At 59.4% G+C, this 56,741-nt stretch carries 53 protein-coding genes and 1 tRNA gene; 33 read left to right on the top strand and 21 right to left on the bottom strand.

Going from position 1 to position 56,741, the window contains the following annotated elements; all coding sequences use genetic code 11:
* The first annotated feature begins 149 nt into the window (after positions 1–149).
* Complete coding sequence (locus VF285_RS06075; RefSeq protein ID WP_346951728.1) at positions 150–770, top strand: DUF4136 domain-containing protein; 621 nt, start codon at positions 150–152, stop codon at positions 768–770.
* Position 771: 1 nt separating this feature from the next.
* Here VF285_RS06075 and VF285_RS06070 read toward each other — a convergent pair whose 3' ends face one another.
* Positions 772–1,134 (bottom strand): H-NS histone family protein, encoded by a 363-nt coding sequence (locus tag VF285_RS06070; protein WP_346951727.1) that lies wholly within the window; start codon positions 1,132–1,134, stop codon positions 772–774.
* Between the two features lie 122 nt (positions 1,135–1,256).
* Between VF285_RS06070 and VF285_RS06065 the strand changes: the two genes are divergently transcribed.
* Complete coding sequence (locus VF285_RS06065) at positions 1,257–2,090, top strand: carbon-nitrogen hydrolase family protein (RefSeq protein WP_414648080.1); 834 nt, start codon at positions 1,257–1,259, stop codon at positions 2,088–2,090.
* A gap of 19 nt (positions 2,091–2,109) precedes the next feature.
* The gene (tldD, locus tag VF285_RS06060) at positions 2,110–3,564 is read left to right on the top strand and encodes a metalloprotease TldD (RefSeq protein WP_346951725.1); all 1,455 of its coding nucleotides are present in this window, start codon (positions 2,110–2,112) and stop codon (positions 3,562–3,564) included.
* A gap of 66 nt (positions 3,565–3,630) precedes the next feature.
* On the opposite strand, the gene pncB is transcribed toward tldD, so the two are convergent.
* The 6 genes from pncB to VF285_RS06030 all read right to left on the bottom strand — a co-directional run bounded on the left by pncB (position 3,631) and on the right by VF285_RS06030 (position 8,579).
* A complete protein-coding gene (gene pncB / locus VF285_RS06055) occupies positions 3,631–4,860 on the bottom strand; it encodes a nicotinate phosphoribosyltransferase (protein WP_346951724.1) in 1,230 nt (409 codons plus the stop codon).
* A gap of 106 nt (positions 4,861–4,966) precedes the next feature.
* Positions 4,967–5,042, bottom strand: a tRNA-Thr gene (locus tag VF285_RS06050).
* 110 nt (positions 5,043–5,152) lie between these two features.
* Positions 5,153–6,253, bottom strand: coding sequence for an AI-2E family transporter (locus tag VF285_RS06045; RefSeq protein ID WP_346951723.1), 1,101 nt, complete (start codon positions 6,251–6,253; stop codon positions 5,153–5,155).
* Positions 6,254–6,268: 15 nt separating this feature from the next.
* A complete protein-coding gene (locus tag VF285_RS06040) occupies positions 6,269–7,498 on the bottom strand; it encodes a DUF3422 domain-containing protein (protein ID WP_346951722.1) in 1,230 nt (409 codons plus the stop codon).
* 156 nt (positions 7,499–7,654) lie between these two features.
* Positions 7,655–7,879, bottom strand: a complete 225-nt coding sequence (locus tag VF285_RS06035) for a hypothetical protein (RefSeq protein ID WP_346951721.1) — start codon at positions 7,877–7,879, stop codon at positions 7,655–7,657.
* A 145-nt stretch (positions 7,880–8,024) separates the two neighbouring features.
* Positions 8,025–8,579 (bottom strand): DUF488 domain-containing protein, encoded by a 555-nt coding sequence (locus VF285_RS06030; RefSeq protein ID WP_346951720.1) that lies wholly within the window; start codon positions 8,577–8,579, stop codon positions 8,025–8,027.
* A gap of 188 nt (positions 8,580–8,767) precedes the next feature.
* Between VF285_RS06030 and VF285_RS06025 the strand changes: the two genes are divergently transcribed.
* From VF285_RS06025 to VF285_RS06000, 6 genes are read left to right on the top strand one after another with little or no spacing between them, the layout of a single operon-like run.
* Complete coding sequence (locus VF285_RS06025) at positions 8,768–9,580, top strand: NAD(P)-dependent oxidoreductase (protein ID WP_346951719.1); 813 nt, start codon at positions 8,768–8,770, stop codon at positions 9,578–9,580.
* Positions 9,581–9,636: 56 nt separating this feature from the next.
* Positions 9,637–10,350 (top strand): amino acid ABC transporter permease, encoded by a 714-nt coding sequence (locus VF285_RS06020; protein ID WP_346951718.1) that lies wholly within the window; start codon positions 9,637–9,639, stop codon positions 10,348–10,350.
* A 9-nt stretch (positions 10,351–10,359) separates the two neighbouring features.
* Positions 10,360–11,010: an amino acid ABC transporter permease gene (locus VF285_RS06015; protein WP_346951717.1), complete on the top strand. Its 651-nt coding sequence runs from the start codon at positions 10,360–10,362 to the stop codon at positions 11,008–11,010.
* Positions 10,994–11,722, top strand: a complete 729-nt coding sequence (locus VF285_RS06010) for an amino acid ABC transporter ATP-binding protein (RefSeq protein WP_346951716.1) — start codon at positions 10,994–10,996, stop codon at positions 11,720–11,722. The genes VF285_RS06015 and VF285_RS06010 overlap by 17 nt, the downstream gene beginning before the upstream one ends.
* 50 nt (positions 11,723–11,772) lie before the next feature.
* Positions 11,773–12,573, top strand: a complete 801-nt coding sequence (locus VF285_RS06005) for a transporter substrate-binding domain-containing protein (protein WP_346951715.1) — start codon at positions 11,773–11,775, stop codon at positions 12,571–12,573.
* A gap of 8 nt (positions 12,574–12,581) precedes the next feature.
* On the top strand, positions 12,582–13,319 hold the full coding sequence (locus VF285_RS06000; protein WP_346951714.1) for a FadR/GntR family transcriptional regulator: 738 nt from the start codon (positions 12,582–12,584) through the stop codon (positions 13,317–13,319).
* A gap of 12 nt (positions 13,320–13,331) precedes the next feature.
* On the opposite strand, the gene VF285_RS05995 is transcribed toward VF285_RS06000, so the two are convergent.
* Positions 13,332–14,093 carry an ABC transporter permease gene (locus VF285_RS05995; RefSeq protein WP_346951713.1) on the bottom strand — a complete coding sequence of 254 codons (762 nt, stop codon included), beginning with the start codon at positions 14,091–14,093 and terminating at the stop codon, positions 13,332–13,334.
* A complete protein-coding gene (locus VF285_RS05990) occupies positions 14,090–15,037 on the bottom strand; it encodes an ABC transporter ATP-binding protein (protein WP_346951712.1) in 948 nt (315 codons plus the stop codon). Before VF285_RS05990 ends, VF285_RS05995 begins: the two co-directional genes overlap by 4 nt.
* A 15-nt stretch (positions 15,038–15,052) precedes the next feature.
* On the opposite strand from VF285_RS05990, the gene VF285_RS05985 reads away from it, so the two are divergent.
* The 3 genes from VF285_RS05985 to VF285_RS05975 all read left to right on the top strand — a co-directional run bounded on the left by VF285_RS05985 (position 15,053) and on the right by VF285_RS05975 (position 17,751).
* Positions 15,053–16,438, top strand: coding sequence for an ATP-binding protein (locus VF285_RS05985; protein WP_346951711.1), 1,386 nt, complete (start codon positions 15,053–15,055; stop codon positions 16,436–16,438).
* A gap of 6 nt (positions 16,439–16,444) precedes the next feature.
* Positions 16,445–17,143, top strand: coding sequence for a response regulator (locus VF285_RS05980; RefSeq protein WP_346951710.1), 699 nt, complete (start codon positions 16,445–16,447; stop codon positions 17,141–17,143).
* A gap of 98 nt (positions 17,144–17,241) precedes the next feature.
* Positions 17,242–17,751, top strand: coding sequence for a Spy/CpxP family protein refolding chaperone (locus VF285_RS05975; RefSeq protein ID WP_346951709.1), 510 nt, complete (start codon positions 17,242–17,244; stop codon positions 17,749–17,751).
* A 74-nt stretch (positions 17,752–17,825) separates the two neighbouring features.
* Here the strand turns inward: VF285_RS05975 and VF285_RS05970 are convergent, their stop codons facing one another.
* The gene (locus VF285_RS05970) at positions 17,826–18,365 is read right to left on the bottom strand and encodes a C40 family peptidase (protein ID WP_346951708.1); all 540 of its coding nucleotides are present in this window, start codon (positions 18,363–18,365) and stop codon (positions 17,826–17,828) included.
* 16 nt (positions 18,366–18,381) lie between these two features.
* On the bottom strand, positions 18,382–19,170 hold the full coding sequence (locus VF285_RS05965) for a YggS family pyridoxal phosphate-dependent enzyme (protein WP_346951707.1): 789 nt from the start codon (positions 19,168–19,170) through the stop codon (positions 18,382–18,384).
* Positions 19,171–19,350: 180 nt separating this feature from the next.
* On the opposite strand from VF285_RS05965, the gene recC reads away from it, so the two are divergent.
* From recC to tadA, 6 genes are read left to right on the top strand one after another with little or no spacing between them, the layout of a single operon-like run.
* Positions 19,351–22,857, top strand: a complete 3,507-nt coding sequence (recC, locus tag VF285_RS05960) for an exodeoxyribonuclease V subunit gamma (RefSeq protein WP_346951706.1) — start codon at positions 19,351–19,353, stop codon at positions 22,855–22,857.
* Positions 22,857–26,477, top strand: a complete 3,621-nt coding sequence (recB, locus tag VF285_RS05955) for an exodeoxyribonuclease V subunit beta (protein WP_346951705.1) — start codon at positions 22,857–22,859, stop codon at positions 26,475–26,477. The genes recC and recB overlap by 1 nt, the downstream gene beginning before the upstream one ends.
* The gene (gene recD / locus VF285_RS05950) at positions 26,470–28,449 is read left to right on the top strand and encodes an exodeoxyribonuclease V subunit alpha (RefSeq protein ID WP_346951704.1); all 1,980 of its coding nucleotides are present in this window, start codon (positions 26,470–26,472) and stop codon (positions 28,447–28,449) included. Before recB ends, recD begins: the two co-directional genes overlap by 8 nt.
* A 4-nt stretch (positions 28,450–28,453) precedes the next feature.
* The gene (locus VF285_RS05945; RefSeq protein ID WP_346951703.1) at positions 28,454–29,956 is read left to right on the top strand and encodes an NAD(P)H-hydrate dehydratase; all 1,503 of its coding nucleotides are present in this window, start codon (positions 28,454–28,456) and stop codon (positions 29,954–29,956) included.
* A 21-nt stretch (positions 29,957–29,977) separates the two neighbouring features.
* Positions 29,978–30,826 carry an HAD family hydrolase gene (locus VF285_RS05940; protein ID WP_346951702.1) on the top strand — a complete coding sequence of 283 codons (849 nt, stop codon included), beginning with the start codon at positions 29,978–29,980 and terminating at the stop codon, positions 30,824–30,826.
* Positions 30,804–32,402, top strand: a complete 1,599-nt coding sequence (gene tadA / locus VF285_RS14460; protein WP_414648079.1) for a tRNA adenosine(34) deaminase TadA — start codon at positions 30,804–30,806, stop codon at positions 32,400–32,402. Before VF285_RS05940 ends, tadA begins: the two co-directional genes overlap by 23 nt.
* Before the next feature lie 52 nt (positions 32,403–32,454).
* Here tadA and VF285_RS05925 read toward each other — a convergent pair whose 3' ends face one another.
* The gene (locus VF285_RS05925; protein WP_346951701.1) at positions 32,455–33,264 is read right to left on the bottom strand and encodes an IclR family transcriptional regulator; all 810 of its coding nucleotides are present in this window, start codon (positions 33,262–33,264) and stop codon (positions 32,455–32,457) included.
* 235 nt (positions 33,265–33,499) lie between these two features.
* Here VF285_RS05925 and VF285_RS05920 point away from each other — a divergent pair, with 235 nt between their 5' ends.
* From VF285_RS05920 to VF285_RS05895, 6 genes are all read left to right on the top strand, one after another.
* Positions 33,500–34,246, top strand: coding sequence for an SDR family oxidoreductase (locus VF285_RS05920; RefSeq protein WP_346951700.1), 747 nt, complete (start codon positions 33,500–33,502; stop codon positions 34,244–34,246).
* A 69-nt stretch (positions 34,247–34,315) separates the two neighbouring features.
* Positions 34,316–35,173, top strand: a complete 858-nt coding sequence (locus VF285_RS05915; RefSeq protein WP_346951699.1) for a fumarylacetoacetate hydrolase family protein — start codon at positions 34,316–34,318, stop codon at positions 35,171–35,173.
* A 79-nt stretch (positions 35,174–35,252) separates the two neighbouring features.
* Positions 35,253–35,924, top strand: a complete 672-nt coding sequence (locus VF285_RS05910) for an amino acid ABC transporter permease (protein ID WP_346951698.1) — start codon at positions 35,253–35,255, stop codon at positions 35,922–35,924.
* Position 35,925: 1 nt separating this feature from the next.
* The gene (locus tag VF285_RS05905) at positions 35,926–36,576 is read left to right on the top strand and encodes an amino acid ABC transporter permease (protein WP_346951697.1); all 651 of its coding nucleotides are present in this window, start codon (positions 35,926–35,928) and stop codon (positions 36,574–36,576) included.
* On the top strand, positions 36,531–37,448 hold the full coding sequence (locus VF285_RS05900; RefSeq protein WP_346951696.1) for a transporter substrate-binding domain-containing protein: 918 nt from the start codon (positions 36,531–36,533) through the stop codon (positions 37,446–37,448). The genes VF285_RS05905 and VF285_RS05900 overlap by 46 nt, the downstream gene beginning before the upstream one ends.
* Positions 37,449–37,516: 68 nt before the next feature.
* Positions 37,517–38,263: an amino acid ABC transporter ATP-binding protein gene (locus VF285_RS05895; protein WP_346951695.1), complete on the top strand. Its 747-nt coding sequence runs from the start codon at positions 37,517–37,519 to the stop codon at positions 38,261–38,263.
* A gap of 148 nt (positions 38,264–38,411) precedes the next feature.
* On the opposite strand, the gene VF285_RS05890 is transcribed toward VF285_RS05895, so the two are convergent.
* The 5 genes from VF285_RS05890 to VF285_RS05870 form a co-directional block, all read right to left on the bottom strand.
* Positions 38,412–39,692, bottom strand: coding sequence for an L-fuconate dehydratase (locus tag VF285_RS05890; RefSeq protein ID WP_346951694.1), 1,281 nt, complete (start codon positions 39,690–39,692; stop codon positions 38,412–38,414).
* Positions 39,693–39,759: 67 nt separating this feature from the next.
* Entirely contained in the window at positions 39,760–40,581 is an 822-nt protein-coding gene (locus VF285_RS05885; protein ID WP_346951693.1) for a transporter substrate-binding domain-containing protein, read from the bottom strand.
* A 45-nt stretch (positions 40,582–40,626) separates the two neighbouring features.
* Positions 40,627–41,361: an amino acid ABC transporter ATP-binding protein gene (locus VF285_RS05880; RefSeq protein ID WP_346951692.1), complete on the bottom strand. Its 735-nt coding sequence runs from the start codon at positions 41,359–41,361 to the stop codon at positions 40,627–40,629.
* Between the two features lie 20 nt (positions 41,362–41,381).
* Positions 41,382–42,029 (bottom strand): amino acid ABC transporter permease, encoded by a 648-nt coding sequence (locus VF285_RS05875; protein ID WP_346951691.1) that lies wholly within the window; start codon positions 42,027–42,029, stop codon positions 41,382–41,384.
* A gap of 9 nt (positions 42,030–42,038) precedes the next feature.
* The gene (locus VF285_RS05870) at positions 42,039–42,722 is read right to left on the bottom strand and encodes an amino acid ABC transporter permease (protein WP_346951690.1); all 684 of its coding nucleotides are present in this window, start codon (positions 42,720–42,722) and stop codon (positions 42,039–42,041) included.
* A gap of 176 nt (positions 42,723–42,898) precedes the next feature.
* Between VF285_RS05870 and VF285_RS05865 the strand changes: the two genes are divergently transcribed.
* From VF285_RS05865 to VF285_RS05855, 3 genes are all read left to right on the top strand, one after another.
* Positions 42,899–43,651, top strand: a complete 753-nt coding sequence (locus VF285_RS05865; RefSeq protein WP_346951689.1) for a FadR/GntR family transcriptional regulator — start codon at positions 42,899–42,901, stop codon at positions 43,649–43,651.
* 98 nt (positions 43,652–43,749) lie between these two features.
* A complete protein-coding gene (locus tag VF285_RS05860) occupies positions 43,750–44,913 on the top strand; it encodes a fumarylacetoacetate hydrolase family protein (protein WP_346951688.1) in 1,164 nt (387 codons plus the stop codon).
* A gap of 150 nt (positions 44,914–45,063) precedes the next feature.
* Positions 45,064–46,665, top strand: a complete 1,602-nt coding sequence (locus VF285_RS05855; protein WP_346951687.1) for an ABC-F family ATPase — start codon at positions 45,064–45,066, stop codon at positions 46,663–46,665.
* Positions 46,666–46,761: 96 nt separating this feature from the next.
* Here the strand turns inward: VF285_RS05855 and trxA are convergent, their stop codons facing one another.
* Positions 46,762–47,145 (bottom strand): thioredoxin, encoded by a 384-nt coding sequence (trxA, locus tag VF285_RS05850; RefSeq protein WP_346951686.1) that lies wholly within the window; start codon positions 47,143–47,145, stop codon positions 46,762–46,764.
* A 116-nt stretch (positions 47,146–47,261) separates the two neighbouring features.
* On the bottom strand, positions 47,262–48,554 hold the full coding sequence (locus tag VF285_RS05845; RefSeq protein WP_346951685.1) for an NCS2 family permease: 1,293 nt from the start codon (positions 48,552–48,554) through the stop codon (positions 47,262–47,264).
* Positions 48,555–48,686: 132 nt separating this feature from the next.
* Between VF285_RS05845 and tsaD the strand changes: the two genes are divergently transcribed.
* Positions 48,687–49,730 (top strand): tRNA (adenosine(37)-N6)-threonylcarbamoyltransferase complex transferase subunit TsaD, encoded by a 1,044-nt coding sequence (gene tsaD / locus VF285_RS05840; protein WP_346951739.1) that lies wholly within the window; start codon positions 48,687–48,689, stop codon positions 49,728–49,730.
* A gap of 27 nt (positions 49,731–49,757) precedes the next feature.
* Here the strand turns inward: tsaD and plsY are convergent, their stop codons facing one another.
* Entirely contained in the window at positions 49,758–50,474 is a 717-nt protein-coding gene (gene plsY, locus VF285_RS05835; RefSeq protein ID WP_346951738.1) for a glycerol-3-phosphate 1-O-acyltransferase PlsY, read from the bottom strand.
* 125 nt (positions 50,475–50,599) lie between these two features.
* On the opposite strand from plsY, the gene surE reads away from it, so the two are divergent.
* Genes surE through rlmD form a run of 5 tightly spaced genes read left to right on the top strand, consistent with a single transcriptional unit; the run spans position 50,600 to position 55,117 of the window.
* Positions 50,600–51,343, top strand: a complete 744-nt coding sequence (gene surE, locus VF285_RS05830; protein ID WP_346951684.1) for a 5'/3'-nucleotidase SurE — start codon at positions 50,600–50,602, stop codon at positions 51,341–51,343.
* Positions 51,343–52,170, top strand: coding sequence for a protein-L-isoaspartate(D-aspartate) O-methyltransferase (locus VF285_RS05825; RefSeq protein ID WP_346951683.1), 828 nt, complete (start codon positions 51,343–51,345; stop codon positions 52,168–52,170). The genes surE and VF285_RS05825 overlap by 1 nt, the downstream gene beginning before the upstream one ends.
* 13 nt (positions 52,171–52,183) lie before the next feature.
* A complete protein-coding gene (locus VF285_RS05820) occupies positions 52,184–53,026 on the top strand; it encodes a peptidoglycan DD-metalloendopeptidase family protein (protein WP_346951682.1) in 843 nt (280 codons plus the stop codon).
* Positions 53,023–53,802 (top strand): 3'-5' exonuclease, encoded by a 780-nt coding sequence (locus VF285_RS05815; RefSeq protein ID WP_346951681.1) that lies wholly within the window; start codon positions 53,023–53,025, stop codon positions 53,800–53,802. The genes VF285_RS05820 and VF285_RS05815 overlap by 4 nt, the downstream gene beginning before the upstream one ends.
* A complete protein-coding gene (gene rlmD / locus VF285_RS05810; protein WP_346951680.1) occupies positions 53,795–55,117 on the top strand; it encodes a 23S rRNA (uracil(1939)-C(5))-methyltransferase RlmD in 1,323 nt (440 codons plus the stop codon). The genes VF285_RS05815 and rlmD overlap by 8 nt, the downstream gene beginning before the upstream one ends.
* Before the next feature lie 8 nt (positions 55,118–55,125).
* On the opposite strand, the gene argH is transcribed toward rlmD, so the two are convergent.
* The gene (argH, locus tag VF285_RS05805; RefSeq protein ID WP_346951679.1) at positions 55,126–56,538 is read right to left on the bottom strand and encodes an argininosuccinate lyase; all 1,413 of its coding nucleotides are present in this window, start codon (positions 56,536–56,538) and stop codon (positions 55,126–55,128) included.
* Positions 56,539–56,741: the final 203 nt, after the last annotated feature.

The raw sequence follows: 56,741 nt of genomic DNA, 5'->3' as shown, positions 1-56,741 counted from the left end.
GAATGTCGATATTGTAGTCGGCTTGTCCGCGTCCATCGGCAGAGGTTTGAGTGGGTTGCGGCTGTATCTGTGTGCTACGGGTGGCTATCCTGAAAAGTGGGGACAGCCTATGATGGAGTCGTTGCAAACGTAGCCGTCGGGCCCGCAGTATGAATCGTGAGTTCCAATCCTTGTGCAGACAGGGGAGCGTCGTAGGGCGTTGGCTCTTGTCGGTGCTTTTGATCCTGGCCATGAGCGGATGTGCGACTGTTTTTTCAGCGCAAGTATCTCGTTTCGAACAGTGGCCACAGAATGCCGACGGAGCCAGCTACTGGATCAAACCCGATAAGGCACAGCAGAATAACCTTCAGTTCCAGACCTACGCCGATGCCGTGCGTGCAGCGCTGGGCCCCACGGGCCTGGTCGAAGCCTCCAACGAGGCGCAGGCTCGCTTTGTGGTGCACATGGATTATTCCAGCCCCCGAGAACGGGTTTGGGAGCAGCGCCCTGTGGACCCCTACTACTATGGCCCGGGCCCGTTTTACAGGCCGTGGCGGTGGGGGTACGCGCCTATGGTCCAGAACGTGGTGGTAGACGTGTATCGCATGACGCTTTCTGTGCGGATCGATGATCGCTCACAGCAGGGACACGAGGTCTATCGCGCCACGGCCGTGGCGACGAACGGCAGGGATCAACTGGGTGCTGCCATGCCGTACCTGGCTCGCGCCTTGTTCGACCATTTTCCGGGTCGCAATGGCGAAGTCATCCAGGTACGGTATCCAGTGCGATGATTCAGGCGGCCTGGATCAGAAAGCTGGTGCGTGGCGTGCCGGCAGCCTCTGCATCACTGACCCAGCGCGGGGGCTTGCCCCGGCCTGTCCAGGTGGCCCCGGTGTCCGGGTGGCGATATTTTGGCGGGATGACGCGTTTGGTGGCCGTTGCCTTATTGGTGGTCCCGACACGGCGACCGGCTGATTTTTGGCTGAAAGCAGCTGTGATTTCTTCTGGGGTGATCGAGTATTCGCGCATGGAACGCACGATGGACGTCAAAATCGGGCGACGTTGTTTCGCTTGTAGGGTTTGCATCTGTTTTTGAAGTTTCGAGATTTCTTTCTCGAGGCGGGATTTCTGAGTCGTGTAGCTGGTACGGGTCATTAAGGGCTCCGTCAATTTAAATAGTGGAATCAATCCGAATGCTTCGGCCGGGGACCATTTTAAACACAGCGCATAATGCGTGTGTAATTTCTGTGTGACGAATTTGATCCCGGCTTGCGTAGGTGGATGGAGATGTGATGGATGAATTGCAAAGTGCGATGAAGGTCGCTGCCGTTCAAATGGTTTCTGGCTCTTCTGTCGAGCAGAACCTGGATCAGGCTGCTCATTGGATACAGGCGGCGGCAACGGCGGGCGCGAAGCTGGTTGTTTTGCCGGAGTATTTTTGCATTCTGGGCCAGCACGAGAAAGACAAGCTGGGCGTGGTTGAAAAGCCGGGTGAAGGGCCGATTCAATTGTTTCTGGCAGGCCAGGCCAGGCGGTACGGCATTTGGCTGGTAGGCGGCACGATTCCGTTGCAAAGCCCGGACGCGGATCGTATTTACAACTCATGCCTCGTGTTTGACCCCAAGGGAAAGCCATGCGCTCGTTATGACAAGATTCATCTCTTCAGTTTCAGTCGAAATTCAGAATCTTATGATGAGTCCAGGACCATTCGCCCGGGAGATCAATCACCCCAGGTATTCGATCTTCCCATCGGTCGTATCGCGCTGGCGATTTGCTACGATTTGCGATTCCCTGAATTGTTTCGCGCACAAGGCGACGTGCAGCTTTTGGTGTTGCCGGCCGCTTTTACGTACACCACGGGTTCTGTACACTGGGAAGTATTGCTACGTGCACGAGCCATTGAGAACCAATGCTATGTGCTTGCAAGTGCGCAGGGCGGCCGGCATGACAACGGCCGCCGCACTTGGGGGCATTCGATGTTGATTGATCCCTGGGGAGAAATCATCAGTTGTCTGCCTGAAGGTGCAGGTCTGGCAATGGGGACCATCGATCCGGAACGAGTCCGGTCCGTGCGCGAGTCGCTGCCAGCCCTGCGTCATCGGGTCATGTAATGTTTTGAGGTATTGTTTCATGAATATGCGCGAACCGGGCCTCGACGCCCTGAACACGGCACAGTCTCTGCTTCTCCAGCCCTGGGGAATGGATGAGTCGCATCTGGCACGGGCGCTTTCCGAGATCCATACCCGTCGGGTCGATTATGCCGACCTGTATTTTCAGTACAGTTGCTCCGAAGGCTGGAGCCTCGAAGAAGGCATCGTCAAGACGGGCAGTTTCTCCATCGACCAGGGGGTGGGGGTCCGTGCCATCAGCGGTGAGAAAACCGCGTTCGCCTACTCTGACAGCCTGTCTCCCGAAGCGTTGATGTCGTCAGCTCGCGCTGTGCGCACCATCGGGCGCCAAGGAGCGGGTCGGCGCAAGGTGTCCGGAATGCCGGCCACGCCGCATCATTTGTATGCGGCCGTGAATCCAGTCGACTCTCTGACCGCTCCCGACAAGGTCGCGCTGCTCGAACGCGTCGAGCGTATGGCACGGGCGGCCGATCCTGAAATCATTCAGGTGATGGCGGGACTGGCTGCCGAATACGATGTGATTCTCGTTGCGGGGAGCGATGGTCGTCTGGTAGCAGACGTGCGGCCGCTGGTTCGCCTGTCCCTTACGGTGATCGCCGAACGCGCCGGGCGTCGCGAAATGGGGCACGGAGGCGGTGGCGGGCGTACGGGGCTGGAGTATTTCACGGACGAGATTCTGCGAGGTTACGTCCAGCGCGCGGTGCACGAAGCGCGCGTCAATCTTGAGGCCCGGCCAGCCCCGGCAGGCCAGATGACGGTGGTGTTGGGCTCCGGATGGCCAGGTATCTTGCTGCATGAGGCCGTGGGACATGGTCTTGAAGGAGATTTCAATCGCAAGGGCTCCAGCGTGTTCTCTGGCCGTATTGGCGAGCAAGTGGCCTCGCGTGGAGTCACGGTAGTCGACGACGGCACCTTGTCGGGGCGGCGCGGGTCCTTGAACGTAGACGACGAAGGCCACGCCACACAACATAACGTGCTCATTGAAGACGGCGTGTTGCGAGGCTATATGCAAGATTCGCTCAATGCCCGCCTGATGAAGCAGGCGCCCACGGGCAATGGCCGGCGCGAGTCGTACGCCTTTCTGCCCATGCCGCGGATGACCAATACCTATATGCTGGCCGGCCGGGACGACCCAAAGGAAATCGTCGCGTCCGTCGATCGTGGCCTTTATGCCGTCAATTTTGGTGGAGGACAGGTCGACATCACCAGCGGTAAGTTCGTGTTTTCCGCGTCCGAGGCCTACCTGATTGAAAATGGCAAGATCACGTATCCCGTCAAGGGAGCGACCTTGATCGGGAGCGGTCCTGAGGCCATGAGCCGCATCGGCATGATAGGCAATGACCTGGAGCTGGACTCCGGGGTGGGTACGTGCGGCAAGGAAGGGCAGAGTGTTCCTGTGGGGGTGGGGATGCCTACCTTACGCATCGACGGGCTGACTGTGGGCGGGACGGCCTGAGCCTTTGAGGTATGAGGGCCAGCGGAAGGCTGGCCCTATTTGAAGAACACCCGACAGGCGCAGCAGTCAGGCCTGGGCGATTGTTGAAAGCGCATCGTCGCGCCCAAACACTTGCCGTAGATAGGCCAGGAAGGTTGCGTCGGTGCAATGCACCTTGCCTGGGCTGTCAGGCAGTTTGGCGGTTGGCATGCCGTTGCAATAGAACAGTTTCATGACGATGTTCAGTGGCTCTGGCCCGAGGTCGTTGCTCAGGTTGGTTCCAATGCCGAAACCCAGTTGAACGCGATCGGCAAAGTGTCGATAGATGCGCAGCGCCTGAGGCAGATCGAGCCCGTCTGAAAATACGAAGCGCTTGGTCGCTGGGTCTATGCGCAGGGCCTTGTAGTGTGCAAGGGCCTGTTCTCCCCAGGCGATGGGATCGCCTGAGTCGTGCCTGAGACCGTCGAAAAGTTTGGCCAGGTAGAGGTCGAAGTCCGCCAGGAAGGCCTTCATGCCCACGACGTCCGTGAGGGCGATGCCCAGATCGCCCCGGTACTCTTGTACCCAGTCTTCGAGCGCCGTCCGTTGGAAGTCTCGCAGCCTCACTTTGCCAAAGGCCTGGTAGGACTGCAGGTACTCGTGCGCCATGGTTCCCACGGGGGTGAAACCGCAATCGCGGGCAAGCGCCACATTAGAGGTTCCGGTGACGTAGTCCGGGACCTGTTCGCGCAGGGTCTTAAGAACCTCGGACTGCCATGTGCGTGAGAAACGCCGGCGCAAGCCGAAATCAGAAATTTGCAGCGGGAAGCGGCGCGCCGGTTCACGCGAGAATTCCAGCAGCAGGTCGATCTTGGCCTGCAGGCGCCTGCGTCCTTCCGCCAGCACGTCGGGCGTCTGATAGGGTCGGAAGTACAGTTCGTTGACGATGGCCAGCACAAAGATTTCGAAGGCCATGACATGCACTTGCGGCCCCCGTGCGACGATGCTCAGATGTTCGCCGTCGGTTTCGACTTCGATGAAGCGGCGCTGGAAATGAAACAGCGACAGGAAATCGACGAAGTCGGACTTGATGTACCGCAGTGACCCCAGGTAATCAAGCTCGTCCTGTTGAAATCGTAGTGAGCACAGGTGGTCGATCTGTTCCCGCACGTCGGCGACCAGTGTAGCCAGTGGGCGCAACGGTTTCGTGCGGCAGATGAAGCGGTATTCCGCCTGTGCAGCCGGATGACGGTGCAGCATGGCCTGCCACATGGTGAACTTGTACAGATCGGTGTCCAGCAGAGATTGGATGATGGGCTGGAAGGTGCTGCCTGACATGCGGAAGTGGCCTCGTCGATGAGATGAGGACCATGTTACTGGATTTCGCTCTGCGGCAAGGCAAAATGCACAGGCCACTTGAGATCAAGTGGCCTGTGCATTGAATTGGTGCCGGCTAAAGGAGTCGAACCCTCGACCTTCTCATTACGAATGAGCTGCTCTACCAACTGAGCTAAGCCGGCAATCGTGGGCGCTGCAGCCCATGATCTATTGGTAGCAAGTGACGATGCCGCCTCTACCAAAGCCAGCAATTATACATGGATTGGGCCAGCTTGCAGAAGCGGCGTTGGCACTACGGTTCGGATGCAGGAGTCTCGGAGGTGTCATCCTCAGTCTGCGTCTGGCGATGAGCCGCGACGGCTTCGGGGAACAGGTCCCAGCAGGCCATGAACAGTGCCGCGAAGAGCGGGCCGATGACGAAGCCGTTGAGGCCGAAGACGGAGAGCCCGCCCAGGGTCGAAATCAGGACTACGTAATCTGGCAGCTTGGTGTCCTTGCCTACGAGAATGGGGCGCAGGATGTTGTCGATGAGGCCAATCACCAACACGCCAAATAAAGTCAGTACGATGCCCTGCCAATAAGCGCCCGTGACCAGGAAGTAGACGGCCACTGGCACCCAGATCAACGAGGCGCCCACTGCGGGCAGCAGGGACAGGAAGGCCATGAGCACACCCCAGAACAAGGCGCCCTGGATACCCAAGAAAGCGAACATCAGGCCCCCGAGCAACCCTTGGGTGGCCGCAATGGCGATGTTTCCCTTGACCGTGGCGCGCACGACCGTCGCAAATTTTTGAAAAAGGTCGCGGCGGTGGGCGTCTTCGAGAGGAATCAGGCGCTTGAGCGTCGGCACCATGGAAGGACCGTCTCGCAGCAGGAAAAACAACAGGTACAGCATGATGCCCAGGCCGACGACAAAGCCGAATGTGTTCTGGCCGATGCTGACCGCCTGCTTGGCCAGAAATTGGCTGCCTTGCAGGGCGCCGACTGACAATTTTTCACGGATGCTGAGCAGATCGCCGAGGCCGATGGAATCCAGCCACCCTTGCAAAGAGGGGGGCAGGGCTGCAGTGATCTGCTCGTAATAGTGAACCAGGTTCAGCTGCCCCGAGTGAATCCGGCTGTAGAGGCCAGCGACTTCAGTCGTCAGTGCGCCGGCGATGAAGATGAGTGGCAGGATCACGATCAGCGTGATGCACAGCACGGTGAGAAATGCGGCCAGGCTGGGATGTCGCCCACCGAATGCGTGGTGCAGTCTTCTGTGGACGGGGCTGAAGATCACCGCCAATACGCTGCCCCAGAAGATGGCAGGGTAGTACGGCAGCAGGATGCTGACGAAGGCGATCGACACCGCTGTGAGCAACAGAAGGAAACTGCGGAAATGTAGGGTGGGCATGAGCGCAAGCGTGGGTCAGTGGCGGCGAGTATTGTGAATCTGGTGCAAGATGGCGCCAATCATGATCAGTGCAATGGGGGCTCCCGCCAGCAAGGCGGTGCGCGGCGTGATCGATGTGCCCAGAGTCACCAGGCTTTCGTAGAGTAGCTTGAACAGGTTGAACAGGTAGTAGCTAATGGCAATGATAGAGAGACCTTCTACCGCCTTCTGGATCTTGATCTGCGTGTCGGCGCGTGTGCTCAGACTGTGCAGAATTTGACTGTTCTGCGCTTCCATTTCGACCTGGATGCGGGCCTGCAGCAGATTGCCAAGCTGCGCGACGGCGTCGCCGATTCGAGCCAGCCGTTGGTCTGTCGAAGCGCAGTATCTCACGGTAGGCCGAAACCGCTGCGCTATGAAAGTGCCCAGCTGCTGGCAATCGCCAGTCCGGCTTTCATGCAGGTCGTCGATGCGTTCGAACACGAGCTGAGAGTAGGCCTCGGTGGCGCTGAAGCGCAGTCGGGTGCGTGCCCGGGTCTGTGTCACGCGTGCCGATAGCTGGGTAATGCGCTCGAGCAATGCCTTGGCATCGTGGCTGTCGGTCGTGGCGTTGGCGTCCGATAGTTCCACCAGTTCATTTTCGTAGTGTCGCAGTTCTCCTGACAGCGCGCGCGCCACGGGGAGTGTCAGCGAGGCCACCAGGCGGTAGGTTTCGATTTCCAGCAGGCGCCGCACCACGCGACCCAGGCGGCGGCTGTCGAACTGACGGTTGAGCACCAGGATGTGGTTGAGTCCGTTCCCGTTCAGGCGCAGGTCGCTCCACACAGTGGCTTTGCCGTCGTCCAGATTCGAGCCCACAGGGTCGTGAAATCCGTAGGTATCGATGTTGCCGCTCCAGGTGTCTTCAGATTCGACCTGAATCTGGTCGGCGTTGATCAGCAGCGTGCTGTAGGTTTCGGCGATTTCAGCCAGCACGGGAGGTAGGGCGGGCCAGGGCACCGGTTGAGCGCCCGGCATGACCAGAGTGAGGGTCAGGAATTCAGTGTGGCGTTCCCATTTGAGGCGGGCGCTACCGACGGGAAACTCGCCTTGAGGCTCGCCGGGGTCCGCCAAGGCAATGTGCCGCTTGCAGAGCGTGCGAATGATGGCCCCGGCAGCATCGTGCTCGTCGAGAAACGCCAGATGGAATACCTGAGCTGGAGCGTCGAAATAGGTCGAAGGGCGGGCGTGCAGTTCGTTATGGAGCGCGTTGCGTTGCAGGTGCATGCGAGGCTCATGGGACCGGAGTGGAGCGAAGTGCCCAGTGTATCGGATGTGAAAAGCAAACGCCGCAGACTTTTGTCTACGGCGTTTGGTATGAAATTCGAACCTGAGAGCGGTATCGGTGGCTTGCGCCGGTCCTTGCCCATCAGGTTGACTACCTTACTTCTTGGTAGTTGTGTGCTTCTTGGCAGCCTTGTGATGCTTGGCCATCTTGTGTGTTTTCGCCTTGACGTGGTGTTTGGTGGCCTGCTTTGCCGTATGGTGCATGGCAGCGGCAGGTGCGGTGGCGGGCGCTTCGGCCGCGTAGGTCGGCGTGAAGGCGGCGAGGCTCAGGGCAATTGCCGAGCAAGCAGACAAAAGAGCAATGCGGGAACGTGTCATCATGACATGGACTCCATAGGATGTCCGGGCGCCCCTTGCGTCCGGGCTGGTGGAAAAGAACCACCTCGCGCTATGACGCTCATGCCTGTGAAAGGTTCACTGGAGTCTGCCGTTTTTTTCGGGATATGTGTAAGGGTTTGAAACTCTGTCATTTAGCCGGTAGTTGCGGGGCTTGCGGCGGATAGACCACCGTCAGATCGTCGCGGATGCGCGCACCGGGGGTCAGGTGCGCGAGATCGACATGATGAGCCGCCATGATGTGAAAAACGGGGATGTCCCGCGCCAGAAAGTAGTCTGTCACGATACGACGGTGGCAGCGCCACCAGACGGCCTCTGAGCACATGATCGCGGTCGGCTGCCTCTGGCTTGTGGTGATCAGTTCTCCCAGCCCTTGTCCGAAGGATTCCGTGAGCGCGTAGTCGGCGTAGTGATGGAAGCTCTCGTTTTCCCAGAAGCCGTTGATCTCTGGTCCGATGGTTTTGGATTTTCCGCGCAGACCACCCAGCGATTCCATGTGACGATACGCAATCTGAAACGGCTCCAGCGACTCCGGCAGGGTGTCCCGGTTGAATTGAGGGTTGGTCCTGGATCTGGGGACCGTACGGATGTCGACCAGGAGTGCAATCTTGCTTTCTTGCAACAGGGCCACGAAGGAGGGCAGATCGTGGGTCGAGTGGCCAATGGTATAGAGAGGAAACGTCATGTAGTGCTCCACATGCCAAACGCGGATCGGGTGCTGCCCAATCGGGTGGCATCCCTGCCTTATTAGACATCTTTGACAAGACAACCCTGCATCGGCCGTGAGTGATGTGCTTCACTAGGGTTATCACGGATTTCAGGTTATACGATGACATATCACAATGAATTCCGTGATTTCCGCAGGAGAGTGAAGTGGCAGATGGCAAGTGTGAACGGCTTCTATTGACAGGGGCTGCAGGGGGGTTGGGGCGCATGCTGCGCGAGACGCTCAAACCCATGGCGCGCATCTTGCGCTTGTCCGACATCCAGGGACTGGGTGAGGCGCAGGACGGTGAAGAAGTCGTCCCCTGTGATCTCTCCGATCGTCAGGCAGTCAGCGAACTCGTGCGGGGTTGCGATGCCATCGTCCACATGGGCGGGGTATCGGTCGAACGCCCATTCGAAGAAATCCTCGAGGCCAATATCAAGGGCATTTTCAACGTTTATGAGGCTGCGCGCGAGCACGGCGCGCGGCGCGTCATCTTTGCCAGTTCCAACCACGCCATAGGGTTCTATAAGCAGACGGATCACCTGGATGCCAGCATGCCGACTAGGCCTGACGGCTACTATGGCCTGTCCAAGGTCTACGGTGAGGCCATGGCCAGCTTCTACCATGACCGCTATGGCATCGAGACACTCTCCATCCGCATTGGCTCATGCTTCCCGGAGCCTAAAGATCGCCGCATGATGCATATCTGGCTCAGTGCGCGTGACCTGACCGAGCTCATCCGGCGCGGTCTCTTCACACCGAATATCGGCCATACCATCGTCTTTGGCATGTCGAACAACAAAGAGGTCTGGTGGGACAACCGCATGGCGGCGCATCTGGGGTTTCAGCCACAAGATACGTCCGAGATCTACCGCGACAAGATCGAGCAGCAGCCCATGCCGGCCGCCGATGCGCCCGTGGCTACCTATCAGGGCGGCGTCTTCACCGCACAAGGCCCTTTCGCACCCGCCAAATAGGCATCGCTAAAGTACGACGTCTTACCTAATGTAATTCAAATCGCCAGGAACCTCCGGTGAACTACACCTTCAACTTCGCGGGTTTGCTGCCTTACTGGAACATGTTCCTTGCGGGTACCGTAACGACGCTGGAGCTGACCCTCGCCTCTACGGTGTTTGGTCTCATTCTCGGCGTGTTGTGTGCCATTGGGCGTCGTGGCCAGGTGCACTGGCTCTCGACGGTATGTGGCGCCTACATAGAGACGGTCCGCAATACACCGTTTCTGGTGCAGATATTTATCTTCTATTTCGGGCTCTCCAGCCTGGGCTACACCATGTCGGCCAATCTGGCCGCCGTGATTGCCATGGTGATCAACGTAGGCGCCTATTCTGCCGAAATCATTCGGGCCGGCATGGACGCGGTCCCCCCGGGGCAGATCGAGGCCGCCGAATGCCTTGGTCTGTCGCGGCCCCGCATTTACTGGCATGTGGTCATGTTGCCGGCCTTCGAAAAGGTCTATCCATCGATCACGAGCCAGTTCGTCCTGATGATGCTGATGTCCTCCATTACGTCGCAGATTTCGGCTGAGGAACTCACGGGCATTGCCAGCAACGTGCAATCCATCACTTTCCTGTCACTGGAGACCTACATCGTGGTGGCGGGCCTCTACCTGGTTCTGGCGGTGCTTCTCAAGGGCTTGTTTGCGGTTGCAGGCCTGGCGCTTTTTCGTCGGCGCTGGGTCGTGGCGCATGCCGCACGTGTTACCCGGTTGCAACGCAAGGCGGCCTAAGGAAGCGCTATGGATCATTTCACCTGGATTCAATTTCTCTATCTCCTCAAAGGCTTGGGCTGGACTCTGGTGTTGTCTGCCCTGTCTTTCGTGCTGGGGTCGCTGGCGGGCTTTGCCGTCATGCTGGCGCGGGTCTCCAGCTTTGCGCTCGTGCGTGCCGTGGTGGCGCTTTACATCCAGGCGATTCAAGGCATTCCGCTCCTGGTGTTGCTGTTCGTGGTCTATTTCGGCGTGGGCATCTTTGGAATCAACGTGCCTCCGCTTCTGGCGGCTGGAGTGGCGCTCATGGTGTACGTGAGTGCGTTCCTGGGTGAAATCTGGCGTGGCAGCGTGCAATCCGTCGAGAAGACGCAATGGGAAGCGGCAGAGTGCCTGGGGCTTTCACGTTGGCAGTCGCTGCTTCTGGTAGTGATTCCGCAGGCGGTACGGCTGTCGCTTCCGGCCACGGTGGGGTTTCTGGTGCAGGTCATCAAGTCCACGTCGCTGGCGTCTGTGGTGGGGTTTGTGGAACTCACTCGGGCGGGCCAGATCATCAATAACTCGCTCTTTCAACCCTTCCTGGTTTTCGCGTTGGTGGGTGGGTTTTATTTTTTGCTGTGCTATCCGCTTTCACGGTGGAGCCGGTCCATGGAAAGGAAGCTGAATGTCAGTCGTCGTTAGTCTGCAGAATGTCCACAAGAGCTTTGGACAGAATCAGGTTCTCAAAGGGGTGTCCTTCGACATCGAACGTGGGCAGGTCGTGGCCATTATTGGCCAGAGCGGCTCGGGCAAGAGTACTGCGCTGCGCTGCATCGACCACCTCGAGGTGATCGACGACGGCAGCATCGAGGTCTGTGGACACCATCTTGGCGGCCCCAAGGTCGCGCTGGAACAATTGCGTAAAGACGTAGGTATTGTCTTCCAGAGCTACAACCTGTTCCCGCACCTGACGGTGGGACGCAACATCATGCTGGCGCTGCGCCATGTGCGAAAGCTGTCGCGCAAGGCTTGCGAAGAACGTGCACGTCAGGTGCTCGAGACCGTGGGGCTGCTCGAAAAATACGACAGCTATCCCGAGCAGCTCTCGGGGGGACAGCAACAACGTGTGGCGATTGCCCGATCACTGGCCATGGAGCCGCAGGTCATGCTGTTTGATGAGGTGACCTCGGCATTGGACCCCAAGCTGACGGGTGAAGTGCTCAAGGTGATCGAGAAGCTGGCCGAAGGCGGCATGACCATGGTGTTGGTCACGCACGAGATGGCCTTTGCGCGGCGCGTGGCCGACTTGATCGTCTTCATGCACGAGGGCCAGGTCTGGGAAAGGGGCGGGCCAGATATCCTGGTCGAGCCCAAGACGAAAGAATTGCAGGATTTCATAGGCAACGGCCTGTAGAAAAAAGAGAGGGCTTGCGAGCGCTCTGGGACAACCGTAAGGAGATGAAGATGATGTTCAAGAAGAAAACACTGGTGGTGTTGGCCGGTTTGAGCCTGATGGCCTTCGGTGCGACGGCTGTGCAGGCCGCAGATCTGGATCAGATCAAGAAAGATGGGGTGATTCGCGTGGCGATTGCCATGGGGGTGCCAATGTTCAGCTATGCCAATGCCCAGATGAAGCCCGAGGGCTCGGACGTCAGCACGGCCGAGCTGCTGGCCAAGGATCTTGGCGTAAAGCTGCAATTCGTACCCATCACCAATGCGGCCCGTATCCCTACCATTCAGACCGACAAGGCTGATATCTGCGTCTGCAACCTGTCCATCACGCCCGAGCGTGCCAAGGTCGTGGATTTCTCCGTGCCATACGCTTCCTTGCAGATCATCGTGGCGGCTCCAAAAGAGCTGAAGATCAAGGACTACAAAGATCTTAAAGGCGTCAAGATTGGCGTGACGCGAGCCACCGTCAACGACACGGACATCACTAAAAATGCTTCAGACGCGAACATCCGCCGCTACGAAGATGATGCGACGCTTGTGACGGCAGCCGCCTCGAAGCAGGTGCAGGCCATCTCGTCGCAATGGCCCAACGTGGCAGAGGTCAACAAGAAGCTCAAGAGCGACCCTTACGAGACGAAGTTCGTGCAGCATGAGTTCATGCTGGGGATCGTCATGCCCAAGAACACGCCCAAGCTCAAGGCATGGGTTGACAACTGGGTTCATGCCAACCTCAAGAACGGCGAGCTCAACACCGTATACAAGAAATATCACGGAAGTGATCTGAGCTCTCAGGTTCTGGCCAACGGTTCCTGAGCGGCCTCATGCTGGCGATTCCGAATCGGCGGGCGCGCAACCTGACGCAAAGTGTCGTAGACGCGCTCTCTGATCGGATTCGTCAAGGTGAGTTTCATGCGGGCGAGAAACTGCCGACTGAATCGGCCCTGATGGTCCAGTTCGAGGTCAGCCGAACGGTGGTACGCGAGGCGGTCTCGCACCTGCAGGCAGCTGGCCTGGTGGAGACGCGGCGCGGGATCGGCACCTTCCTGCTCGAGGCCAGTCGCGAGCAGCAGGTGCGTATCCAGACGCACCACGTGCTGACTGTGCTCGACGTGATGGCCATATTAGAACTCCGGATCAGTCTCGAGACTGAGGTAGCGGGCCTGGCTGCTGTGCGCCGTACTGAAGCCCAATTGCAGGGCTTGCGTGAAACGCTGGATGGCTTTGCACAGGGTTTGCGCCTGTCACATCGTTATGATGCCGACGCGGTGGCCTCCGATAGGGCTTTCCATCTGCAGTTGGCAATGGCGACGGGCAATCGGTATTTTCACGATATTCTCGCGCAGTTGGGGCGATCCATGATCCCACGCGCTCGCGTGGATTCAGCCACCCTGGCTGAGGTCAACCGGGCGGGTTATCTGAGCCGTGTTCATCTTGAGCACGAAGATATTTTTGCGGCCGTGCGGCGCCGGGACCCGGATGGTGCCCGGGCAGCCATGCGGATTCATCTGGCGAACAGCCGCGAGCGTCTTCGCAAGGTACAAGACTCGCCTGCTGCCTGAGCGACTTCAAGGTCAGGGCCGCAGTCGGTAGCCGGTCCGAAAGATCATGGCGACGATAGCCAGGCAGATGACCAGAAACAAGGTGGTCATGCCCAGGCTCAACCAGACACCGACGTCGGCCAGCCCGTAGAAGCTCCAGCGAAACCCGCTGATGAGGTACACGACCGGATTGAAGAGCGTCACCTTTTGCCAGAAGGGTGGCAACATGTCGATGGAATAGAAGCTGCCACCCAGAAACGTCAACGGAGTGACGATGAGCAGCGGCACGAATTGCAGCTTCTCGAAGTTGTCGGCCCAGATCCCGATGATGAATCCCAACAGGCTGAAGGTGAAGGCGGTGAGCACCATGAAGCCCAGCATGGCGACCGGATGGTCGATGCGCAGCGGCACGAAGAGCGCGGCCGTCGCCAGGATGATGAGCCCCAGAGCGATCGATTTGCTCGCGGCGGCACCCACGTAGCCTAACAAGATTTCCAGGTAAGACACAGGTGCCGACAGGACTTCGTAGATGGTGTGCGTGAACTTCGGGAAATAAATGCCAAAGGCCGCGTTGGAAATGCTGTGCGTCAGGAGCGACAGCATGATGAGTCCCGGTACGATGAACGCTCCGTAGCTCACCTGGCCGATGCTCTGGATGCGCGATCCGATGGCAGTGCCGAAGACGACGAAGTACAGGGATGTGGAGATCACGGGAGCAATGATGCTTTGCATCAGGGTGCGTCCGGTGCGGGCCATCTCGTAGCGATAGATGGCGCCAATCGCACGCAGGTTCATGCGGCCTCCTGAGTCAGTGTCACGAAAATTTCCTCCAGACTGCTTTGCTCTGTTTCGAGATCTTCGATGCAGGCGCCTGCCGCCTGCAGGTCGGCGATCAACGCGGGAATACTCGCACCTGCCTGAGCGGACGCGTAGCGGTAGTGCAGGGCCTGCCCCTCGTGGGCCAGTTCCAGCGCCCAGTGCTTCAAACTGGCGGGGATTTCGGTCAAGCCCTCGCGCAGATGGATGATGAGCTGCTTTTGACCCAGGCGCTGCATGAGTTGCTCTTTTTCTTCCACCAGCAACAGCTTGCCATGATTGATGATGCCGACACGGTCGGCCATCTCTTCGGCTTCTTCGATGTAGTGGGTCGTCAGGATGATGGTGACGCCAGTGGCTCTCAGGGAACGGACCAGACTCCACATGTCTTTGCGCAGGGTCACGTCCACGCCGGCCGTCGGTTCGTCCAGGAACAGCACCGGGGGCTCGTGAGACAGCGCTTTGGCGATCATGACACGTCGCTTCATGCCACCTGAAAGCGCGTACAGCTTGCTGTCGCGCTTGTCCCACAGCGAGAGGGCGCGCAGAATGCGTTCCAGGCAGGCGGGGTCGGGGGCTTTGCCGAACAGTCCTCGTGTGAAGCTCACTGTGTTCCAGACCGTCTCGAAGGCGTCGCTGGTGAGCTCTTGGGGAACCAGCCCGATCCTTGCACGTGCGGCGCGGTAGTCGCGTACGATATCGTGTCCGTCCACCTGCACGGTGCCGGGGCCGGGGTTGACCAGGCCGCACAGGATGCTGATGAGTGTGGTCTTGCCTGCGCCGTTGGGGCCCAGCAGCGCGAAGATCTCGCCACGCCGGATGTCCAGATCGATGTGGTCCAACGCGTGGAGGCCGCTGGCGTAGGTCTTGCTCAGGCCGGTGACCGATATGACGATGTCGTCAGAGGTGGAGCGTGTTTTCATAGTCGGGAAGAATACGTGCGAACCAGCATTACATTCAAGTTGTTTCTGGCGCTGCTCGCGACCTGTATCGTCGTCGCCCTGGCCATGGGGGGGGCCGTTCGCTACAGCTTTGACAGTGGGTTCGACGATTACATCCAGGAACGTGAACATCAACGCCTCGACGACCTGGCGCAGACGCTGGCAATCGAATACGCCGAGGCAGGCAGCTGGCGGTTTCTGCAGCGCGATCATCAGCGCTGGTGGCGGAGCCTGCGTTTGTCGCGCCGCGAGATGCCCGCCCCAGGGCCTGGATCGGCCCGCTTGCCGCCCTTTCGGGTCATGCTGGTGGACGTGGACATGCGGTGGCTGGCAGGCCCCAAATTGCATCCGGGGCCGGGGTGGCGACATTACCCCGTCAAAGTGGACGATCAAACGGTCGGGTTGCTGGTGAGCCCGCCTTTGGTGCCCATGGTGATCAACGACGAGATTGACCGCGAGTTTCAGGCCCGTCAGCTTCGGGCGACCTGGATCATTGTGGGGCTGTCGGTGCTGCTCGCAGCGCTCGTCAGTCTTTGGCTGGCCCGCATTTTGCTGGTGCCTGTGCGGCGCGTGGCACAGGCCACTCACAGGCTGGCCAGCGGCGATTACGGGACGCGGGTACAGGTGGGGACGCGCGATGAACTGGGGCGGTTGGCTCTGGACTTCAATCGTCTTGCGCATAGCCTGGCGCGCAACGAGCGTCTGCGGCGTGAATGGATGGCAGACGTCTCTCACGAATTGCGCACGCCACTGGCTGTGTTACGAGGTGAAATCGAGGCCCTGCAGGATGGCCTCAGGCCGCTGGATCAAAGTGCGCTGGCCTCTCTGGCACACGAGGTGGGGCAGCTCAGCCAACTGATCGACGATCTGTACGAACTGTCGCTCGCCGATGCCGGGGCGTTGAACTATCACATGCAGGCGGTGGATTTGTCGGAGGTTGTGGCTCGGGCGGTCGATGCAGTGCGCGAACGGTTTATGCGCCGAGGGCTTGAAATCGACGCCCAGCTCGAACCCGGGCTGATGATTCAGGGCGACGAGCGGCGCCTCTCTCAGCTGCTCGCCAACGTGCTGGAAAACAGCTTGCGGTATACCGATGCACCCGGACAGGTTCGCGTCAGGACCTGCCAAGTGGGTCCCGGCTTGATGCTCGAGGTGGCCGACAGTGCCCCGGGGGTAGCGCCCGATCAGCTGCCGCGGCTGTTCGAGCGACTCTATCGTGTCGAAGCGTCCCGCAGTCGCGAGCATGGTGGCGCCGGTCTGGGCCTGGCAATTTGTCGCCACATTGCTCAGGCGCATGGTGCGCAGATCCGAGCGTTGGCGTCTGACCTGGGCGGTGTGGCAATCAGGGTGGAATGGCCGGTCTATGCGCCGGACGAGGAGTAAAAGAAGATGCGAATTCTAGTCGTCGAGGATGAACCCAAGCTGGCGGGGGTTCTGCGTACGTATCTCGAGGCAGCGGGCTATGAGGTCGTCTGGGTCGCCAATGGGCTTGATGTGATGGCTTCGGTACACGAGGCCCCGCCTGATCTCGTGCTGCTCGACCTGATGCTGCCGGGGCGCGATGGCCTCGACGTCTGCCGCGATCTTCGGGCGCAGATGGCGATTCCCATCGTTATGGTCACGGCGCGCACCGAGGAGATCGACCGTCTGATTGGGCTGGAATTGGGCGCGGATGATTACATCTGCAAGCCCTATAGCCCGCGTGAGGTTGTGGCGCGAGTCAAGGCCGTCCTGAGGCGCACGCAGGCTCAGCCATTGGCCGCGCTCACGGGAGAAACAGATGGACTCGAGGTGGATGCGTCCGCCTACCGCGCGCGCCTTGATGGTGTCACGCTGGATCTGACGCCGGTGGAGTTCCGCCTGCTGGCACTGCTGGCCAGCCACCCGGGGCGGATCTTTTCCCGCGATCAGGTGCTCGATGGCCTGTACGATGATCATAGGGTGGTGACGGATCGTGCGGTGGATAGCCACATCAAGAATCTGCGTCGCAAGCTTGCGAGCGTACGTCCGGGCCGCGATCTCATCCGGTCCGTGTACGGAGTGGGGTACCGGTTGGATCTGTTGGCGGATGCTGACGAATCTCCATGATGTCTCCACAATCCGTCCACGCTTGCGCCGCAGTTGAACCGTAATCTGGTCACATTGCGGTTTCACCCTGAAGCCGCACCGACTCAAGGATGGACAACATGGCTTCTACCTTCACACGCACTTATTCCACGCTCGCGCTGGTGGCTGCAATCGCTGCTGCTCCGCTGGCCGCACAGGCTGCTACCCAGGGAGGCACCATGGCGGGTCAGGATGGCGGAGCCCAGCAGCATCAGAGGATGATGCATCATGGTCACCATGGGCACGACGGCTGGGGCAGCCCCATGCTGCGCAAACTGAACCTCACCCAAGCCCAGCAAGACCAGATCTTCAAGATTCGGCATGACCAGGCTCCGGCGTTTTACGATCAACACAAGGCCCTGAAGCTGGCGGCCAAGTCGTTGCGCGAGGTGACCACTGCCGATACCTTTGACCAGGCCAAGGCGCAGCAGGCAGCCAATGCCGTGGGCGCGGCCGAATCGCAGTTGGCACTATTGCGCGCCGAGACTCAGGCGCAGATTCGTGCGGTGCTCACACCCGAACAGCGCCAGAAACTGGCGCAACGCTGGGAAAAACATCACAAGGGCGCCAAAGAGTCCGCCAAGTCATAACGGTCCCTGACGCGAAGGCACAGCCTATGGCGAAGGCACGGGCTGTGCCTTCGCTTTGCAGGCAAGGCGTGTATTCAGCGCGCGAACAGCGTCCTGACGGACTCGAAGTGCCGCCGATAGTAAGCGTTGTTGAGGCTGTCCACCCGGACTTGACCTCCGGTCGAGGGCGCGTTGATGAACCGGTTCTGGCCCAGGTAGATCCCCATGTGGGAGTTGGGTTGGCCGGTGGTATTGAAGAAGACCAGGTCGCCGGGCTGCAACTGGTCACGAGGAATAGGCCGGCTGATCCGTGCAATTTGTGCCGTGTTGTGCGGCAGATCGGCCTCGGTGGCTTGCGCAAAGACGTATTTCACCAGCCCGCTGCAATCGAATCCCTGTCGGAAGTTCGAGCCCCCCCATTGATATCGGGTTTCAAGCAGGCTCAGGGCTGTCATGATGACGTTGGCGCGCTGGTCTGCGTCGATTTGAACCGGGCGCAGCGTGACCTTTGGTTTTGTAGTCGTGCGGGCTGCGTCGGGGTGGGGCGGGGCGCTGGCACAGGCCGCGAGCAGCACGCAGAGCGCACAGGCAATCAGAAGGTGAGGCAAGCTTTTGAGGGAGGAGGTCGCTTCCATGAATGCGTCGTCCGGATCAGGCCTTGCGGTCTTCGGGCCAATAGTAGCTGTCGGGTTTGTTGCGTGAACCAAAAATGGCCTGCCCCACGCGCACCGTGGTGGCGCCTTCTTCGATGGCCCATTCGAAATCTCCGGACATGCCCATCGAGAGTTCTGCAAATGCGGCACCTTGCGGTGCGTCTTGGCGCAGTTGGTCACGCAGCTCACGCAGGCGCACGAAACATGGCCTGACCTGTGCCTGGTCGGCTGAAAACAGTGCCAGCGTCATGAGGCCGCGCACTTTGAGCGCGCTGTAAGCCGGCAAGGCCTTGGCGAAGGCCAGGGCGTCAGCCGGTGCAAGACCGAATTTGCTTTCTTCGTGCGACGTATTGACCTGAACGAAGACGTCCAGGTTGCGGCCTTCTTCCTGCAGCCGACGATCGAGCGCTTCGGCCACCCTGAGGTTGTCGAGCGCCTGGAACTCGTGCGCAAAGCGCGCCACGAATTTTGCCTTGTTGGTTTGCAGATGACCGATGATTGCCCAGTGCAGGTCCGTGAGGTCGGTCATGGATTCCCATTTCCCGAACGCCTCTTGGACTTTGTTTTCGCCTAGGAGCCGGCAGCCGGAGTCGTACGCCATGCGGATGTGGGACTCGTCCACGGTTTTGCTGACAGGGAGCAGGCGCACCGAAGAAGGTGCACGCCCGCAGCGTGCGCAGGCCGCCTCGATACGATGATGGATGTCCGCAAGGTTGGACTGGATTTCCTCGGGTGTGGACGCCTTTTCATAAAGAGGGCGAGATAGGGCGGAAGACTCGGCGTTCATCGGATGGACAGGTCCTGCAAAGCAAATCTTTCTTAGGATACCCTCAACTGCCACATTTTGTGAATGGGGTTGCGCCTTTGGATTATGGCGACGAGGGCGCCGATTCTGGCGCGGGATGGGGAGGCACGTCGCGGAAAGGCTCTATGATGCGGGAGGCACGTCGCTTTCGGAGGATGGACGGTGGAATTGCAACCCGGGCTCATGCTGGTGCATGGCAATCGCGCAGAACAGCTTCGCGACGTGCTGGTCGCCTGGTTGCGCGGCAATCCACTTGAACCTCTTGAAAACGAGTGTTTGCTGGTGCACAGCAACGGTGTGGCCCAGTGGCTGCGCCTGGCCTTGGCGCAATCCGACACGGGCTGTGGCGTTGCGGCTGCGCTCGACTTTCTGTTGCCGTCGCGCTTCATCTGGCAGGCATATCGTACGGTGCTTGGCGAGGTGCCGCAAGATTCTCCCCTGGACAAGGACCCGCTCACATGGCGCCTGGTGCGGCTTTTGCCGCAGTGCGCAGAGCAGCCGGGCTATGCGCCATTGCAACGGTTTCTCGCTGACGACGCGGATGTCCGCAAGCGATATCAGCTTGCACGACGGCTCGCTGACCTCTTCGACCAGTACCAGGTGTATCGCGCCGACTGGCTCCAGGCTTGGGCGAAGGGCGAGCTCATACTGCCTGACGTGCGGGGTGGCCACATTGATTTATCAGAGGACCAAGCGTGGCAAGCGAGGCTCTGGCAGGCGTTGCTCGCAGATTTGGGGGCTGACGAGAATCCGATAGGGCGGGCCGCTATCCACGAGGCGTTCATGGCAAAAGTGCGGGCTGCAGCAGTGGGTGAGCCGCGCCCGACAGGGCTTCCGCGTCGTGTGGTGGTGTTTGGCGTGTCCTCCATGCCGCGCCAGACGTTGGAGGCACTGGCTGGGCTGGCGCGCTGGGTGCAGATTCTGGTGTGTGTGAACAACCCGTGCGCCCACTATTGGGCCGATATTCAAGGCGATAGAGATCTGTTGCGGGCTCGCTTCCGCCGGCAGCAACGACGCCCCAACCGGGTCGATGTCCAGGATGAAGCTGAGCTGCATCAACAGACGCAGCCTTTGCTCGCTTCGTGGGGGCGGCAGGGCCGCGATTTCATGGGGCTGCTGGATGATTTTGACGACCCCGAGTTTCGTGCGCGTTGCGGGGGTGCGCTGGCCGCCTTGCATCACCGGATTGATTCCTTCGATGCCTTGCCAGGTGCGACATTGCTGGAGCAGCTTCAGGATGACATTCGAGATCTGAGACCGCTCGAAGAGACCCAGGCGCTGTGGCCGCCGATTGACCCGATGCAGGATACCTCCATGTGCTTTCAGAGCGCACATAGTGCGCAGCGCGAGGTCGAGATCTTGCATGATCATCTGCTGGCCGCATTTGCAGCTGATCCCACTTTGCGCCCGCGTGACGTCATCGTGATGGTGCCCGATATTGAGGCCTATGCACCGCACGTTCAGGCGGTATTCGGTTTGCACGAGGGCCGGGATTGGCGACACATCCCGTATGCCTTAGCTGATCGCGGGCAGCGTCACGCCGATCCGCTGGTCATTGTGTTGGAACAGTTGTTGTCCTTGCCGCGTTTGCGGCTGGGCGTGCAAGAGGTTCTTGAATGGCTCGATGTGCCAGCGGTGCGCGCGCGTTTTGGGGTAGCAGATGAGGACTTGCCGCGCTTGCAGCGCTGGGCCCGCGAATCCAACGTGCGCTGGGGGCTGGATGCCCAACAGCGCGCCAGCTTCAACTTGCATCAATCGGCCGAGGCTGCCCATCAGTACACCTGGGCATTCGGGCTGCAACGAATGCTGCTGGGCTATGCAGCCGGTGCCGAAGCAGGCCCCTGGAACGGGATCGAGCCGTACGATGAGCCGGGGGGGCTCCAGGCCGCTGCCTTGGGAGGGCTTGCGCGCTTGCTGGAACGAATTGGGCAGACGTGGCGGTCATTGTGCGAACCCGCAGCCCCCGAGGTGTGGGTGGCTCGCTGCCGGGATCTGCTAGAGGATTTCTTCCTGCCAGTCACCGACGAAGATGAGCATACGCTGATGCGTTTTCGGCAGTGCTTGCAAGATTGGCAACAGTTGTGCGATGACGCAGGCGTTGTCGAGGCCTTGCCGGTGGCAGTGGTCGCCGAACACTGTCTGAGCGAACTCGATCAGGGTGGGTTGTCGCAACGGTTTTTTGCCGGTGCTGTCACGTTTGCGACACTTATGCCCATGCGTGCGATCCCTTTCCGGAGGGTGTGCCTGCTGGGCATGCAAGACGGGGCGTACCCTCGCTCGCGGGTCCCCGCAGATTTTGATCTCATGGCGATCCACACACGGTCGGGTGATCGTTCGCGCCGCGAAGATGACCGCTACCTCTTTCTGGAAGCGCTGCTATCGGCGCGCGATCAGCTGTATGTTTCCTGGGTGGGGCAAGATATTCACGATAATACCGAACAGGCGCCTTCGGTCCTGGTGTCGCAACTCCTGGAACATCTGGATCGGGGTTGGGTCTGCGTAAATGGCGGCCCTGTCTCTGAGGCGCTCACTTGTCGTCATCCCTTGCAGCCCTTCAGCCGCCGCTATTTTCCGCTGGACCCCCAAGCAGGGCCACAGGCGCTCTTCACGTTCGCCTCTGAGTGGCGCAATCCGCTTGCTGCCCCCGATGCCGGGTTCGCCCTGTCGTCACAGGACGCGCAGCTGGCATCGGTGCACTTGGATGACCTGGTGCGTTTCTTGCGCGATCCGGTCCGGGTGTTTTTTCAGGAGCGTCTGCGGGTTAGGTTCGAAGCATCCGAATCCGAGCCCGAAGATGTGGAGCCTTATTCTCGTGATGGGTTAGCGAGCTGGAAACTCAGGCAGTCCTTACTGGACGAAATGCAGCGTTCGACAGCCGATCACGACACCGATGGTTTGGGCCGCGTGTTCGAATCAGGGCTTGCTCGCTTGCAGCGCCAGGGCGATCTGGTCTCGGGAAGCCTGGGGCAATGGGATGCCGATGCGCTGCGAGACACTCTGGCCGACCCGTTGTCAGGGTACGCTGAAGCTTGCGCACGGTGGCCGGAACGTGTGGACGACCCGTTGCGCCTGGAAAGCAGTCTGACGCCGGGTTCTTCGGCTGAACCGATTCTCTTTGCCGATACTCTGGCAGGCTGGCGGCGCAATACCGCGGGCGAATGGTGCCGCATTCATCTGGTAGCCAGTGATTTAGTGGACCGCAAGAGCCATTACCGGTTGGCGATAATGCTGCAGCCGTGGCTGGAACATGTGTGTGCGCAGGCACATGGGCGGCCGCTGACGACACTGATCCTCAGCCCCAAGGGGAGGGTGACTTTCGGGCCTGGAGCTAGCCCGAGCCCTGCTGGCGATTTTTCTTGGTCGGCACTCTGGGCCTCGCTGTGGTCGGCACGGGCGCATGGCTTGTGTGGTCCGGCACCTGTCGAAGCGCATACGGCCAGCCTGTGGCTGCGCACAGGGCAGTCTACCGATCCGGAGAGCAAGGTCTGGTCCGAGCTGCATGATTGCTACGCGCAACGGCGCGACAAGAGCCTCTATTTGCGCCGAAGCTATCCCGATTTTGATGCCCTGGTGGCTGACAATGGTTTCTTCGAGTGGGCAAGAATGCTGTACGGTGCGCTGGATCAGATGCTGGGGCACTCGCCAGACGGCAAAGATGGGGGGGCCTGATGGTAGACACCAAAGTTCCCACCATGCAGGCCTTGCAGTTCAAGCTGCGCGGCAGCCATCTCATCGAAGCCAGCGCGGGCACTGGCAAGACCTGGACGATTGCGGCGCTCTACGTGCGCCTGGTGCTTGGCCATGGTGGCCAGCCCGCTCGTCTGCCTGGGCAAATTCTGGTGCTGACTTTTACGACCGCAGCGACGCTGGAGCTGCGTGATCGTATCCGGGCGCGCTTGTCTCAGGCTGCTGCAGTGTTTGCGGGTACCGAACTCCCAGAAAGTGACACGTTCTTGTCGGGCTTGCAGGCGGACTACCCACCGGCGCAATGGCCAAGCCTTTCCCGCCTGCTTGAGCTGGCTGCGCAGTCCATGGACGAGGCCGCAATCTTTACCATTCATGGCTGGTGCCAGCGTGTGCTGCGCGAGCACGCTTTCGACAGCGGTAGCCTGTTCGAGCTCAACCTGCAGCCAGATCTCAATGAACAAATCCGGCTGGTGGTCTGGGATTACTGGCGTGCCCAAGTGGCGAGCCTGCACGCAGACGCCCTCAATAGCGTATTGGGTGTGTGGTCCGGGCCAGAAAAACTGTTGGCGTATCAATCGCTGCTGACGCGCGACGGGCTCCCTGATGCCTCGCAAGAGCCTCTGGCGCAAGTGTGTGCGCAGGTCCAGTCCGAACGTGCGCAGCGTTTGCAGGTGCTCAAACAACCTTGGGTGAAAGGGGCGGACGAACTTGGTCAATGGGTCGAGAGCATTCGCGAGCACTTGACCGGGTATAACTCGGCCAATTTTGGTCGCTGGATCGGTGCTTTGCGCACGTGGGCGCAAGACCCGGCGCAAGAGTCACTGGATCTCAAGACAGGGTGGCAGCGCCTCACTCCCGGCGGAATTGCAGCCAAGTGGAAGGGCGATGATCCAGTTCCGCACCATCCCTTGAGTCAGGTACTTGCCGACCTCCAGCAGGCGCTCACCGAGTTACCTGGTTTTCGGCCCGCCGTTACCCAGCATGCGCTGGGCTGGATCGCGGCTCGCTTGCAGCAGTTGTTGGCTTCCTCTGCTCTCATGGGCTATGACGGCTTGCTGGTGGGGCTCGCGCGGGCACTCCAGGGCAATCGGGGGCAATCGCTTGTGCAGACGCTGCGCACTCAGTATCCCGTGGCGCTGATCGATGAGTTCCAGGACACAGACCCGCTGCAGTATCAGATTTTCGACAGTGTCTATGGGGTCGCGCGCAACGATCCAGAGTCTGCAGTCGTCTTGATCGGCGACCCCAAACAAGCCATCTACAGCTTTCGGGGTGCGGACGTGCATACCTATCTGCGCGCGGCGCGAGATTGTGCCGATAGGGTGCAGACGCTGAGCTGCAACTATCGGTCGTCGACCGCCATGGTAGGAGCCGTCAACGCTGTTTTCAGGGCAGCGGGTGACGACGCCTTCGTGACTGGAGTTGAGGGCGAGCGCATTGCATTTCAGCGCGCAGAGGCGCAAGGGCGTCCAGAGCGCTGGTTGTGCGACGGCAAGCCAGGCGCAGCCATGACCGCGTGCTGGTTATCTTCGGGTGCCGACGGCAAACCAATAACGGCCGGGCCGTATCGTGAACGCGCTGCTGCCTTCTGCGCAGGGCAAATTGCGGGTCTGCTGTCGCCTGGTGGTCAGAGCGGATTTGATCCTGGAAAAGGTGGTTTGATCAGGCCGGTTCAGCCTGCCGATGTTGCAGTGCTTGTGAGCACGCATGCAGATGCGGCGATTATCCGGTCTGCGCTGAGTCGCGTGGGGGTTCGCAGCGTCTATCTTTCCGAGCGGGAATCAGTGTATGAATCCCCGGTGGCACAGGATCTGGGGGTCTGTTTGCAGGCTTGTGCCCATCCCGATGATGAACGGGCGGTACGCGCCGCCTTGGCGACGCCTTTGCTCGCTTTATCGCTGAGTGAATTGCATGGTCTGGCAGAGGATGAAAGTGCCTGGGACGGGCAGGTCGAGCGGTTTCAGGGCTATCACCGTTGCTGGCAGGACCGGGGGGTGTTGCCCGCGTTGCGCAGGCTGCTGCACGACTTCAACATACCAGCGAACCTGCTGGCCTCGGGGACCGAAGGCGAGCGTCGACTGACAGATTGCCTGCACTTGGCTGAGCTGTTGCAGCAGGCCTCGTTGCACCTGGATGGCGAGCAGGCCTTGCTGCGGTTTTTGCAGCAGCAGCAAGAATCCTCTACAGACGAAGACGTGCGCCACCTACGCCTGGAAAGCGACGAAGATCTGGTCCGCGTGGTCACGATCCATAAGTCCAAAGGGCTGGAATATCCTCTGGTGTTTCTGCCCTTTGTCTGTGCGGGGGGCTCAGCCCCCAAGCGGGTGGAGCCTGTGCGTCTGATGCAAGGCGGGCAGACTGCCTGGGTGGTGGAACCCAATAAAGAAGAATCCGTACAGATCGCCGCCGAACGCCTGGGCGAAGAGGTTCGAAAGCTCTATGTAGCGCTCACTCGAGCGCGTCACGCCGTATGGCTGGTTCTGGCGGATGTGGCCAAGGTCGAGAACACCGGCATGGGTCATGTGCTGGGCAGCGACCTGCATGCGGCTTGGCAGTGCCTTGTCCAGGGTGCGGCAGGCGACATTGTCTGGAGCACTGAGGCGCTGTTTGCTGATCCTCCGGCTGTGCAGGTGCCAGAGGTTCAAGCCCTGGGGCCTGCACGGCAACTTGCGGGCCCGGTGGTGGCTCAGCCTTGGTGGATCGCCAGCTATTCGGCCTTGCATCATTTGGATGAAATTCGGGCTGAAGGCCAGGCCGTGCGGCCTGCCCCCCAGTCTGCCGCAGAAGATGTGCTGCGCGAGGCTCGTACGCAGGCTCTATCCCTTGATGAATCGGTGGCTGACAGCGAAGGTGCAGAACTGGCATCAGCCTTGAGCGGGTTCCCGCGAGGCAGCGAAGCCGGGACTTTCTTGCACGGCTTGCTCGAATGGGCCGGGCAACGCGCTTTCCAGAATCTGGACAATGCGCGCGACCTGATTGCTCGGCGGTGCCAAGTGCGGGGTTGGGAAGCCCATATCGACGTCCTGCACCAGTGGTTGTTGGATTTCTCCGCGGCCCTTTGGCAGGCCGATCTTCCGGACCATCCAGAGTGGCGCTTCAACGCTTTGCAAAGCAGCCAGCCTGAGCTGGAATTCTGGCTGCCGGTTACGCAAGTGGATGTGGCCCGGCTGGATCGGCTGATGACGGATCACCTCTTTGTCGGCTGCCCGCGCCCGGTCTTGGCCCCCGCCCGTTTGAATGGCGTGTTCAAGGGGTTTATCGATCTGGCATTGAAAGTGGGTGGGCGTTATTACCTGGTGGATTACAAGTCCAATGACTTGGGCGCCCGAGCCGTTGACTATGCTCCCGATTCGTTGATCCGTGCCATGTGCGGCGCCCGTTATGACGTGCAGCTCATGATGTACTTGTTGGCCTTGCATCGACAATTGCGTGCACGCCTGCCCGATTATGATTATGAGCGTGACATGGGGGGTGCACTGTACCTGTTCTTGCGCGGCCAGAATACACCGGGGCAAGGGGTGTGCGCCATGCGCCCTTCGCAGGAGTTGATGGATTCACTGGATGCCTTGTTTGAAGAGTGTGGGGGGAGTGCCCATGCCTGATTCACTCCCCGGCTGGTTGGGTTACCCTGCAGCGCCCGGCTTGCGCGATCTGGACCTGGCCTGGGGGCGATTCCTGCATGAGCAGGTGCCTCATGCAAGCGAGTTGGCGTTACGTCTTGCAGTGTTGTGCAGTGTGCGGCTGGCTCAGGGCAATCCGTGCCTGGATTTGGTTGGGCTTTGTGAGCACTGGTCCACCGTGTTGCCCGAGAGCTGGCGTAATGAGGCAGCCAGCGTCCGGCCGAAGTGGTTACCCATTGATGGGTCGGGTTGCCGCGAGGCACTGAATGCAGCCGCGTTCGTAGGCAGCGGAGCAGGGAGTGAACCCCTGGTTCTGTATGGCCACCGGCTCTATCTCGCGCGCTATTGGCGGGCGGGGGTGCGTATCCGCCAAGCGGTGAATAGCCGACTCATCAAGGAAGATACAGCGTTCGACATGACTGCTGCCCGCCAGTGGCTGGCGCGTGTCTTTCCTACGCCTGGTGGGCAGGAACTGGACTGGCAAAAATTGGCGTGTGCCAACGCCTTGTTGCAGCGCTTTGCCATCATGACGGGTGGGCCCGGAACGGGTAAGACCCGTACGGTGGTGCAGTTACTGGCCGTCCTGCAGGGGCTGGCGCAACAGCGGGGGCAGGTGCGCGGTTTGCGTATCCGTCTGGCGGCGCCCACTGGCAAGGCGGCCGCACGTTTAAACAGCTCCATTACGGGGGCGCTGGTCGGCCTGCGGCCAGAGGCAGACGAAGTTCTTCTGGCAGCGCTGGACCGAATCCCTACTGAGGTCGTGACCCTGCATCGGCTCCTTGGAAGTCGGCCTGGGACCCGTCAGCACATCTACCAGTCCGGTCATCCCTTGGATCTTGATGTCTTGGTGGTGGATGAAGCGTCCATGATGGACGTTGAAATGATGGATGCCGTTCTGGCCGCTCTGCCGTCGGCCGCTCGCTTGATTCTGCTGGGTGATCGCGATCAGCTGGCTTCGGTTGAGGCTGGGGCCATGTTGGGTGAACTGTGCGCCCGAGCACCCGAAGGGCACTACTTGCCGCAGCATTGTGCGCGTCTGCAAGCGCTGTGTGGTCAGTCGCCCGGGCTCCAATGGCAGGATGAGCACGGGACTGCCCTGGATCAAGCCGTGGTGATGTTGAGGCACAGTTATCGCTTCAATGAGAAAAGCGGTATTGGGCGTTTTGCACTGGCGGTTAACGCGGGCGATGTGCCTGCCGTCCGGGCTTTGCGTGATCATCCGCCTGCTGGTCTGGATGTTCTGGCGCTGCAAGGGGTGGGTGATGCGGCATCGGCCGATTGGCTGGCGCACGCTGGCGTATTGGGAAGCGGGGGGTACGGTGCTATCTTTGAAGCCTTGAACCATGCAGTTCCTGACCCCGATGCTGATCCCTCGCAGTGGGACGCGTGGGCGAGTGAGCTTTTGAAGCAGCAGGGACGGTTTCAGGTTCTGTGTGCACTTCGCACGGGTCCCTGGGGGGTAGAGGGCCTGAATAGGCTCATTGAATCCCGGTTGCGGGCACAGGGGGCTATCTCTGGCCATGCGGGGCCGTGGTACGCCGGGCGCCCGGTGTTGGTCACGCGTAACCAGCCCGAGCTGGGCCTGGCCAATGGAGACATAGGGCTCGCTTTGCACCTGCCCGATTCTCGTAAGCCAGGGCATTCGGTGTTGCGGGTTGCGTTTGAGGGGGCTGCGCCAGGAGCCGTGCACTGGGTGCCGCCCGCGCGCTTGCCCGCTGTCGAGACGGTCTACGCGCTGACGGTGCACAAATCGCAGGGTTCTGAATTCGAGCACGTGCTTCTGGTGCTGCCAGATCGCCCCGGACCGTTGCTCACTCGCGAGTTGCTCTATACCGGGGCCACACGGGCTCAAAAGACGCTGTCCCTGGTACTGCCGGGCCCGGTTTCGTTGCTCGATGACGCTGTGCGTCACCTCACGCAACGCGCGGGCGGTATCTGGAATCCTGATAGCTGAAATCATGATGAACGACAACGAATCGAATAGCTGGACCGCGCGGGGAGCGCAACACGTCCTGCTCACCCCGACACAGATGGCCGCTGCCGATCGTGCGACGATTGATTCCGGCATACCGGGGGCGAGCCTCATGGCTGCAGCAGGCGCCGCCGTGGCCCTGGCCATCCGTGCACGCTGGTCTTCGAGGCCAACCGTGGTGTTGTGTGGTACGGGCAATAATGGCGGCGATGGCTGGGTCGTGGCCCGCTTGTTGCAAGAAGCTGGTTGGCCCGTGCGGGTCGCCCTATTAGGAGACCGTTCCCAATTGCAAGGAGATGCCGCTTGGGCCGCGAGGGCCTGGGCTGGGGGGGTGGAGCCTGCCCGGCCTGCTTGTCTCGTCGGTGCGAAGCTGGTGGTGGACGCTCTGCTGGGTGCCGGGCTCAATCGCGTAGTGTCGGGGGCGGTTGCCGAGATGATCTCTGCGGTCAACGCCGCTGCAGTGCCGGTGTGCGCGGTGGATGTGCCCAGCGGGCTGGATGGTGCCACGGGCCAGCCGTGTGGAGCGGCAATTCAGGCTGATCTGACGGTGACCTTTTTCCGGCGCAAGCCGGGGCACTTGTTGTTGCCGGGCCGCCTGCTGTGTGGTGAGCTGGTGTGCGCTCGAATCGGTATCCCGGTGGCCGTGCTGGGTGCGGTGGGCTCCGAGACCTGGGCGAACCATCCAGACTTGTGGCGGGCTGCTTTCCCTTGGCCGGGCTCGGCCAGCCATAAGTATTGCCGGGGCCACGCCTTGGTAGTGGGGGGCGACCGCCTGCTGGGGGCAGGGCGCCTCGCATGCCTGGCGGCCGCGCGGATAGGGGCGGGGCTGGTAACGCTCGCCGTCCCTCAATCGGCGTGGGCCCTGCAGATAGCGGCACTCACCTCCGTCATGGTGGAAGCCTTACCGGCGGACGAGAGCGTCGCAGCGGCGGTGGCTGATCTAAGGCGCAATGCTTTGTTGATAGGTCCGGGGTTGGTGCGCAAGAAAACCGCCAAGGCACAGGTTCTGGCGCTCTTGGCAACACGTCGGCCGTGTGTGCTGGATGCTGGTGCCTTGACCGCGTTCCAGGATGAGCCTCAGGTCTTGGTGCAAGCTTTGCATGCAGGATGCGTACTGACCCCCCATGAGGGGGAGTTTGCGCGCTTGTTTGCTCTTGAAGGAGATAAACTGCACCGGGCCGCGGTAGCGTCGCGAGACAGCGGCGCGGTCGTGGTGCTCAAGGGAGCTGATACGGTCGTCGCCGCGCCGGATGGCCGCTGCGTCATCAATGACAATGCCCCTCCATGTTTGGCGACTGCGGGCGCAGGTGACGTCTTGGCGGGAATGATCGTGGGGCTGCTTGCGGCAGGCATGTCTGCGTTTGAAGCCGCGTGTGCTGCCGTGTGGTTACATGGCCTGGCTGCGGATCGGCTAGGCTGGGGGCTGATTGCCGAGGATTTGCCAAGCGCACTGCCTGCCGCGCTGCAGACGCTGGCAGAATGGGATTGAGGGTATAAAGGATCACACGCTATGGCAGACGTCATTGCACTGGTTTTCGATTTCGACGATACGTTGGCACCCGACAGCACGTCGGGGTTTCTGCAAGAAATCGGGGTCGATTCCGACGCATTCTGGCGCGATCAGGTTGGACCGTTGCTCGATCACGAAGACTGGGACCCTGTCCCTGCTTATCTGTACCGTATGCTGCAGTTGTCGCAGTCAGGTCGCCATGGTGCCATCACGCTCGAACGGCTGCGGGACTGGGGGGCGCGGCTGCCGCTGCATGAAGGTGTCGCCACACTCTTTGATCGCCTGCGGGCCAGCCTGCGGGTCACGCACCCTACGGTGCAACTCGAGTTCTATCTGATTTCAAGTGGCCTGGGTGATGTGCTGCGCAGTACCTCGATTGCGGCGCAGTTCACGGATATCTGGGCTTCTGAGTTTCATTACGACGACGAGGGTGCCATTGCTTTCCCGCGTCGTGTCGTAAGCTTTACCGACAAAACGCGGTATCTGTTTCACATCCAGAAGGGCATCATAGGTCCCGACTCCCGCAACAAACCCTTCGAAGTCAATCGCAAGGTGGACCCCGACAAACTTCGCGTCCCGTTTGAACAGATGATATTCGTGGGTGATGGCTACACTGATATCCCATGTTTTTCGCTCATTCGTCGATCAGGCGGCGTAGCCTTCGGCGTTTGGGATCCGCGCCACCGTGAGAAACGTAGCCGGGCCTGGGGCTTCATCCAGGAAGGCCGCGTCTCCAATCTGAATCAGGCTCGGTTCGACGAAAATGCCGAGTTGTATCAGTGGCTAGAGGCTGCGGTAGAAAGTCTCGCCTCAAAGGTCGTGCTCAATGCTCGGACCTATCGTGGGTAGTGTGCGGCGTAAGTCTTCGTCGGCCGAATGCTCGGTGGCTTGTGCCACAGACGTGCTGGACGATGACGCTGCCATGCGCCTGGCCCTAGCCCAGGCGCGACAGGCAGCAGCACAGGGTGAAGTGCCTGTGGGAGCCGTGGTGTTGAGCCCCGACGGGCATTTGTTGGCCACCGGACACAACCGCACCATCATCGACCATGATCCCACGGCACATGCAGAAGTCGTCGCCTTGCGGGCGGCGGCCCAACGGCTCGCCAATTACCGGTTGTCGGGAGCACGTCTGTATGTCACGCTGGAACCCTGTGCGATGTGCTTGGGCGCGATGTTCCATGCCCGTCTGCGCGAGGTCGTCTACGGTGCGGCAGACCCCAAGACAGGTGCCTGCGGTGGTGTTATCGATCTATCTGGCCAGCCTCGTCTGAATCACCATACACAGGTTCGAGGCGGTTTATGGGCTGGGCCCTGTAGCGATCTGCTGCGCGAGTTTTTTCGGGCCCGGCGTACAGCCCGGCGCACACCTTCTCTTCTTCAGGAACCCGACACTATGCCTACCCGTCAGCCTGTCCAGGCTCAAAAGCCGATCCCGCACGAGCATGTTGCAGCTGTCGCATCGCCGCCTGCTGAGCACGAACATGACCATGTGGCAGGCCATGACGAAAGCGCTGCATACCCAGGGCATGTTCAGCCCTCGGGCATCTATCTCGTCTCGCTCTCGGGGGCAGTCCCGGACCCTGCCGTGCTGGATGTGTCCGTGGAGCGTTTGCGAGCATTGGGTTTTGGCGTAGCAGTCGATAGGGCCGCCAGACTGGTGCATGAACGGTTTGCGGGAACCGATAAGCAGCGGCTGGGGGCGCTCGCTCGTGCCCTGAAGCAAAAGCACCCTGTCGTTATGGCCACTCGGGGTGGCTATGGGCTCAGCCGGTTGTTGCCTTCCATCGATTGGCAGGCAGTTGCCGATAGCGGCAAAACCTTCATCGGGCAAAGCGACTTTACGGTCTTTAACCTGGCACTGCTGGCTCGCACTGGAGCGGCCAGTCTCATGGGTCCTACTGCGCTGGCTGATTTTGGTGGTAAGAAGGTCGATGACCTGACGCAAGACCTGTTTCTGGAAACGCTCTCCAATGAGCTGGAAATTCTAAGCTTTGAGTCCCCAGACTCTGATGCGGTGGATGCTCGAGGCATCCTGTGGGGCGGGAACCTCGCCATGGTGGCATCGTTGGTGGGCACGCCGTATTTACCGGATATTCAAGGCGGTGTTCTGTTTCTGGAAGATGTGGCTGAACACCCGTATCGGGTGGAACGCATGCTCACTCAACTTTGGCACGCGGGTGTTCTGGAGAAGCAGCACGCCATTGTGTTGGGCCAGTTCACCAACTACCGCCTGACTCCTCATGACAATGGCTACGACATGCCCTCTGTCATTCAGTGGCTGCGCAAAGCTGTACGCGTACCTGTGGTCACCGGGCTGCCTTTCGGGCACGTCAAAGTCAAGGCCACACTTCCGGTTGGCGTGCAGGTCGGGATTGCAACCGAAGACGGTATGGCGCATCTGGTGCTGCAGGAGCATAGCCACTGACGCCTTTTCGGCCGCCCTCCGGTTGCTGCCCAGGCAGCGGTCTGGTAGGGAATCAGTCTTCTTCTTCTGCCCCCAACTGGCGAGAAAGCCTGGCGCAGATATCAGCCTGTGCTGTCTTGACATTCTCCACCGTCGGGCGACGTGCCCCGTCGATCCGTGTGATGTATGGCACGTTGATGGCGGCAACCACTTTCTGGTTGGGGCCTCGCACCGGAAACGCGATGTTGGTGACGCCCTGGGTCTGAATGCTGGGCATCACTGAGCATCCGCGAGCCCTCACGTCGGCCAGGAGCGACAGCAGTTGCCCAGGGTCCACAGATAGCTCCCCCTCAACCTTGACATGATTGTTCAGCATTCGAGTTCTCTGCGCTTCATCCTGGTATGCCAGCAGAACGTGTCCTGAAGAGGTGTCGGTCAACCCCATGAGAGAGCCGGTCTTGAGTCCGAAAGACCATCGATCAGGGCTGTCGACCTGTGCTACCACGACGATCTGCCCACCTTCGTAGACTGAAAGATGGCAGGACTGTTGCGCACGCTGCGCCAGTTCGTGCAGTAGCGGAAGGGCGGCTCGCGTCAGCTGCTTGAGTGGGGAATGTCTGTGAGCTAACCGGAATGTCTTGAGTGTCAGGGTGTAGCGGTCGTTTTCGTCTGCCTGGATATAGCCTCGTCGGTGCAGGGTGACAACCATGCGAAAAATTTGGCTCACGCCGCGCTCAAGCGCTTTCGAGATCTGATTGAGCGTGTAGCCCTCGGTGCTGTCGCTGAGCAGCTCCAGAATATCCAGGCCCTTTTCTAGTGCTGGTGCACTGTAGACGGTTCTATGCGCCTTGGCCGATTGGCTTGAGTTGTCGGAGGTGTTCATAAGCGGTGTGCGGCGGAAGCTGAGTTTTAGTTTACCTTGCATCTATTTTACATACAAAATTTAATTGTTAAATATGATAGAAAATCATCGATTTCACTCAATTTTTACAAAATATAGGGTAAATACTTAGTCAGATTTGAAGCAACCTTGTTGTCTCTCATAGGACATATGTTTACCATCTTGTTTTGTATATGAAAATTGTTTTCATATTTACGATTCTTCACCGGGGAGCATCATGGCTGGACGTCTACAGGGCAAGACCGCGTTGGTCACAGCAGCGGCCAACGGCATCGGCCGCGCGACGGCGCTGCGTTTCGCGCAAGAGGGTGCGCGGGTTTTTGCAACTGACATCAACGAAGCCGGGCTGGCTGGCCTTCAAGGCTGCGAGTTGCGGCGGCTTGATGTGACTGATGTGTCTGCTGTCCAAGCGCTAGTGCACGAGATCGGTTCCATTGACGTGCTGTTTAATTGCGCAGGCTTTGTGGATAGCGGAAGCATCCTGGAATGCAGCCGAAAGTCTTGGGATTTCTCCTTTGCGCTAAATGTGACCGCTATGTACGAAGTCATCAAGACGGTGCTGCCAGGCATGCTGCAACAAGGGCATGGCTCCATCGTCAACATGTCGTCGGTGGCTTCCAGTGTCAAGGGCGTCGCCAACCGCTTCGCGTACGGCACCACCAAGGCTGCTGTTGTGGGGCTGACGAAAGCGGTTGCCGCAGATTTTGTTGGTCAAGGCATTCGTTGCAATTGCATCTGCCCGGGCACAGTTGAATCCCCGTCACTCAAACAGCGCATTGCGGTTCAGGCACAGGCGCAACACCAGAGCGTGGATGATGTCATGGCAGCCTTTGTGGCACGTCAGCCCATTGGCCGCATTGGTACGCCCGAAGAAATCGCCAGCCTGGCCCTCTATCTGGCGTCCGACGAGTCTGGTTACACCACCGGGACCGCTCAGGTCATTGATGGCGGCTGGTCCAATTGATTTTGCCTGTGCGCTGCCGGATAGGGTCCCTGGGACTCCGCCGACAGGTATGGATTTAAAGGAAAAACCATGAAACTACTTCGTTTTGGGCCTGTTGGCCACGAAAAACCCGGCCTGCTGGATACCCAAGGCAATGTGCGCGATCTGAGCGGCATTGTGGGTGATCTGTCAGCGGACAGTCTTTCTCCGGCCGGGCTGGCCGCGCTGCGCGCCCTTGATCCGACCAAGTTGCCGCTGGTGCAGAATGCTGGCCGCCTGGGCGTGCCGTTTTCCAATCCTGGCAAGTTCATTTGCATTGGCTTGAATTACACCGATCATGCCAAAGAGACTGGCGCCGAGATTCCGAAGGAACCTATTCTGTTCAACAAGTGGTCCGCTCCTACCGGGGCCAATGATCCCGTCGTGATGCCCAGGGGCTCCGTCAAGACCGACTGGGAGGTCGAACTGGGGGTAGTCATTGGTTCGCGTGCGCGCTATGTGACCGAAGCAGATGCGCTGTCGCATGTGGCTGGCTACTGCGTAATCAACGACGTTTCCGAGCGTGAATATCAGCTTGAGATGGGCGGCACCTGGGATAAGGGCAAGGGTTGCGACACCTTCGGTCCCGTGGGCCCGTGGCTGGTTACTGCCGATGAAATCGGCGATCCGCAGAGCCTGGATATGTGGCTGGAAGTCAATGGCAAGCGCTATCAGCATGGCAATACCCGTACCATGATTTTTGGTGTGGCCGCACTCGTCTCCTACCTGAGCCGCTTCACGACGCTGAATCCCGGAGACATCATCTCCACCGGCACGCCTCCCGGTGTCGGATTGGGTCAAAAACCACCTGTCTACCTCAAGGCCGGCGACACCATCCGGTTGGGGATCCAAGGCTTGGGTGAGCAGAGTCAGCGTGTCCACGCCTGGGATGCCGCCTTGCTGAATTGATTGCATTTTTATGACTGACCTCTAGCCATGGCATGCAGAAGTCACGGCTGGGGGTCAGGTCTTGCTTTGAGAAATCAGCATGGTCTATCACTTTGAATTTGGTGCGGTGCTTCAATCTTGGCCGCTGCTGCTGGATGGAACGCTCAAAACCATCCAGCTTTCTATGTCGGCGATGGTCATCGGCCTTTTGATTGCCATGTTCTGCTCCTGGGGCAAGAGCAGTGGGCCGCGTCTGTTGCATTACGCCATTGATGCCTATATAGAGGCAATCCGGAATACGCCGTTCCTGATCCAGTTGTTTTTCTTCTTTTTTGCTTTGCCCGCTCTGGGTGTGCAGATGTCGGCATCCACGGCTGCTCTGGTGGCCATGTTCGTAAATTTGGGGGCTTTCGCCACTGAAATTCTACGAGCAGGGGTTGAGGCTATTCCTAAAGGGCAGGTCGAGGCTGGGCTCGCCCTGAACCTGAAACGCTATCAGGTGTTTCTGTTTATTGTGCTGAGGCCTGCGCTGAAGACCATTTTTCCTGCACTCTCCAGTCAGTTTATCTTGCTGATGCTCACTTCCAGTATTGTCTCGACCATCTCGGCAGATGACCTGGCGTCAGTGGCTGCAAATATCCAGTCTCAGACCTTCCGCAGCTTCGAAATCTATATTGTTGTCACGGCAATTTATTTTGGACTGTCGCTGGCTTTCATGGGCATTTTCAAGCTGGCCTGGAAGCGCTTCCTGTATTTTCCGGAGAGCCGATAAGATGCGCAGTTTCTCAGTGATCGATATCTGGTCTTTACTGCTGGCTGTACGTTGGACAGTCGCACTGGCTGTCATTGCGCTTGCAGGTGGGGCTCTAGGCGGCCTGGCGTTGGCACTGGCACGGACGTCACAGTCTCGGCGGTTGCAGGCGGTTTCTCGTGGCTTCATCATTCTGTTCCAGGGTACGCCGCTGCTGATGCAGCTCTTTCTGATCTTCTTCGGATTTCCGGTGCTGGGGATAGACGTCAACCCGTGGCTCGCCGCCGGAGTGGCTCTGATATTCAATACCAGTGCGTTTTTAGGCGATATCTGGCGTGGCTGCATTCAGGCGGTTCCTAAGGGCCAGACCGAGGCCGCCTACGCCCTGAATCTTGGCAGCTTCGATCGCATGCGGTATGTCATCTTGCCGCAGGCGTTCAAGATTGCCATCCCTCCGACGGTGGGCTTCATGGTGCAGATCATCAAGGGCACTTCGTTGACTGCCATTATCGGGTTTGCCGAACTGACTCGAACAGCGCAAATTATCAACAATGCCACTTTTGCTCCGCTACCAGTGTTCTCACTCGTTGCTCTTTTATATTTTTGCCTTTGCTGGCCGTTGTCGAAATGGTCTCGGCAGCTGGAGCGCCGCTTGTCGGCACCGCTGTCCTGAGTTCCCTATTGCGGTTTTTTCATCACAAAAATGATTTCAAGGAAATATTCATGCGTTATTCGTCACTCAGCAGGCTGCTCAAGCGTGTTCTGGTTCCTGTTATTGGGTCGTTGCTCGTAGTCTCGGCCAGTGCATCGTTTGCTGCCGACAGCTATTGGCAGACCGTCAAAGACCGCGGCACGATCAAGGTGGGCGTTCTGGTTGATTGGCCCCCTTATGCGGGGTCCAATGCCCAAAACCAGCCTGCCGGCTACGATGCCGATGTGGCCCAATTGCTTGCAAAAGACCTGGGTCTGAAACTACAGTACGTCATCATGACCGGTCCTAATCGGATTCCGTTCCTGCTGACAGATAAGGCAGATGTTCTGGTTGCTTCTCTGGCCATCACACCTGAGCGTGAAAAGCAGGTTCAGTTTTCGATCCCTTATTCGGCAGCCAGCATGGTGCTATTGGGACCAAAGAATTTGAAGCTTTCCACCCCCGCGGATTTCCCGAAGTTCAAGATTGGTGTGCCGCGTGCGAGTACGACGGATATTGGCGTGTCCAAGGTTGCGCCTCCGGGAACCAATCTGCGTCGTTTTGACGATGACGCCTCTGCGCTGCAAGCCATGTTGGTGGGGCAGGTCGACGCGGTGGGAACCTCTTCGGTGATTGCTGCTGATGTGCAGAAGCGCTTTCCGGGGAAGTACAAGGTGCTGTATGTCGTCAACGAGCAATTGATGGCCATTACCATGAGAAAGGACCGCCCCGAGCTTTTGAAGGTCATGAATCAGTTTGTGAAGACCAATGTTGAAAACGGGAAGCTCGACGCGCTGTTTCAGAAATCATTGAATACCCCCTTGCCTCAGTCGGTCGTGCAGGCCGCTAAATAATAGCGATGGGTGTTGCGTGGCCTTGCGTGTGTGCCAGGTGGCGCACGCGCATTCAGGATTTGAGTCTTATGCCGAATGAAAAAGAGATCATCACCTTCACGGGTGTCGAGAAATGGTACGACCAGTTCAAGGTCCTTAGGGGAATCGATCTGAGTGTAAAGTCGGGAGAACGGATCGTGATTTGTGGGCCTTCTGGCTCGGGAAAATCCACTCTGATCCGTTGTATCAATGGCCTTGAGAGCATCCAGAAGGGTCGTATCACCGTCGCTGGCATCGACATCAGCGCCAACAAGGCGAACGCAACCAAGGCTCGTGAGCACGTGGGTATGGTCTTTCAGCAGTTCAATTTATTTCCACACCTCACGGTTCTGGAAAACTGCATTCTGTCGCCCGTGCGATCACAGAAGTTGCCCAAGAAAAAGGCACAAGAAGTCGCGATGCATTATTTGTCGCGGGTACGTATACCGGATCAGGCGAGCAAATACCCCAGCCAGCTGTCGGGGGGGCAGCAGCAGCGTGTTGCCATTGCTCGTGCGCTATGCATGAAGCCCGAAATCATGCTGTTTGACGAGCCCACGTCTGCGCTGGATCCAGAGATGGTCAAGGAAGTTCTGGACACCATGATTTCGCTGGCCCACGATGGCATCACCATGCTGTGTGTGACCCACGAGATGGGCTTCGCTCGCAGCGTGGCCGATCGGGTGATCTTCATGGCCGATGGCGAAATCATTGAGCAGGCGCCACCGGATGAGTTTTTTGATTCCCCGAAGCATCCCAAGGCACGCAGCTTCCTGGGGCAGATCCTGAATCACTAGCGATTTTTTGAAAAAGACGACCTAAACCCCCAGATGCATACGGTGCGGCAATTTTTTCAGTGGGTCCCTAGCGTCGTCGGTTACATTGAATGAAAACAGGAGACTCATAGCGGAGCCTCCTATTTTTTAGCGCAACTGCCGAAGATTCTTAACCCTTGAACCGGTATTCTTCGAGCGAAGCACGTTTCATTTCAATCGAATACCCGGGTGCCGTAGGCGGCAGGTAGGCCGCGTCACGGATCACGCAGGGGTGCACAAAGTGCTCGTGCAAGTGGTCTACGTACTCGATCACCCGGCCTTCATTGGTGCCTGCAATGCACAGGTAGTCAATCATCGACAGGTGCTGTACATACTCGCAGAGCCCCACGCCACCCGCATGGGGGCAGACCTTGAGCCCGTATTTGGCGGCCATCAACATCACGGCCAGTACTTCGTTCACGCCACCCAAGCGGCAGGAATCGATCTGCACTACGTCCAGAGCGCCTTCCATAATGAATTGCTTGAACATCACGCGGTTCTGGCACATCTCGCCCGTAGCGACCTGCATGGCACCCTTCATGGCTTCGCGGATCTTGCGGTGGCCGGCGATGTCATCGGGGCTGGTGGGTTCTTCGATGAACCAGGGCTTGGCAAAGGCGAGCTCTTTGAGCCAAGTGATGGCCTGGGGCACGTCCCAGACTTGGTTCGCGTCTATCATCAGATGCCGATCGGGCCCGATGACTTCACGGGCAATGCGCAAACGGCGGATGTCGTCTTGCAGATCGCGCCCAACCTTGAGTTTGATATGGGAAAAACCTGCGTCGACTGCTTCCGTGGCGAGCCGCCGCAGTTTGGCGTCGTCGTAGCCCAGCCAGCCGGCTGAGGTCGTATAGCAGGGGTAGCCGTTGCGCTCCAGATCGTTTAGGCGCTCGGCCTTGCCCTGAGCGCGTTCCGTCAGAAGTGCCAACGCTTCGTCGGGAGTGATGCAGTCCGTCATGTAACGGAAGTCGATCAGCCGCACGATTTGTTCGGGGGTCATGTCGGCGACTAGCCGCCATACGGGCTTACCTTCGGATTTGGCCCAAAGGTCCCACACCGCGTTGACGACAGCAGCGGTTGCCATATGGATGGCACCTTTTTCGGGGCCGATCCAGCGCAGCTGGCTGTCGGAGGTAACATGGCGCCAGAATTGACCCATATCGGCGGCAATGTCGCGTAGATCCAGCCCCACCACCAGACGCTCCATCGCCCGGATAGCCGCGCAGCAGATTTCGGTGCCTCGCCCGGTGGTGAACGTCATCCCGTGGCCTTCCAGCTTTGGGTCGTCTGTATGCAGGATCACATAAGCCGCCGAGTAATCGGGGTCGGGGTTCATGGCATCGGAGCCATCCAGTGCCTTGGACGTCGGGAAGCGGACGTCCAGGACTTCAAATGATTTGATGAGAGTCATGATCGGTAGGGGGTAAGTGGGGCCTGCACCGTAGGCCCCGAGTTGAATCTTGTGTGGCAGGTAGAGACTATTTGGCGCCTGCCATGACATCTGCGGGTAGGTCGGTACCGTGATATTTCTTGTAGATGGTGTTCAATTTGCCATTTTTCAGATCTTGGCGAATCAGCTCGTCGATCTTTTGCAGCAATTCAGGGTTGTTCTTGGCCACCCCTACGCCCAGCATGGCGGTTGCCATGACAACCTTTATATCCAGGGGCTTGCTGCCCTGTTTCTCCAGGTTCTTGTTCAGCGAATTGATGATGGCCGGAGCACCGGAATAGATATGTGCGCGCCCGCTGGTGACTGCGGTCATGGCAGTGGCGTCGTCTTCAAAGCGCACGATATTGGTACCTGCTGGTGCGAGTTTGGTGACATTTGCATCGTTGGTGGTCCCGCGTGCTGTCACAACCGTCTTCCCCTTGAGGTCGGCCATGCTCTTGATGTCTTCAGTGGCGGGTGCCGCGATGACCGACTGAATGGCGGCATACGGCACGGAGAAGTCTACGACCTCCTTGCGCTGTGGGGTGATCGACAAGCTGGACACGACAATGTCGGCTTTGTTGGTCAGCAGAAACGGAATGCGGTTTGCCTGTGTGGTCGGCACGATTTCGAGCTTCACCCCGAGATCCTTGGCCAGCAGCTCAGCTGTTTCCACGTCCGAACCGACGGCCTTAAGATCACTGTTCTTCATGCCAAAGGGGGGGGCGTTCAGGTCGATGGCCACGCGGAGCACCTTCTGTTGTTCAACCTGCGCGAGCGTGTTGGCCTGGGTGGGAAGTGCTGTGGTAAGTAAGGTGGCGGTCGTCACTGCGATGGCGGCCATGCTGCGAGTCAGTTTGAAGCCAGGCATGTTGTGTCTCCTGAGTGGGGTGGGAATAGGCTCATACATTAAGATTTAGAGCCCGGTACTGAGAAACTCTTGTAGCTCGGGCGTGGCGGGGGCTTGCAGGATCTTTGCGTTGCCCTGTTCATGGATGCGGCCCTGATGCATGAAGATGATTCGGTGTGCAAGCTTTTGGGCGAAAGCCATTTCGTGGGTCACTAGCACCATCGTCATGCCGCCCGCTGCCAAGTTTTCGATGACGCGCAGGACTTCGCCTGTCAGCTGCGGGTCCAGCGCCGAGGTGACTTCGTCAAACAGCATGAGCTTGGGGTCCATGGCCAGCGATCGCGCAATCGCCACGCGTTGCTGTTGCCCGCCCGACAGTTGCTCCGGGTAGGCCTCGAGCTTGTCGAGCAGGCCGACCTGTGTGAGTACATGGCGCGCGACCTCTTTTGCCTTGTTCTTGGCCATCTTTCGTACAGAGCGTGGCGCGAGAGTAATGTTTTGCTCGACCGTCAGGTGAGGAAAGAGGTTGTAGCTCTGGAAGACGATGCCTACATCCTGGCGCAGCTGTTTGAGGTCTTGGTGGCTGATGTCGTTGCCGAATTGGTGACCGCAGACGGTGATTTCGCCTTCGTTGATGATTTCGAGGCGGTCCATGCAGCGCAGTGCGGTGCTTTTGCCCGACCCACTCTGCCCGATGATGGCAACGATCTCGCCGCGATTGACAGCAAGGTCTATGCCCCGGAGCACGTGGTTCTGTCCGAACCATTTGTGGACGTTCTTCAGGCGTACGATTTCTGACATAAGAGTTCCTTGGCAGAGTGTCAGTTGCGCGCCAGTGTCAGCTTGCGCTCCAGCCGTAGGCTGAGCCAGGACAAGGGGTAGCAAATTACGAAATAGAGGACGGCGGCAGCACCGAAGTACAGGAATGGCTCAAAGGTTGAATTGTTCAGGATCTTGGCGTTGTAGGTGAGCTCGGCGAAGCCGATCACCAGTGAGGCGAACGAGGTGTTCTTAACCATTTGCACCATGAACCCGACTGTAGGTGGTGTGGCAATCTTGAGAGCCTGCGGAAGAATGACCTTGAACATTCGCTGCACGCTGTTCAAACCTAGGCACTCAGCGGCTTCCCACTGGTTCTTGGGCACGGATTCGATGCAGCCGCGCCAGATTTCACCCAGGAATGCAGCTGCTTGTATGGTTAACGCCAGCACGGCGGCAAAGAGCGCCGAGACACCTTCGAAACCCAGCACCGAAGGCCCATAAAAGCAGATGCCCATGGTGACCAGCAAGGGCGTGCCCTGGATGATATTGATGTAGCCGAATGCCACGCCGCGCACGGCGCGATGGCCAGACACCCGCATCAGTGCAATGATCAGGCCCAGTATGGCCGAGAACACGAAGGATAGTACCGAGAGCAGTACTGTTCCCCAGGCACCCTGAAGCAGATAGAGAATTTGGTCTTCGTTCATGGGGCGGCCTTAAAGCGGGGTGCCCAGCTTGCGCTTGCGCGCAAACAGGAGTTTGCTGGCTAGAGCGAATAGCATGCGTACCAACCACGACATCAGCAGGTAAAGCACCCATAGCACGATGAAGACCTCGAAGTTGCGGAAGGTCAGTGCCTGGATATTGCCGGCGATGCCGAATAGATCCTCGGTACCCACGGCTGAGAGCAGGCTGGTTACCAGCATGAGCAGGATGAACTGGCTGGTCAATGCGGGGTAGACGCGCTCCAGTGCCGGCGACAGAATGACATGCCAGTACACCTGAAGCGGCGAAAGCCCCAGGCACTCACCTGCCTCGCGCTGGCTGCGGGGTACGGATTCGATGCCGGCGCGCACGATCTCGCACGTGTAGGCGGTGATGTTGATGACCAGCGCCAGGATGGCTGCCGTCATGATCGACAGGGTGAGCCCGATGCTGGAGAGCCCGAAGATGAAAAAATAAGCCTGGATGATGAGAGGTGTGTTGCGAATGATCTCTACATAGGCACCCACGCAGCGCTTCAGGATGGGGCCGCCTGAGCTACGGGCCATCGCACACAGTACGCCCATGACGAAGCCCGCGAGCGTGGACCATAGCGACATGAGCAGCGTGGTCTCGATGCCCTGGACGAACATGGGCCAGTATTGCAGTACAGCTGTGAAGTCGAAGTGGTAGGACATGTCACAATCAGTGGAAACGCCGAGCACTGAAAAAGTGGTCTGATAGCTTGAATCATGCTATTTGGTCAGACCGGATAAACCAATTGGTAGTTTCCCCGATTATTTGAGTTTTACAGAGGTGGCCAGACCACTTAGAATGTTTTTGTACACTCAACGACAACGTGAGCATTCTTTCCATGAATAAGCCCGATACCGCCTTCCCCTCGACACATCCGGCTCGTGGCTATCTGCATGTGGCAGAGGTATTGCGCCGCGAAATCCGTTCCATGGGGGTGGGCGGCGGGGGGCGCCTGCCTTCCGAACGTGAACTCACCCGGCTACTCAAAATCTCCCGAACCAGCCTGCGCGAGGCCTTGATCGTGCTTGAGCTGCAGGGTGAAATCGACATTCGGGTGGGGTCGGGCATTTACCTGAAAGAAGTGCAGCACCCAGAGGCGGAAGAACCCGCAGCGGTTGCTGCGTCTGAAGCCGACGATGGGCGGCTTGGCCAGAGCCCGCGTGAAGTCAATCAGGCCCGTTATTTTTTAGAGAGCGGCGTGGCTGCCCATGCGGCGCGCTTTATGACCCGCGCGCAGCTACGCGATTTGGGTGCGGCATTAAGCGATATGCGGCGTGCGCTGCGCCAGCGCAAGCGCCGAGGTGATCAGCCGCTTGCAGATGCTGACGGCCGCTTCCACATGGTATTGGCGGCTGCGGCCGACAACGAACTGGTGTCTCGTTTGTTGCGAGACTTGTTCGACCAGCGATATAGCCCTGTTGGCGGGTCCATGCATCGGCTTTTCGACAATGAGACGGTCTGGCAGGACGCCATCCAGGAACACCAAGATATCTACGATGCGGTCGTGAGTCGAGATCCGCTGCAAGCGCAAGCTGCCATGCAGCGGCATCTATCGCGCGCCTATGCCAGGCTCATGGCCGTTATCGGCTGAGGGCGGCGCATTTCCCGCCGTGAGCATCGCCACCGAGGTACTGCGCACGGCCTGCCGTTTTTGTGCAGTACAGAGCATTACGACTTTCAGGAATGAAAATGCAAACTGAAATTTCTCTTCTTCCTTCTGATTCCGATCGGGCACTTTTAGTGGGGCGGGTGTTCGATCCCGCTATTGGGGGGCCTAGCGTCGTGGCCCTTCATGCGGGGCAGGTGCGTGATCTGACGGCTCTGGCTCCCACTGTCTCCCAGTTGATGGAGGTAGACGATATTGCTGCTCTTGTGGCGCAATCTCCAATCGCGGCACACTGGAATTTGCAGGATTTGCTGCATGATACCTTGCATAACGACCGCAGCCGGCCTCGTTTTCTGGCGCCCTGCGACCTGCAGGTCATCAAGGCGTGCGGGGTGACGTTTGCCGGTAGCATGCTCGAGCGCGTCATCGAAGAAAAAGCGGCTGGCGACGTGCAGCTCGCCTCCAGTATCCGGGCCGAGATCGGTGAAACGATCGGTAGTGCGGTCTCCAAGATCCGTCCGGGAACTGAAGAGGCCTTGAAAGTACGAGAATTCTTGGTCAAGAAGGGGCTGTGGTCGCAGTACCTTGAAGTCGGCATTGGCCCTGATGCCGAGGTTTTTTCCAAAGCGCCTGTCCTGTCGGCGGTAGGGGCTGGCGAAGACATCGGCATTCTGAAGGCTTCGCACTGGAACAATCCCGAGCCTGAACTGGTCCTTACGGTTAATTCACGCGGGCAAATTCGAGGCGCGACGCTGGGCAATGACGTCAATCTGCGAGACATTGAGGGGCGCAGTGCGCTCTTGCTGGGCAAGGCCAAGGATAATAACGCCTCATGCGCTATTGGCCCTTTCATTCGGGTCTTTGACTCTGGCTTCACGCTGGATACCGCACGACAGCTCGACATCAGTCTCGAGGTCCATGGTCCTGACGGCTTTCAGCTAAGCGGCAAAAGCTCAATCCGCCAGATTAGTCGCGATTTGGCCGACCTGGTTGCCCAGACGTGCGGGCCTCATCATCAATACCCTGACGGTTTCATGCTGTTTACCGGAACCCTGTTCGCGCCGACCGACGATCGTGATAGGCCGGGTGAGGGCTTCACACACAAGATTGGCGATGTCGTGCGCATCGCGTCGCCGCAGCTTGGCCTGCTGCAGAACCGTGTCGTATACAGCGAAGATGCACCAGCATGGACGTTCGGTATCACGCAACTGATGCGCAACCTGGCTGCGCGCGGGTTGCTGTCGTAGTTTTTGCGAGCGGGTAGGGGCAGCCGAGAGTTGCGGGGGCTGGACGAGGTGAACCTGTACCCCTGCAGCCTCGGCGTTAGCACGGAAAGATTGTAAGGATGGTCTGCTAAAATGTCAGGTTATTCTCTAATCTTTTCAAGCATATCGCCCGTGATCTCCACCAGCAACCTCACCATTCAGTTTGGCAGCAAGCCGCTTTTCGAAAACATCAACGTCAAGTTCGGCGATGGCAATCGCTACGGCCTGATTGGTGCCAACGGGTCGGGTAAGTCCACGCTCATGAAAATCATTGGCGGTGACCTGGAATCGACAGCGGGTTCGGTCACACTGGAGCCGGGGTTGCGTCTGGGCAAGCTGCGTCAGGACCAGTTTGCGTTTGAGGACCAGCGGGTGCTGGACGTGGTCATGATGGGCCACCTCGAAATGTGGCAGGCCATGTCGGAACGGGATGCCATCTATGCCAACCCAGAGGCCACTGAAGACGACTACATGCATGCCGCTGAGCTCGAAGGGCGGTTTGCCGAGTACGACGGCTATACGGCCGAGGCCCGGGCCGGCGAATTGCTTCTAGGGTTGGAGATCCCGGTAGAGCAGCACAATCTCGCCATGCGCGAAATTGCACCCGGATGGAAGCTACGGATATTGCTGGCGCAGGCACTGTTTTCGAATCCAGATGTGCTGCTGCTTGATGAGCCTACCAACAACCTGGACATCAACACGATCCGTTGGCTTGAGACGGTGCTCAATGGCTACGACAGTACCATGATCATTATCAGCCACGACAGACACTTCTTGAATGAAGTGTGCACGCACATGGCCGATCTGGATTACGGCACGCTGCAGGTGTATCCCGGCAACTACGACGAATACATGCTGGCCTCCACGCAGGCACGCGAGCGTCAGGTCGCAGCCAATGCCCGTGCCAAGGAACGCGTGGCCGAATTGCAGGATTTCGTGCGGCGCTTCGCGGCCAACAAGTCCAAATCGCGTCAGGCCACGTCGCGCTTGAAGCAGATTGACCGGATCAAGTCCGAGACTGTGCAGGTCAAGCCCTCGTCGCGGCAGAATCCTTACATTCGTTTCGAGGTCAACAAGGTATTGCACCGCCAGGCCGTGCATATCGAAGACCTTTCCAAGGCGTACGATCGGCCCATCATCCAGAAGTTGAACACGATGATCGAGGCTGGCCAGAAAGTTGCCATCATTGGGGCCAACGGGGTGGGGAAGACCACGCTGTTGCGCATGTTGGCGGGGAACCTTGCAGCAGATGAAGGCGGGATTCGTTGGTCAGAAAATGCAGATATCGGCTATATGGCACAGGATGTGTCGGATCAGTTCGATTCCGATCGCGATCTGTTCGATTGGATGACCGATTATCGCCAGCCTGGTGATGAAGATCAGTCTCTTCGCTCGGTGCTGGGCCGGTTGCTGTTCTCTGGTGATGAAATCACCAAGGCAGTGCGGGTGTTGTCCGGGGGCGAAAAGAATCGGATGAGTTTTGGCCGCCTGATGCTGGGTCGCCACAACGTGATGCTGATGGACGAGCCCACCAATCACCTGGACATGGAATCCATCGAGTCGCTGCAGTATGCCCTGGAGCAGTATCAAGGCACGTTGATATTCGTGTCGCACGACCGTCAGTTTGTGTCCGGAGTGGCCACGCGCGTCATCGAGATTTTGCCAGATGGCAAGCTCAATGATTATCCGGGTACTTATGAAGAATATCTGGGGTCTCAGGGGATCGAGGCTTGAGACCTCTTGTCCATGTATCAATAAAACAGGGCGCCCTGTTTTATTGTGGGCAGCTTACAACCACTGAGCCGAGTGAACGCCTGGCAGTGCGCCCGCTTAGTGCGTCGTGGCAGTGGCCTTTTCTTGCGTCGCGATTTCGGCGTGCACTTTGGCCATGTCCACGGCCTTGACTTGCGTGATGAGATCTTCGAGCTGTGCGGCACCCAGGGCACCCGCCTGCTGGAAGAGCAGCACGTTTTCACGGAACACCATCAGCGTGGGGATGGAGCGGATGCGCAAGGCCATGGCGAGTTCTTGCTGTTCCTCGGTGTTGACCGATGCGAACGTCACGTCTTCGTGTTTATCGGCGGCGGTGTGGAACGTAGGTGCAAAATGCCGACAGGGACCACACCACGGCGCCCAGAAATCAATGATGATGGGCTGCTTTTCGGACTGGGTGGCAGCCTGGAAGGTGGCTTGGGTCAGTTCAATAACGCTCATGGCGACTCCAAAAATCGAGAGGGTGGCGCAAAGCCACCCCACATCGCCAGTGTACGCTGACTGTCAAGCGTTGTCCTGCTGACCCAGGCCCCGTGAGGAGGCCTGGGTGTCCGAGATCAGTCGGGGAAGAACGCAAACTTGATCACGAACAGGATGGCCACCAGCCATGCGGCTGGGTGGATGTCGCGGAAGCGCCCGGATAGGGTTTTGATCGCCACATAGCTGATGAAGCCGAATGCCAGGCCGTTGGCGATGGAGTACGTGAGCGGCATCGAGATGGCAGCGATGGCGGCGGGTACGGATTCGGTGATGTCGTCCCATTTGACGTTCACCAGTTCACGCAGCATCAGGCAGGCCACATAGAGCAGAGCGGGGGCGGTGGCGTAAGCGGGGACGATTCCCGCGATGGGCGAGAAGAACAGCGCCAGCAGGAACAGGATGGCAACCACGGCCGCCGTCATGCCGGTACGGCCGCCGGCTTGCACGCCTGAGGCGCTTTCGATGTAGGCGGTGGTGCTGCTGGTTCCCAGTACGGAGCTGGCCAAGATGGCGGTGCTGTCGGCCAGCAGGGCGCGACCCAGACGACCTGGGTTTTCGGGAGTGACCAGACCCGCACGGGTGGCGATGCCGATCATGGTGCCTGTGGCGTCGAAGATTTCGACCAGCACGAACACGATGATGACGTGGAAGAAGCCTTGGCTGAGGGCACCCATGATGTCGAGCTTGAAGAAGCCCGGTTCGATGCTGGGGGGCATGGAGATGATGCCAGCGTATTGCACCTGACCTGTTACCACTGCCAGCAGGGTAATGGCAAGGATACCCAGCAAGATGGCGCCGCGCACGCGCATGGCGTCCAGGGCGGTGATGATGAAGAAGCCCAGGATTGCATAGAGTGTATTGATATGGGTGAGGTCACCCATGCCAATCACGGTGGCTTTGTTGGCCACCACCACGCCTGAGGTGATCAGCGCAATAATCCCCAGGAACATGCCAATGCCGGCCACGATACCGGCTCGCAGCGAATGTGCGATGCCGTCTATCAGCCATTCTCGTATGCCGGTGATGGTGATGACAACAAAGACCACGCCTGAAATGAAGACGCAACCCAGTGCCTGTTGCCACGTAAAGTGCAGACTGAGCACCACGGTAAATGCAAAGTAGGCGTTCAGCCCCATGCTGGGTGCCAGCCCGATAGGCCAGTTTGCGACGAAGGCCATGATCAGACAGCCGATTGCGGCGGCGATACAGGTCGCCACGAACAGGGCTCCTTTGTCCATGCCGGTATTGCCGAGGATCGCCGGGTTGACGAAGATGATGTAGGACATCGTCAGGAACGTGGTGACACCGGCCAGTAATTCGGTACGGGCTGTGGTTTCGTGTTCCCTGAGCTTGAAGAGCTGTTCGAACATGTGGATGGGTCCTTTGGGTGACGGCCGATTGTCGTGGCCTATTGCGAGACGGCCTCATTCTAAAGCCCTTTTGTGAACGGCCGTATACTGGGAAACACCATGTTATTCGGCCCTGATACCGACTATCACGCCATGTTGATTATTGGATTTGAAAGCTCTTGTGATGAGACCGGTGTCGCGGTCGCCAGCACTGAAAAAGGCCTGCTGGCGCATGTGTTGCATAGCCAGATTGCCATGCACCGAGAATATGGCGGGGTCGTGCCCGAACTGGCATCACGCGACCATATCCGCAGAATCGTTCCCTTGACGCGACAGGCTTTGCAAAAAGCGGGTATTCAGGCATCCGACCTGGATGCGGTGGCGTATACCGCTGGACCCGGCCTTGCGGGTGCGTTGCTGGTGGGCGCAAGTTTTGCCAAATCTTTTGCCTGGGCGCGGGGCCTTCCTGCCATTCCCATTCACCATCTGGAAGGCCATCTGTTATCTCCTCAGCTGGCCGACGATGCGCCCGAATTCCCATTTGTGGCGCTGCTCGTATCAGGTGGCCATACTCAACTGATGCGTGTGTCAGGTGTGGGGCGCTATGAATTATTGGGTGAAACGCTTGACGATGCGGCCGGTGAGGCCTTTGACAAGAGTGCAAAATTGCTGGGCTTGAATTACCCCGGAGGGCCCGAGCTTTCGAAGCTCGCGGAATCAGGTAATCCGGACGCCTATGCCTTGCCTCGTCCCATGTTGCACAGCCATGACCTGGATTTCAGTTTCAGTGGCCTCAAAACGGCTGTGTTGACCCGCATGCGGGCGCTTGAGGCCGAGGGCCGGGCCACTGATGCGGTGGCCCGAGCCGACTTGGCGGCCTCTACGCAAGCCGCCATTGTGGACGTGCTGGCGGCAAAGTCGCTGCAGGCCTTGCGTGTTTCTGGCTTGAACACTCTGGTCGTCGCGGGCGGGGTAGGTGCCAATCGGCATTTGCGCGCCAAGTTGCAGGCTGCGCTAGCCTCGACGGGAGGGCGCGTGTATTTTCCGCCACTGTCTTTGTGCACCGACAATGGCGCAATGATTGCCTGGGCAGCCGTGCAGCGCGTGCGTGCCGGCCTGGTAGATCTGCCCGCTCTGCGCGACCCTGCCTTCGGGGTGTATCCGCGCTGGGACCTGCAGGATATCTGTGTTGCGTGACGCGAGGCTGGTGCGGCCTGGTGTTGCTTATTTTTTGTGGGCGTGGTGATGGCCGCCGCTTGCCTGCTTTGCAGCAGCGGCCTGTTCGGCACGGGCGCTTGCGGCGGCTTTTTTGGCACCGATACGGCCTTCTTTGCCTGCCAGTAGCCGGCTGATGTTGGCTTTGTGGCGCGCCAGAATCATGACGCTGACGAAGGTGATGACAGCTGCCGTGAGCGAGTTCATGCGCCAGGCGACATCCGCGCCCAAGATGTAATAGAACGGCGCAAAGATGGCCGCCATGATCGCGGCCAGCGATGAATATCGCAGCGTAACCGCTATGATGATCCAGGTGGCCACCGTCGCCAACGCCAGCCAGGGCTGCAGCCCAAGCAATATCCCCAGGGCCGTTGCCACACCCTTGCCGCCGTGGAACCGTAGAAACACCGGATACAAGTGGCCTAGAAAGGCTCCCAGGCCTGCCAATGGCACGGCTGCTGCCCCCACGTGGCCCTGCTCGAGTGCCCAGGCAGCCAACGCAACTGCTACCCAGCCCTTGGCGGCATCTCCAATCAGCGTCAGTGCTGCAGCCAGCTTGTTGCCGCTACGCAGAACATTGGTGGCGCCTGGATTGCCGGATCCGAAAGTTCTGGGGTCGCTCAGACCCATCAGCCGGCTGATGACGACGGCGAAGGAAATGGAGCCCAGCAGGTAGCCAACAATCAGGGCTACGAGAGTGCCTGCCGGCGCGAATGACTGGAACATTGCAAGGAAAGGGGGTGGAAGATGGAGAGACATTCTATAGCATCGTTTGCCGCCTGCCGGCACCTTCGGGTTTGTCCCCGGGTACAATTCGCATCATCTGGATTCATACGGACGAGGACGAGGGGATGCGCATATTGGTGTCCAATGACGACGGTTACACCGCAGCTGGCATCGAAGCGCTGGCGCACGCCCTGCAGCCATTGGGCGAAGTGACAGTCGTCGCTCCAGAAACCAACAGTAGCGGTGCGTCCAATTCTTTGTCGTTGCGTCGCCCTCTCTCGGTGCGTCAGGCTGCCAACGGCTTCTATTACATCAATGGCACGCCTTCCGATTGTGTGCATGTGGCCTTGCACGGTTTGCTCGATTTTCGCCCTGATTTGCTGGTCTCCGGGATCAACAATGGCGCCAATATGGGCGACGACACCTTGTATTCCGGGACGGTTGCCGCCGCCACAGAAGGTTATCTTTTCGGCATTCCATCCATGGCGTTTTCATTGGTCGAACGCGACTGGAAGCATCTTGATTGTGCCGTTCGAGTGGCACACGAACTGGTGGGGCGTTTTGCTGCCCGGCCGTGGCCTGAGCCGCTGCTGCTGAACGTCAATGTGCCTGCGGTGCCTTATTCCGAACTCACAGGTTTTAGGGCCACGCGGCTGGGCCGTCGGCATCCTGCAGAACCTGTGGTACGCAGTACCACGCCCTACGGAGAAACCGTGTATTGGATCGGCCCGGTGGGATGTGCGCTGGATGGCGGCCCCGACACTGATTTCGGTGCCATTGATGATCGTGCGGTCTCGCTGACCCCGCTACATCTGGATTTGACTGATCATACGCAAGCCGCCGCCCTCGCGGGCTGGGTAGAGGCCTGATGGGCAACTATAAGCCGCGTCATCCGCTTGACAGGCCGCGTCGCCCTGGCACGACCAACTGGGGGTCTTCGCCTGGGCCGGGGTATTCGCCGGCCAACAGCAATACCCGTATCCATGGGCCCAAACCCTTTACCCTTCCGGAAACGCCAGATAGGCATCCGATACCTGCGCCTGCGGCCAATCTTGGACTGAATTCCGACCGCTTGCGCACCCAGATGGTGCGCCGCCTGCGTGAGCAAGGCATTGCCGACGATCGGGTGCTGGCCGCGATGCAGGCTGTGCCTCGGCATTTGTTTGTCGACCAGGGGCTTGCGAGCCGGGCCTACGAAGACGCTGCGCTGCCTATTGGTTATGGTCAGACGATTTCCCAGCCCTGGGTCGTGGCGCACATGTTGTCGGTGATTTCTGAAGGCCGTCGCCTGCAACGGGTGCTTGAGATTGGCGCTGGTTGCGGGTATCAGGCCGCCGTGCTGGCACAGTATGTGCCTGAAGTGTTTGCGGTCGAGCGCGTCCGTGGCCTCTTTGAACAGGCACGCATGAACCTCTCGCAGGGACGCTCGCGCAGCCGGGTGCGTCTGGTGTTTGGGGATGGGATGTTGGGTCTTGAACACCATGCCCCTTTTGATGGCATTGTTGTTGCGGCTGCGGGCGTTAAAATCCCAGAGACCCTGCTGCATCAGTTGGCTGTTGGTGCGCGTTTGATTGCGCCCGAAGGCACTACGCATCAGCGCTTGATCCTGATCGAACGCACGGCTGCCACTTCCTGGCAACGTGTCGAGCTTCAGGATGTCCGATTTGTACCACTGCGTCCTGGCACGCAGCTCTGAGTAGGAGAACCATATGCTCGATGGGACGCTGGTAACAGAAGGCCCGTTCATTCAATCCCGCCGCACCGGGCGCATTCTGCTATTGACCGTCTTGCTGTCCACTGCTGTGCTGGCAGGCTGCGCGTCGCGCACGTCGCGGGCCCCAGTCAGTGATCAGTCCACAGGCGGAACCTCAGCAGGTTCGTCCGCCTCGGCTCAGGGCACTTACACGGTGCGTTCCGGCGATACGCTCTACAAAATTGCGCGTGATCATGGAGTGTCGGTGTCCAGGCTGGAGCAGTTGAACAACATCAACGATCCCGGCCAGCTTGCCATTGGTCAGGTTCTCAGACTGGACGGCAGCGCGTCCGCCTCTTCCAGCGCAACTCCTGCGGTCGTGGCCACGCCAGTGCCGGTGGCGTCACCTGTCTCGTCGTCCAAACCCAGTTCGTCAGGGGCTGCCGAACAAGCGCCCGCGTCCACCACCTCGGCCAGCCGTGCCAGCGACGCGAGCCTGGTTTCGTGGGGCTGGCCGGCAACTGGCAAGATCATTCAAGGGTTCAACAGCAACACCAAGGGGATCGACATTGAAGGGCCGCTGGGTTCTCCGGTACTGGCAGCAGCAGATGGCAAGGTCATGTATGCCGGCAATGGCGTACGGGGCCTGGGTAATTTGATTTTGCTGGGCCACACCAATGGTTTCATCACGGCGTACGCTCACAATCAGACATTGCTGGTCAAGACGGGGGCTACCGTCAAGAAGGGCACCAAAATCGCCACCTTGGGTCAGACGGATACCTCTTCACCTCGTCTGCACTTCGAGATCCGGCGCCAGGGCACACCGGTCAATCCTCTGTCTTATCTGCCTGCGCGATGATTCCTACGCTGGTCTTTGATCTCGAGACCATTCCCGATGCGGAGGGGCTGCGTCGTCTGAATCCCGACTGGCAAGGGCGGGACGATGCTGCTGTGATCGAGGCTGCGTTGGCCGAGCGCCGCGAGACGCATGGCAATGACTTTCTGCCGCTTCACTTGCAGAAGATCGTCGTAGTGGGCTGTGTGTTTCGCGACGATCAGGGGTTCCGCGTGCGCGCCCTCGGGCAGGCTGATGATCCCGAAGAATCGCTCATCGCAGCGTTCTTCAAGACGGTGGGGCATTACACGCCTACTCTGGTCAGCTGGAACGGGTCAGGCTTCGATTTGCCGGTGCTGCACTATCGCAGTCTCATCCACGGGGTTTCGGCACCGCGCTACTGGGATACCGGAGATGACGACCGCGAATTCCGCTTCAACAACTACCTGAACCGCTACCACACACGACACGTCGATCTCATGGACGTGCTGGCGAAATTCAACGGTCGCGCGAACGCGCCGTTGGATCAACTCGCCAAACTGTGCGGTTTTCCGGGCAAACTGGATATTCACGGCGATCAAGTCTGGCAGACGTGGCAGGTGGGAGATCGTCAACACGTGCGCAATTACTGCGAAACCGATGTCGTCAACACCTGGTTGCTGTATTGCCGCTTTCGGTTGATCAAGGGCGAGCTTGACGCTCAGGCCTATGCCGACGAAATTGCCCTCGTGCGCGATTCCCTTGCTGCCATCAAAGCGCCCCACTGGGAAGAATTCCTCGCCGCCTGGCCACATGATTGATCCCAAACTGCTGACACTGGACATCGAGTCTCTGGACCTCGACGGGCAGGGGATTGCACACCACGACGGCAAGGTCGCGTTTGTGCAGGGTGCCCTGCCTGGCGAACGTGTGGTGGCGCGCATCACTCGCCGCAAACCCTCGTTCGACAAAGCGGTCACCGAGCAGGTGTTGCAAGCCTCGTCCCAGCGGACGGTCCCCGCCTGCCCGCACTTTGGCGTCTGTGGGGGCTGCGCGATGCAGCACCTTGAACCCGCAGCGCAGCTGGCCATCAAGCAGCGGGCTCTTGAAGACGCGCTGGAGCATATTGCCAAGGTCCCTCCCTGCCAGATCCTGCCAGCCCTTCAGGGGCCCACCTGGAGATATCGCCATCGTGCTCGCTTGTCGGTGCGCTACGTGGCCAAGAAGGGGGGAGTGCTGGTTGGTTTTCGCGAGCGGGCAAGTAGCTATGTAGCCGATATTCGACAATGTCTGGTGCTGCCTCCCCATGTGTCCGCTTTGCTCGTACCCTTGCGGCGGCTCATCGAAAGCCTGTCGCATCCTGATCGCATGCCACAGATCGAAGTTGCCGTGGGCGACGAGGCCACGGTGTTCTGTCTGCGTCATCTGGAGCCTCTGACCGATCAGGACATTGCACAGTTGCGCGCTTTTGGTGAACACCATCAGATCGTCTGGTGGCTGCAGCCCCAAGGGCCCGATTCGGCGCACCCTCTGGACCCTCTGCAGCGGGATGCCTTGGCCTATTCCTTGCCGGCGTACGGTCTGCGCATGCATTACCGACCTACGGACTTCACGCAGGTGAATCCGCACATCAACCAGGCGTTGATTGCGCGCGCACTGCAATTATTGGACGTGCAGGCGACGGATCGAGTCGCGGACCTGTTCTGCGGCTTGGGAAATTTCAGCCTGCCTCTGGCAACGCAGGCTCGTGAGGTCGTGGGCATTGAGGGCAGTGCCACGCTGGTTGCCCGAGCACGCGAAGATGCGGAAAATCAGGGCTTGGCGGTGCGCGCAACGTTCACCGAGCTGAATCTGTTCGAAGTTGACGCCGACTGGCTGCGGCGGTTGGGGCACTTTGACCGGATGGTGATCGACCCGCCTCGAGAAGGGGCGTTGGCGGTTGCGCAGGCCTTGGCGGCACTCGCGCCCGAAGAGCGGCCCCGGCGGGTGGTGTACGTGTCCTGCAACCCCGCCACACTCGCGCGTGATGCCGGCGTATTGCACCACGTGGGTGGTTGGACCCTGAAGGCGGCTGGTGCGGTCAATATGTTCCCGCATACGGCTCACGTGGAGTCCATGGCGGTCTTCGAGCCCTGATCCGTTCTTCAGTGTGCCTGATCCAGGATCTGCTGGGCCTCGATGCGCACGCGCTCAGGCGCCGTGCCCCCCACGTGCTTGCGGGCGGCTACCGAGCCTTCCAGGGTCAGCACTTCGAAGACGTCCGGGCCAATGCCGGCATTGAAGCTGCGCAGTTCTTCCAGCGTGAGGTCGGCCAGGTCGCAGCCGCGCTCTTCGCAACTGCGTACCGCCAGCGCCACGGTCTCGTGTGCGTCGCGAAAAGGCAGGCCACGTTTGACCAGGTAATCGGCCAGATCGGTGGCCGTGGCATAGCCCTGCAGCGCTGCCGCACGCATGGCCTCGGGTTTGACCTTTACCCCACCCATCATGTCCGTGAAGATGGTGAGCGTGTCGCGGATGGTGTCGGCGGTGTCGAAGAGTCCCTCTTTGTCTTCCTGGTTGTCTTTGTTGTAGGCCAGGGGCTGGCTTTTCATCAGAGTGAGGAGTGCCATCAGGTGGCCGTAGACGCGCCCCGTTTTGCCACGCGCGAGTTCGGGCACGTCCGGGTTCTTTTTCTGCGGCATGATCGAGCTGCCCGTGCAGAATCGATCGGCCAGGTCGATGAAGCCCACGCGCGAACTCTTCCATAGAACGAGCTCTTCGGACAGGCGTGAGATGTGCATCATGATGAGCGCGGCTGCAGAGCAGAATTCGATCGCGAAGTCGCGGTCGGACACGGCATCGAGCGAGTTGCGGCAGACTTCGTCAAAGCCCAGCGTGCGCGCGACGCGCTCGCGATCGATGGGATAGGTCGTACCGGCCAGGGCAGCCGCGCCCAGCGGCAGGCGGTTCACCCGGCGCCGGCAGTCGGTCAGACGTTCAGCGTCTCGGCCGAACATTTCGGCGTAGGCCAGCATGTGGTGCCCGAAGGTGATGGGTTGGGCGACCTGCAGGTGCGTGAATCCGGGCAGGATTGTGTCGGCGTGCTCGAGCGCGAGGCTCGCCAGACGCATGCGCAAGTCGCGCAACAGGCCGCTGCACACGTCGATCTGGTGGCGTAGCCACAAGCGGATGTCCGTGGCTACCTGGTCGTTGCGTGAGCGTCCCGTGTGCAGGCGCTTGCCGGCGTCACCGATGAGTTCGACCAGCCGCTTTTCGATGTTCAGGTGAACGTCTTCGAGATCGAGCGACCAGGTGAAGCGTTCGTCTTTGATCTCTTCCAGGATTCTCTCCATGCCACGCTGGATGGAGGCCAGGTCTCCCTGGCTGATTACGCCGACGGCAGCCAGCATGTCGGCGTGGGCGAGCGATCCTTGGATGTCGAAGGTGGCCATGCGTTGGTCGAACCCGACGGACGCGGTGTAGCGCTTGACCAGCTCGGAGACGGGCTCGGAGAACCGGGCGGACCAGGCTTTGGATTTGTTGTCGAATTGATTGTGAGTGGAAGGCGTGTCGGTCATAGTGACGAATAGGTGAGAAGAAGACCTGCAGGGCTGCACTGCAGAGGGTACACGGGCCTTGCCTGTACAGGCAGCGGACGCAGCACCCGACCTGCGCTATATTAATTGCTTTTCCGCAGGATCATCGACATCATGGCGCAGACCGACATGCAGCAGATCACAGCCATCGTCAAACCTTTCAAGCTCGACGAGGTGCGTGAGGC

This window comes from Castellaniella sp. (genome assembly GCF_036379515.1).
Lineage (GTDB): Bacteria > Pseudomonadota > Gammaproteobacteria > Burkholderiales > Burkholderiaceae_B > Castellaniella.
Note: the sequence above shows the minus strand (reverse complement) of the source record. Positions and strands in the feature narration are given on the sequence as shown.

What these genes read in the sequence shown, in the direction of transcription:
- trxA (WP_346951686.1), bottom strand. Translation starts at nt 47,145, where the DNA reads ATGAGCGTTATTGAACTGACCCAAGCCACCTTCCAGGCTGCCACCCAG.
- VF285_RS05925 (WP_346951701.1), bottom strand. Translation starts at nt 33,264, where the DNA reads ATGAACACCTCCGACAACTCAAGCCAATCGGCCAAGGCGCATAGAACC.
- VF285_RS05905 (WP_346951697.1), top strand. Translation starts at nt 35,926, where the DNA reads ATGCGCAGTTTCTCAGTGATCGATATCTGGTCTTTACTGCTGGCTGTA.
- VF285_RS05980 (WP_346951710.1), top strand. Translation starts at nt 16,445, where the DNA reads ATGCGAATTCTAGTCGTCGAGGATGAACCCAAGCTGGCGGGGGTTCTG.
- VF285_RS05820 (WP_346951682.1), top strand. Translation starts at nt 52,184, where the DNA reads ATGCTCGATGGGACGCTGGTAACAGAAGGCCCGTTCATTCAATCCCGC.
- VF285_RS05995 (WP_346951713.1), bottom strand. Translation starts at nt 14,093, where the DNA reads ATGAACCTGCGTGCGATTGGCGCCATCTATCGCTACGAGATGGCCCGC.
- VF285_RS05815 (WP_346951681.1), top strand. Translation starts at nt 53,023, where the DNA reads ATGATTCCTACGCTGGTCTTTGATCTCGAGACCATTCCCGATGCGGAG.
- VF285_RS06010 (WP_346951716.1), top strand. Translation starts at nt 10,994, where the DNA reads ATGTCAGTCGTCGTTAGTCTGCAGAATGTCCACAAGAGCTTTGGACAG.
- argH (WP_346951679.1), bottom strand. Translation starts at nt 56,538, where the DNA reads ATGACCGACACGCCTTCCACTCACAATCAATTCGACAACAAATCCAAA.
- VF285_RS05825 (WP_346951683.1), top strand. Translation starts at nt 51,343, where the DNA reads ATGGGCAACTATAAGCCGCGTCATCCGCTTGACAGGCCGCGTCGCCCT.
- VF285_RS05885 (WP_346951693.1), bottom strand. Translation starts at nt 40,581, where the DNA reads ATGCCTGGCTTCAAACTGACTCGCAGCATGGCCGCCATCGCAGTGACG.
- VF285_RS06000 (WP_346951714.1), top strand. Translation starts at nt 12,582, where the DNA reads ATGCTGGCGATTCCGAATCGGCGGGCGCGCAACCTGACGCAAAGTGTC.
- VF285_RS06045 (WP_346951723.1), bottom strand. Translation starts at nt 6,253, where the DNA reads ATGCCCACCCTACATTTCCGCAGTTTCCTTCTGTTGCTCACAGCGGTG.
- VF285_RS05865 (WP_346951689.1), top strand. Translation starts at nt 42,899, where the DNA reads ATGAATAAGCCCGATACCGCCTTCCCCTCGACACATCCGGCTCGTGGC.
- VF285_RS05895 (WP_346951695.1), top strand. Translation starts at nt 37,517, where the DNA reads ATGCCGAATGAAAAAGAGATCATCACCTTCACGGGTGTCGAGAAATGG.
- VF285_RS05915 (WP_346951699.1), top strand. Translation starts at nt 34,316, where the DNA reads ATGAAACTACTTCGTTTTGGGCCTGTTGGCCACGAAAAACCCGGCCTG.
- surE (WP_346951684.1), top strand. Translation starts at nt 50,600, where the DNA reads ATGCGCATATTGGTGTCCAATGACGACGGTTACACCGCAGCTGGCATC.
- pncB (WP_346951724.1), bottom strand. Translation starts at nt 4,860, where the DNA reads ATGTCAGGCAGCACCTTCCAGCCCATCATCCAATCTCTGCTGGACACC.
- VF285_RS06015 (WP_346951717.1), top strand. Translation starts at nt 10,360, where the DNA reads ATGGATCATTTCACCTGGATTCAATTTCTCTATCTCCTCAAAGGCTTG.
- VF285_RS06070 (WP_346951727.1), bottom strand. Translation starts at nt 1,134, where the DNA reads ATGACCCGTACCAGCTACACGACTCAGAAATCCCGCCTCGAGAAAGAA.
- VF285_RS05860 (WP_346951688.1), top strand. Translation starts at nt 43,750, where the DNA reads ATGCAAACTGAAATTTCTCTTCTTCCTTCTGATTCCGATCGGGCACTT.
- VF285_RS06035 (WP_346951721.1), bottom strand. Translation starts at nt 7,879, where the DNA reads ATGATGACACGTTCCCGCATTGCTCTTTTGTCTGCTTGCTCGGCAATT.
- VF285_RS06030 (WP_346951720.1), bottom strand. Translation starts at nt 8,579, where the DNA reads ATGACGTTTCCTCTCTATACCATTGGCCACTCGACCCACGATCTGCCC.
- VF285_RS06040 (WP_346951722.1), bottom strand. Translation starts at nt 7,498, where the DNA reads ATGCACCTGCAACGCAACGCGCTCCATAACGAACTGCACGCCCGCCCT.
- tldD (WP_346951725.1), top strand. Translation starts at nt 2,110, where the DNA reads ATGAATATGCGCGAACCGGGCCTCGACGCCCTGAACACGGCACAGTCT.
- VF285_RS05920 (WP_346951700.1), top strand. Translation starts at nt 33,500, where the DNA reads ATGGCTGGACGTCTACAGGGCAAGACCGCGTTGGTCACAGCAGCGGCC.
- VF285_RS05910 (WP_346951698.1), top strand. Translation starts at nt 35,253, where the DNA reads ATGGTCTATCACTTTGAATTTGGTGCGGTGCTTCAATCTTGGCCGCTG.
- VF285_RS05880 (WP_346951692.1), bottom strand. Translation starts at nt 41,361, where the DNA reads ATGTCAGAAATCGTACGCCTGAAGAACGTCCACAAATGGTTCGGACAG.
- VF285_RS06005 (WP_346951715.1), top strand. Translation starts at nt 11,773, where the DNA reads ATGATGTTCAAGAAGAAAACACTGGTGGTGTTGGCCGGTTTGAGCCTG.
- VF285_RS05870 (WP_346951690.1), bottom strand. Translation starts at nt 42,722, where the DNA reads ATGTCCTACCACTTCGACTTCACAGCTGTACTGCAATACTGGCCCATG.
- tsaD (WP_346951739.1), top strand. Translation starts at nt 48,687, where the DNA reads ATGTTGATTATTGGATTTGAAAGCTCTTGTGATGAGACCGGTGTCGCG.
- VF285_RS05970 (WP_346951708.1), bottom strand. Translation starts at nt 18,365, where the DNA reads ATGGAAGCGACCTCCTCCCTCAAAAGCTTGCCTCACCTTCTGATTGCC.
- tadA (WP_414648079.1), top strand. Translation starts at nt 30,804, where the DNA reads ATGCTCGGACCTATCGTGGGTAGTGTGCGGCGTAAGTCTTCGTCGGCC.
- VF285_RS05990 (WP_346951712.1), bottom strand. Translation starts at nt 15,037, where the DNA reads ATGAAAACACGCTCCACCTCTGACGACATCGTCATATCGGTCACCGGC.
- VF285_RS05945 (WP_346951703.1), top strand. Translation starts at nt 28,454, where the DNA reads ATGATGAACGACAACGAATCGAATAGCTGGACCGCGCGGGGAGCGCAA.
- recB (WP_346951705.1), top strand. Translation starts at nt 22,857, where the DNA reads ATGGTAGACACCAAAGTTCCCACCATGCAGGCCTTGCAGTTCAAGCTG.
- VF285_RS06075 (WP_346951728.1), top strand. Translation starts at nt 150, where the DNA reads ATGAATCGTGAGTTCCAATCCTTGTGCAGACAGGGGAGCGTCGTAGGG.
- VF285_RS05940 (WP_346951702.1), top strand. Translation starts at nt 29,978, where the DNA reads ATGGCAGACGTCATTGCACTGGTTTTCGATTTCGACGATACGTTGGCA.
- VF285_RS05890 (WP_346951694.1), bottom strand. Translation starts at nt 39,692, where the DNA reads ATGACTCTCATCAAATCATTTGAAGTCCTGGACGTCCGCTTCCCGACG.
- VF285_RS05845 (WP_346951685.1), bottom strand. Translation starts at nt 48,554, where the DNA reads ATGTTCGAACAGCTCTTCAAGCTCAGGGAACACGAAACCACAGCCCGT.
- VF285_RS05900 (WP_346951696.1), top strand. Translation starts at nt 36,531, where the DNA reads ATGGTCTCGGCAGCTGGAGCGCCGCTTGTCGGCACCGCTGTCCTGAGT.
- VF285_RS05975 (WP_346951709.1), top strand. Translation starts at nt 17,242, where the DNA reads ATGGCTTCTACCTTCACACGCACTTATTCCACGCTCGCGCTGGTGGCT.
- plsY (WP_346951738.1), bottom strand. Translation starts at nt 50,474, where the DNA reads ATGTTCCAGTCATTCGCGCCGGCAGGCACTCTCGTAGCCCTGATTGTT.
- VF285_RS05875 (WP_346951691.1), bottom strand. Translation starts at nt 42,029, where the DNA reads ATGAACGAAGACCAAATTCTCTATCTGCTTCAGGGTGCCTGGGGAACA.
- rlmD (WP_346951680.1), top strand. Translation starts at nt 53,795, where the DNA reads ATGATTGATCCCAAACTGCTGACACTGGACATCGAGTCTCTGGACCTC.
- recD (WP_346951704.1), top strand. Translation starts at nt 26,470, where the DNA reads ATGCCTGATTCACTCCCCGGCTGGTTGGGTTACCCTGCAGCGCCCGGC.
- VF285_RS05965 (WP_346951707.1), bottom strand. Translation starts at nt 19,170, where the DNA reads ATGAACGCCGAGTCTTCCGCCCTATCTCGCCCTCTTTATGAAAAGGCG.